Origin of the sequence: Nitrosomonas sp. H1_AOB3, from assembly GCF_015709435.1 — a bacterium.
Taxonomy (GTDB): domain Bacteria; phylum Pseudomonadota; class Gammaproteobacteria; order Burkholderiales; family Nitrosomonadaceae; genus Nitrosomonas; species Nitrosomonas europaea.
In genome coordinates this window covers 2132058-2187815 of sequence record NZ_CP054389.1, presented here as the reverse complement: position 1 = coordinate 2187815, position 55758 = coordinate 2132058, and the positions used below count along the sequence as shown (strand labels likewise).

Genomic DNA, 55758 nt, shown 5'->3' with positions numbered 1-55758 from the left:
CACCCCAATGCCGAGAAGCCCGAGAACAAGCAACACAAGCGTGATAAGCGTGAACAGGAAAAATAGAAATTTTGCGATTGATGCCGTGCCGGCACTGGTACTTCTGAAACCAAATATACCCGAAATGAATGAAATGATCGCGAAGATGATGGCCCATTTGAGCATTTGTTTGCTCCTGGTCTTGATTGAGAATTCGGTCTGATTCATTGCCAGACTGGGAGCCTCAAATAAAACCGAAAAATTCTGGATATGCGTGGTGATCAAAAATGATGGCGTAATGCAGCATTATGTTTCTCTGGTTTCCATCACGATTACAACATTACCTGGGTTATGGTTTGTGCCAGGTACACAAAAACAGCATATTGCACGAAATACACCGGTATTGATGTATTTCGTGCTTGCCAATAGCATTAGCCTTACAGCGAGTCGTGAAACTTTTTGACCTGTTTCCTGGCTTCATCATGAGCAATGCCGTAGCGCTCCTTGATTTTTCCTGCCAATTGCTTCCACTGACCCTTGATTCTGTCTTCGTTCATTTTTGACTCCTTTTTATTCAGGTTAAAAATAAACAACTGCTGCCAGTCTGATTAATCGGCTGTGGTGGTATTCACTGTCAGGCCGGAGATATCTACCTGCTTGACATCTTTGACGCTCTTGGCAACTTCCTCGGCTTTCTTGATCAGCATTTCGTTTGGTTGTGTACCAGTGAGTATAACTACGCCATTAACTGTCTCGACTGATATATCACCACTTTTGATCCCTTCGGCGATGGCCAGCTCTGCTTTGACCTTGGTAGTAATCATCGTATCATTCAACGGCTGATTGCTTTCCGGAGATCCGCTGTCAATAGTAGGCACCCCCGTAGATTGTGCGGTTGCTACTTCAGTACCAAGTATCAACAAGGCCATTGCAGTAATGATTGAAAGTAAAGTTTTGATTTTCATGATAGTTCTCCTTGTCCTGTTCTATCAAAAATTAGAGCTGGCCAGCAGTTTTTCAGCTCATGCACAAGTCAGCTATGTTTATCGATCAGACATACCTGCTTATCGTACTTTTGCTGCATGTGACTACTGAACACCTGCATGGGATAGCCAGGCGTGCGGTAGTACGCTACTACTTCATTGACTGGCCGCCTTCATTAGATCATGGCACTATGCAGACAAGTAAGATTCAAATTTACTGAATAATGTAGTATTTCTATACCATTATCATTTCTCTTATCATTTTGTGATTGAGTATGGAAACCTCGGGTTCTGGTAGAGATTTGCCTTGCAGGGGGCGTATGGATACAAAACAGAACAAGCCGGATACCGGTCGGGAACAGCTTCAGCAACTCATCTCACATCTGGTTGAGGGAGTTCTCCTGATTGATCCGAGTGGCAAGATTACCTGGGCTAACAAGGCTGCACTTGCCATGCATGGTTGTGAGCAGCTTGCAGAACTTGGAGTAACTGCTGCCCAGTACCATAAGCGCTTTGTGCTGATGTACCTGAATCACCATAAACTTGCTGCCAGACAATATCCGGTGGCGCGTGCCGTCTCAGGCGAGGAATTCGATGATGTCAGGGTGGAACTGACGCTACGCCGGAAAAACTCTGATTTCCGTCGTGTGCTTGTCATGCGCAGCGTGCTGTTCACAGGAGCGCATGATGAAATCGAGGCTGTGGCCATCGTGATCAGGGATGAGACCGAACAAGTCAATGCTGAAGGGCGTTTTGAACGCGCTTTTGCGGTCAATCCTGCACCTGCGGTGGTTTGCCGGTTGTCGGATACCCGATACATCAAAGTGAACCGTGGTTTCCTGAGAATGACGGGTTACAGCAGTGATCAGGTCATTGATAAATCGTTGTACGAATTGGATGTTTTGCGTGAAGCTGAATATCGCGAACAGGCGATCCAATCACTTCAGCAGGGTGAACCCATTGCGCAACAGGAGGCGATATTGCGTGTGCAAGGGGGAATCGACAAATTCGTGATTGTGGCTGGTCAACCGATCGAAGTCGCCAATGAAGCATGCATGATGTTTACCTTTATCGATCTGGATGCATGTAAGCAGGCCGAGGAGTCTCTGAAACGCAGCGAAGAGGGTTTTTCCAAGGCATTCGACCTGGCTCCGATCCCGATGATGGTTTGCGTCGAGCCAGTATGGCGCGTGATAGCGGTCAATGCTGCTTTTGAATCGGTTACGGGGTACAGGAACGAGGAAATTCAGGGTAAGACCGTGGTTGAAATTGGCCTGTGGGAAGATGCCGGGATACTGGCGGGTATACGCGACGAACTGCATGAGGGGGGTGGTATCCGCAACTACGAAGTGCCACTGCGCGGAGCGGACGGTATCATGCTGGATACGCTGATTTCGGCAGAGCCTGTCACTATTAACGATGATGCATGTGTGCTGTGCGTATTTGAAGACATCACGGATCGCAAGCGTACTGAAATAGAATTGATTGCTGCCATTGATGCAGTTATGCAAGATACATCCTGGTTCAGTCAAACTGTGATGGAAAAACTTGCCCAATTGCGCCATTCCGGAGCAACTGACTCAAAGCTGGAGCTTTCGATTCTGACAGCGCGTGAAAAGGAAGTGCTGAGCCTGATCTGCCAGGGCAAAAGCGATGCCGACATTGCGACGATACTGCAATTGTCACGCAATACGGTGCGCAACCACGTTGCGGCGGTGTACGACAAGATCGGCGTACACCGTCGGAGTGCTGCAGTCGTCTGGGGGCGCGAACGCGGACTGGCTAGCTATTGATATGAATGGTGGATTTTGTCCTGTTTATCAGACATCAAAAAATAAGTTGAGTACGTTCTGGAAGGGTATCTCTGCGTGAAACGAGTGCCCATATACACTTTTCGATCCTCCACCGCATGGCTTAAAAGTCTCCACAGTGCGCAAATCAGTAGCCCGCTCAGGCGGCAGTAACCAATTAAGACGGTATTCAGCCAGGTACATCGAAAAACAAGCGAGCGTATGATTTTGCTGCACCTCTTTGAGGCACTGATTTTGCAGACAGACCTGCAGCATTGAGTTCATTGTGAAGGGGCCACACTGCCCATCATTTACCGTATCAAGAATTACCTTTTACTATCCAGTTCGGCCCTCGCTTTGTCGGTTTCTGCATTGATCCGGTCAATCTCTTCCCGGAATTTCGCCTGCTGATCATTCGCCGTTCTGGCGATCAGTGCATTGTCTGCATTCGCTTCGTCAACCAGGCAGGAATTATATTGCTGGGCGCGTTTCTGCCATTCATTGATTGCTTCGGCACTGCGGTTATAGTCCTCGACGCTGGCAGCGCTGACAACTGGTGCTACAGGCCGTTCACCGCATCCCATTGGTGACCAGGTACCATTGACAAGCGTGCCTGCGTTACTTGAAGCATGGAACAGTATCAGCGCAGTAAGAAAAAAGATGGATTGCTTCATTGCTTGGCCCCGTGAAATAAATTAACGATATATAAAATTTCCTGACTTTGAAGAGCTTCAGTATGGCATAACGCCCCTGTCACTGGTAACTGTGATACCTGTCCGGATCAAGTAAACGACAGGCAGCCCGTATCCGCAGGCTCGCGGAAATCCATCCGCAAAAACCGGAGCTCGCTTCCTGCTCCGATTGCTTCAGTGCGGCCGGCTGTGCGTGTTATCATCGCGCCAGCAAAAATGTTCCTGTTTTCAGTCACGTATCTCACTGTTGAAATTATGAAAAAAAGTACAACCGTTGAAAAAATCAAGGCGCCGGAGCTGATTACCTCGGATTGGCTGAATACACCGCAACCGGTTACGCTGGCTTCCTTGCGCGGCAAGGTAGTATTGATGCATGCCTTTCAAATGCTGTGTCCGGGATGTGTTCAGCAGGGTATTCCTCAGACACAGCGGATTTTTGATGAATTCGACCCTGATCGTGTGGCGGTGATCGGCCTGCATACGGTTTTCGAGCATCATGAGGTCATGGGGCGCGATGCGCTGGAAGTTTTTGCCTATGAGTACAGGCTGCGTTTTCCGATCGGGATAGACAAACCGAATGAGCAGCATTCGATTCCGCACACGATGATGACTTACCACATGCAGGGGACACCGACCACCATTCTGGTGGATAAGACGGGTCATCTGCGTTTGCACAAATTTGGCCATGTCAGTGATTTGTTGTTGGGTGTGTCGATCGGGACGCTGCTGGCTGAAGAAGTGTCTGATGAAGAGCTGGCTGCCGGTTCGACAGATTCAGCTGGCAATGAGTCCGATACACAGCCGGGGTGCGATGCCGATGGTTGCCGGGTCTGATGCTGACGAACAGGCAGATTACCGGATCACATCGGTAAGTCGGTGTTTCCCCGGAAATTGTTTTTCCAGTCACGGATCGCAGCAAATACACTGACCGGATCAGTGAGCTGCCGCCCGGCATACCGGCTGGCACTCTGGATGATGGCCGGCTGATTGCAACGCAGAAACGGGTTGGTGGCTTTTTCTGCAGCCAGACTGGAGGGGAGTGTGGGCATATTCTGCTCCCGCTTTTCTTCCACGTTACTTTCCAGTTCAATCAGCTCGGGATTATCAGGGTCGATCGCCCTGGCGAAGCGGATATTGTCCAGCGTGTATTCATGGGCGCAATAAACTTGAGTTTCGTCAGGCAGGTCGGCCAGTTTCTGTAAAGAATCAAACATCTGTTGTGCATTGCCTTCAAAGATTCTTCCGCAACCGCAGGCAAACAGCGTATCCCCGCAGAACAGCCGGTTCTGGCCATGACAGGCAATGTGGCCTGCGGTATGTCCGGGGACGTCCAGAATGCTAAGTTCCAGCGATAGCTCCGGGAACACGAGGGTGTCCCCTTCCGCAAGCGGGTGGGTCATCCCCGGTATCTTCTCACTGGCAGGGCCATAAACGGGTATTTCGAATTTTTGTACCAGCAGGGAAATACCACCCGTGTGATCATGATGGTGATGGGTGCAGAGGATTGCAATGGGTTGTAATTTTTGTTGTCTCAGCCAGGTGAGAACCGGTGTCGCATCGCCCGGGTCTATGATGAGAGCGAACTGTTGATTGTGAACGATCCAGATATAATTGTCCCTAAACGCCCGGACAGGAAAAACGTTGATCATTTTGCCTCCTTGTAGCAGATAGCAGACGGGTCATCATCATAACCAATCATCCTGATAATATGTTCGATTCTGTATTGCAGCAAAGTATGCAACAGTGGTTAGAAACATCGCTGGGACAGTATGTTCTTGAACAGGAGCAGCGTTATTTCGACCGTGTCGTGACGGATATTTTTGGTTATAACGCGACCCAGATCGGTTTTTCCGGGTTTGATTTTCTGCGCAACAACCGGATGCCCTTCAAGTTCGCACTCGGCGTACGGGACGGTGCTTCGGTTTACGCACATCCTCATTTTCTGCCTATCAAAAGCAGCAGCATCGATCTCGTTCTGTTGCCGCACACACTCGAGTTCAATTCGAATCCTCACCAGATGCTCCGGGAAGCACACCGGGTGCTGATTCCGGAGGGCAAAGTCATCATCAGCGGATTCAACCCGTTCAGTCTCTGGGGAATGCGTCAGCGCATGGCAAAATCGAAAACGGATTTTCCATGGTGCGGTCGTTTCATTGCTCTGCCACGCATGCAGGATTGGCTGGAGCTGCATAATTTTGAAATCGTTGCGGGACAGTTTGGCTGCTATGTGCCGCCATGTACCCGGGAAAAGTGGCTTTCCCGTCTGCGTTTCATGGAGGCGGCCGGAGATCGCTGGTGGCCGATTGCCGGGGGAGTTTATTTTTTACAGGCAGTCAAGCATGAATGTGGTTTGCACGTCATCACGCCCCGCTGGGAGGATTCGCCTGCAAAAAGGGGTACGGTAGTGGTTCCGCAGATCGAACGAGGGCATCGGATGAATAATTTAGAAGTATCCACGGTACCATGGCGCGAGAAGGCCGGTGGCGGGCTGATTGAAAACAGGAAATACGGGGTGCAATACTCCGTGAACAACAGGGACGTGTAATGCAATTGGAAGAGGGGGTAAAGCTGGTGGAGATTTTTACGGATGGTGCCTGTAAGGGTAATCCGGGAATAGGGGGCTGGGGAGTTTGTCTGAAGTTCGACGGTGAAGTACGGGAGTTTTTCGGCGGAGAACCTGTGACGACGAATAACCGGATGGAGCTGCTGGCTGCCATTCGTGCCTTGCAGACGCTGGAATCACTGCCCGATACCGGGCAATCTTTGCGAGTTCAACTGCATACCGATTCGCAATATGTGCAGAAGGGTATCAGTGAGTGGGTTCATTCGTGGAAAAAACGCGGATGGCTGACAGCGGATAAAAAACCGGTGAAGAATGAAGCATTGTGGAAGGAGCTGGATCAGTTGTCCCGGCGTTACCAGGTTGAATGGTTCTGGGTCCGGGGGCACAACGGCCATGATGGCAACGAGCGAGCCGATATGCTTGCCAACCGTGGGGTGGTATCAGTACTGTCTGAAAAAGCGGATTGATCGGGCAAATCATGCGGTATGTATTTCTTGATACTGAGACGACGGGTCTGGATCCTGCACTGGGGCATCGTATCGTCGAGATAGCAGCAGTGGAAGTGTGTAACCGGCGTTTGACCGATCGCCACTTTCACCGCTATCTCAATCCCGGGCGGGAGAGTGATGAAGGTGCACTGCGGGTACATGGACTGACTCGTGAATTTTTGCGGGATAAACCCGTATTCCAGGATGTTTGCAGCGAGTTTCTGGAGTTCATAGCAGATGCCGAGATTTTCATTCATAACGCGCCTTTCGATGTGGGGTTCATCAACCGTGAACTCGACCTGATCAGATTTGAATCGATGCAGAATCATTGTCTGCAGATCATCGATACACTGGTCCTGGCAAAAGAGCTGCACCCGGGCAAGAGAAACAATCTGGATGCGTTATGTGAGCGTTATCAGATCGATAATTCCCACAGAACACTGCATGGCGCTCTGCTCGATGCAGAGTTGCTGGCCGAAGTTTACCTGGCAATGACACGCGGTCAGGAAAGCCTGCTGATGGAAATGGATGCGCCAGCATCGCGACAAGCCGATAATCCGGCTGTCGGCAAGGTGGAGAATCTTGCGCTGATCGTTCAGCCTGCCACGCAGGCAGAACTCGAGTTGCATAGCCGGCTGGTGGAACGCATCAACGCCGAAAGCAAAGGTAATTGCTTGTGGAACGGTTGAATTTGCTCAGAACCTGTTCAAGATCCCACTGAAGGGCGCATTGCAGCGTTTAAATCGAACTCAAAATACTTACATACTTCGGGTATGCTCCGTTTTCTCATTCAATTTTGCCTTGTACTACCCCCCTGATCGGGATTTTGAACGGGTTCTCAGGCGTGTAGTTTGGCGCGCAGTGCGCTGAATGCCAGCGTTTTGCCAAAATCCCATACCGCTGAAGGTCCGCGGTGTGCATTGGCCACGACATCACTGACCGCAGTAACGATCCATTGAACATCGGATTCTGTCAGGATGAGTGGTGGAATGAATTTGACGATATTCATGCCGTGGCCGGCTACCTGAGACAGAACCCGGTGCTGTCTGAATAACGGGACGGTTATCAACTGTGAGAACAGTCCCTTGTTGGCAGATTCGAGCATTTTCCACGACAGCTTCAGCATAGGGCTTTTCGGTTCGGTAAATTCCAGCGCGATCATCATGCCTTTGCCTCGTACTTCCTTGAAGCATTCGTATTTTTCCGTCAGTGGAGTCAGCGCATCCATGATGGCTGCTCCGGTACGGGCGGAATGTTCGATGAGATTTCCTGATTCCAGTACTTCCAGTGTAGCCAGACCGGCGGCCATTGCCAGGTTGTTTTTACCAAATGTACTGCCGTGAACGACAGCGCGATCCATGCGGTTGAAAACACGATCGAAGATCCATTCCTTGCAGACCAGCGCACCCACAGGGATGAATCCGCCGGAAAGCGTCTTGGACATGCACAGGATATCGGGTTCGACAGACCAGTGTTCGACCGCCCACCACTTGCCGGTCCGTCCCAGTCCGGTTTGTATTTCATCCGTGATGAACAGTGCGCCGTATTTGCGGGTGAGTCTGGCTGCTTCCGGCAGATAGTTATCGTCCGGTATCCAGACACCGTGTCCTTGAATCGGCTCAGTAATGAAGGCGGCGACATCTCCCTGCGCAAGCACCTGTTCCAGTGCTTCGAGATCATTGAACGGGATTTCGATAAAATCCGGCACCATCGGGCCGAATCCCTTTTTGTAATGATCATCTCCCGTGGCAGAGAGAGAGCCAAGGCTCAGCCCGTGATAACAGCCGTGGCAGAAAATGATTTTGGATTTTCCGGTTGCGTAACGGCTGAATTTGATCGCCGCCTCGACTGTTTCAGTACCCGAGTTGGCGAAAAAGACACGTTTTAATCCGTCCGGGGTCAGTTTAACCAGCCTCTCCGCCAGCAGTCCTGCGAGTAATGATACGTCGAGCTGGACGAGATTGGGTAAATCTGCCTCCAGAGTGCTTTTGAGTGCTTCGACGATTTCCGCGTGATTGCGCCCCAGTGCAAAGACACCGAAGCCACTCAGCAAATCCAGATAGCGGTTATCCTGCTCGTCGAACAGATATGCGCCTTCTGCCCGGACATAATGACGATCAAAATCGATGGTTTTGAGGACTTTGACCATCTGGCTGTTCAGATACTTGTCATGCAGGGCAAAATTTTCTTTGCTGCGGTTCTGGATGAAATCCTGGATTTTCATGGGTGGGGCTCCGGAATGTGATGGGGCGCAGGTAAGCAGGTATCAAAAAATCAGCAGCATTTTACCCTAATCCGTTGAGGGGGTCCGGGCGGATACTTTCTAAAAAATCTGGTGATTTCAAGGCGTCGTCTGCACCTGTCTTTCTGCCGGAGAAATCGGCAATGATTATCATTAATTTAGTGTCTGGATTGACATTTATCATTAGCTTGTCTAGACTCTCCCGCCGGGACTCGGTGGTTACGGGTTCTTTGGTAGCTGGTCTGATTCTAATAACATGACAGATAGATTTCTCTGCAGGCGGGATCGTTGTATGAATATCCCGGCAGAGGGTTTGTCCATTGGCTGATTTGCAGGAAGCTGCAGATTGGGGCCGGCGAGCGATGAACGATGTTTCGCTGAATAAAATATAAATTCTAGTAGAGGAAGGTAATCATGAAAACAACAAAAGCAATGCTTGCAGGTTTTGCTGTGGGATCACTGTTGCTGGCGGGTGCTGCACAGGCTGAACACAACTTCAATGTGGTTATCAATGCCTACGATACCACTATTCCTGAACTCAACGTGGAAGGTGTGACCGTAAAAAATATCCGTGCTTTCAATGTGTTGAATGAGCCGGAGACACTGGTCGTCAAGAAAGGCGATGCAGTGAAAGTCGTTGTTGAAAACAAATCACCCATCAGCGAAGGATTTTCAATTGATGCGTTTGGTGTTCAGGAAGTCATTAAAGCAGGCGAAACCAAAACTATCAGCTTTACCGCTGATAAAGCAGGTGCTTTCACGATCTGGTGCCAGCTTCATCCTAAAAACATCCACCTGCCAGGTACCCTTAACGTCGTAGAATAAGTAACATCTGAAACTACGGTGGCAGAAAATCAGGCTGGATTGAATCCGGCCTGATTTTTTATAATGCGTCATCCTCTCTGAAATCACCCGGTATTCCGGGATATCGCAACTTTCTCTCATCTTGCTCTGGCAATCTGATCAGAGCGATATCAATATAGCCTTGTCGTAGCAGGTTGTGCCTGCGCACTCTTCTCCAACTGCTGATTTGGTAAATCATACAAGGGTTTTTGTTAGATTTTGTTAGAATACCAGCTCGTGATGAACTATTTTTATGAGGTATTTGATGGCAGTTGAAAGGACTTTGTCCATTATCAAGCCCGATGCGGTAGCAAAGAACGTCATTGGACAAATCTATGCACGATTTGAAGCGGCTGGCCTGAAAGTCGTTGCTGCTCGTATGGCGCACTTGTCGAGAGTCGAGGCAGAGAATTTTTATGTGATTCACAGGGAAAGACCTTTCTTCAAGGATCTGGTCGAATTCATGATTTCCGGGCCAGTGATGATCCAGGTGCTGGAAGGTGAAAACGCAATTGCCAAAAATCGTGAACTGATGGGTGCCACAGATCCCAGGAAAGCAGAAAAAGGTACGATTCGCGCGGATTTTGCAGAAAGTATCGATGCCAATGCAGTACATGGCTCGGATGCACCTGAAACGGCTGCCGTTGAAATCGCCTGTTTCTTCCCGTCTCTGGAAATACATTCACGCTGATAATGTACACCCTTGCTGATTTGGAAAACCGGGCGCAATGATCAACCTGCTTGATTTCAATAAGACAGAGCTGGTCCGTTTCTGCGGAGAAATGGGCGAGAAGCCTTATCGGGCAAGGCAGTTGTTGCGCTGGGTACACCAGTCCGGCAAGACGGAATTCATGGAAATGAGCGATTTGGCAAAAGGGTTCCGTCATAAGCTGATGGAATGTGCCGTTGTCCAGTTGCCTGAAATCGTCAGTGACTACACTGCAGGGGATGGGACCCGCAAGTGGCTGTTATCGACAGGGGCGGGAAATGCAGTGGAAATGGTTTTCATTCCCGAGCCCAGCCGGGGCACGCTTTGTGTTTCCAGTCAGGTAGGCTGTGCGTTGGCATGCAGCTTTTGTTCCACCGGTCGACAGGGTTTCAACCGCAATCTGAGCGTCGCAGAAATCATCGGTCAATTGTGGTGGGCCAATCGGCTGCTCGAAGCAGGTAGTCATGACCCGTTTCCCGTGGATACCACACGAGTGCAGACAGACAAGCCGGAAACGAGGCGGCCGGTTACCAATGTCGTCATGATGGGGATGGGTGAGCCGCTGGCCAATTTTGAAAACCTGGTAACGGCACTGGATCTGATGCTGAGCGATGATGCGTATGGTTTGTCACGCCGCCGGGTAACGGTAAGTACATCTGGACTGGTCCCCGCTCTGGATCGCTTGCGTGAGCGCTGCCCGGTGGCGCTCGCGGTTTCACTGCACGCGCCGAATGATGCCTTGCGTGACCAGCTGGTGCCCATCAATAAAAAGTATCCGATCAGGGATTTACTGGCCGCCTGTGAGCGTTACCTGCCAGCTGCTCCGAGAGATTTTATTACGTTTGAATATGTTATGCTGAAAGGCGTGAATGACAGTGTGGCGCTGGCACGAGAACTGGTTCAACTCGTCAGGAACGTTCCATGCAAACTCAATCTGATCCCGTTTAACGCCTTTTCCGGTTCCGGTTATGAGCGATCGGGTGCAGAAGCCATCGGTAATTTCCGGGATGTACTGATGCAAGCAGGTATCGTTACGACAGTACGTAAAACGCGCGGGGATGATATCGCCGCTGCCTGCGGTCAACTGGCAGGGCAGGTGCGTGACAAGACACGCCGGACGAGCGGGTGTGGAACTGGTCAGCCGGCAGTTGCCAGATAATCGGAGATATATAAATCCAGTGTTGGGTAAGCATGCAGGCAAAATGAACAGGCTGATTAGAACGGGAGTTCTCGGATTTCTGGTATGGCTGGCGGGTTGCGGACATGCACCGGTTCAGGAAAAGCCGACTCCCGAGGAACTGAAGCAGCGCGCATTGCAAAGTGCCAAAATTCACACTGAACTTGCGGGCCAGTACTATCACCGTGGCCAGTATCGGGTAGCGATAGAAGAAGCTGAAATCGCACTGCAGAAAAAAACCGACTATGCTCCGGCTTATAACATGCTGGGGCTGGTTTATATGGATCTGCAGGAGGATGATCGCGCGGAATGGAACTTTGAGCGCGGACTTGGAATCACTCCAAACGATCCTGATATACGCAATAATTTCGGCTGGTTCTTATGTCAGCGAAAACCTGACGGGATAGAACAGGCCATCGGTCATTTCATGGCGGCTGTGCGTGATCCCTTGTATGAAACACCAGAAAGAACCTATACCAACGCAGGATTGTGCGTTCTGAAGCAGAATGACTTCGAGCGGGCACAAAGCTACTTTCAGGAGGCTCTGGTTATCCGCCCGGGTTATCCTTTGGCCCAGCTTGGTCTGGTAGAACTGGATTTCAGTCGTGGTGAAGTGAAAAAAGCCTGGGCTGCAATCAACCGGTATTTACAGACATATCCTCCCGCTCCAGGCAGTTTGTGGCTGGCTGTTCGCATTGCACGAGCAAACGGAGATGTCAATGCAGAAACCAATTATGCTTTTCAGCTACAGAAACGTTTTCCTGATTCCCGGGAAGCCCGGGAATCGCGTGCAGGCAGGTTGAATCATGAAAGATAATGAATTAGATGAAAGAGACGGATTGGCTCGTGATCAGAAATCAGATCTCATCCGTGATGCAGAGCCGGTTGAAACCTCAGATCAGGCTGTATCTCTTCAGGCGGAACCTGTAGGTACGATGCCATATTCGCCTGCTCAGGCTGGTGATCCGGCTGAAGCGGCAACAACAGGTGGTACGGCCGCTTCCGGTTTCGGGCAGATATTGCGTGATGCGAGGATCAGACGTGGTATGAATGTAGGCGAGGTGGCACACCGTCTTCGTCTGTCTGAACAGCAAGTGGAGGCGATCGAGGCACAGGATTTTTCCAGGCTGCCAGCCGCCGTATTCTTACGCGGCTATATACGCAATTATGCCAATCTGCTGCAGCTCGACGATGTGCCGCTGTTAATGGAAGCGGTGCCTCAGGCAAGGCCGGTGGATACTGTCTTTGCCAGTAAAAGAAATGCGCAACGTTTCAAGGCGATCGAGCCTGTTTACCGATCAGGTCGCAGCAGTCGCGGCGGGTGGCTGTATATCGTGGTGATACTGGCAGCACTTGCGGCTTATGGAATTTATCGTGAAGAAGTACCGGAACAGTTGGCTTCCTTCTCGGCAGGGGATACAGATCAGGTGATGTCATCGATCTCAGCTGACGGCAATGATCAGGTAGCAATAGATCTGGCACTGCCATTGTCTTCCTCTTCTTCGGGGTTGCCATTGGTCACACCTGCACCCGCTGGTGCCAGTGTGCCATCAGTTGCGACGACATTGCCTGAACTGCCCGCACCCTCTGTACCGGCTGTAGAGGTACCCAAGGCTTCAGACGATGGTAAAAAATCACTGCATTTTTCTTTTTCCCGTGATTCATGGGTCAAAATCAAGGATAGTGGCGGCCGGGTCATTCTCGAAAAAACCCATTCACGCGGAACCGAGCAGACGATAGAAGGTAAGCCGCCTTTATATCTGGTCATCGGCAATGCAGCCGGGGTCAGTCTTACCTATAACGGGCGCAAGGTTGATCTTGCACCTTATACACGCGGCAACGATGATGTCGCACGCTTTTCACTTGAATAATCTTGTACGAATTTCTGAGAATCGGGTTTTAACCATGTCTTCTAATAACGTACCTGCCTCACGCCGGAAGTGCGTGGGTGTCAAAGTAGGTTCGGTGATGATCGGTGGTGGTGCGCCGATCGTTGTGCAGTCAATGACCAATACCGATACTGCTGACGAGGTGTCAACCACCCAGCAGGTCGCCCAGCTTGCGCTTGCAGGTTCAGAACTCGTCAGAATCACCGTCAATTCCATGGAAGCTGCGCGTGCCGTTGCCGGGATCCGTGCTCGACTGGATGATATGGGTTGTCATGTTCCGCTCGTCGGCGATTTCCATTTCAATGGACACAAGCTGCTGACCGCGTATCCCGAATGTGCCAGAGCGCTGGCCAAATATCGTATCAATCCGGGTAATGTCGGCCATGGCCGTAAGCGTGATGAACAGTTTTCCCTGTTGATAGAGACAGCCTGCAAATATGATAAACCGGTTCGCATCGGGGTCAACTGGGGCAGTCTCGATCCTGAGATGCTGGCACGAATCATGGATGAGAATGCACGTTCGTCTGATCCGCTGGGTGCTTCGCAGGTCATGCACAAGGCACTTATCACTTCCGCGCTGGAAAGTGCAGCCAGAGCTGAAGAGCTGGGTCTGGCCCGCGATCATATCGTGTTGTCGTGCAAAGTCAGTGGTGTGCAGGATTTGATTGCCGTCTATGGTGCGCTGGCCGAGCAATGTGACTATGCACTGCATCTGGGATTGACCGAAGCCGGTATGGGATCAAAAGGGATCGTCGCCTCGACAGCGGCGCTGGCGGTACTGCTGTTCAAAGGGATCGGCGACACGATCCGTGTTTCCTTGACACCGGAGCCGGGTGGAGATCGTGCTCGTGAAGTCATCGTGGCACAGGAAATCCTGCAGACGATGGGATTGCGTGCGTTTGTTCCGCTGGTGGCAGCCTGTCCGGGCTGCGGGCGGACAACCAGCACTTATTTCCAGGAGCTTGCAGAAAGCATTCAAATCTATGTGCGTGAACAGATGGTCATCTGGCGTGAACAATACGAAGGTGTCGAGAATATGTCACTGGCAGTCATGGGATGTGTGGTCAACGGGCCGGGTGAAAGCAAGCATGCTGATATCGGCATCAGTTTACCCGGATCGGGAGAAACTCCGGTTGCCCCGGTTTTTGTGGATGGTCAGAAGACCGTTACCCTGAAAGGCGATAACATCGCAGGCGAATTCCGTATGATCGTCGATGAATACGTACGTACCAAATACCGAAAAAAAGCAGCCAATGCCTGAACCAATCAGGGCAGTTCGCGGGATGAACGACATCCTGCCTGACGAAAGCGGTTTGTGGGCGTTTTTTGAAGATACGATTCGCACATGGTTGGCTGCCTACGGCTATCGTAATCTGCGTACCCCCATCGTCGAACAGACTGATCTGTTCGTCCGTTCGATCGGAGAGGTGACCGATATCGTCGAAAAAGAGATGTATACATTTGTCGATCATCTCAACGGGGAAAATCTGACATTGCGCCCGGAAGGCACAGCTTCCTGCGTGCGTGCGGTAATCGAGCACAATCTGCTGTATGCGGGTCCCCAGCGCCTGTATTACAGCGGGCCGATGTTCCGGCACGAACGCCCGCAAAAGGGCCGTTATCGCCAGTTTCACCAGGTGGGTGTGGAAGCACTTGGATTTGCCGGTCCGGATATCGATGCGGAACTCATCGTCATGTGCGCGCGGTTGTGGCGTTTACTGGGTATTTCAGATATCCGTCTCGAAATCAGTACACTTGGCAGTACCGAATCACGTTCGGTTTATCGTGCCCGTCTGATCAGTTATCTGGAAAAATTCTGTGATGATCTCGATGAGGATGCACGCCGGCGGTTAAAAACCAATCCGCTGCGTATTCTCGACAGCAAGAATCCGGCCATGCGTGAAATACTGGCTGGTGCCCCTCGCCTGTTCGATGATCTGGATGAAGATTCACTCGCCCATTTCGAGGCATTGCAACGGATTTTGCGCAACCAGGGTATCAGTTTCGAAATCAATAACCGGCTGGTCAGAGGGCTGGATTACTATAACCGCACGGTATTCGAATGGGTGACTGACAAGCTGGGCGCGCAGGGGACCATTTGTGCAGGCGGGCGTTATGACGGGCTGATCGCGCAGATTGGCGGAAAACCGGCACCAGCATGCGGTTTTGCCATGGGTATCGAGCGAATACTGGCACTGATGGGTGAAAATGGTGCCGTTGGCGCGCATGCCATTCCTGATATATATGTGGTGCATCAGGGAGAGGCTGCAGCCGAGTTTTCATGGAAGGTGGCAGAATCATTGCGGGATGATGGTCTTAAAGTGGTGCTGCATAGCGGAGGTGGAAATTTCAAGGCTCAGATGAAAAAAGCCGATGCCAGCGGTGCACGTTTTGCCGCCATCATCGGAGAAGATGAGGTCGTAGCCGGGCAAATCAGCATCAAACCATTACGTGAGGCAGCGGAGCAGATCAGGGTCGATCTGGCCGGAGCCGCTGCACTTCTGGGAAATATTTAACCAAGGTGGAAAATCAGAACCATGTCAGCGTACAACTTTGAAGAACAGGAAAAGATAGAAGGGTTGAAGTCCTGGTGGGCTGCCAACGGTACTACTATGCTGTTTGCCATTGCCGTTTTTGCGGCAACGGTGGCCGGTAACCGGTTGTGGAATCATTACAAGGCTGAACAGGCGCAGCAGGCAGCTGATTTATATGCCGTTCTCCAGCAACAGGTTGAAAAAGGGAGTGAGCTCGTCAAAATAACCGATGCGGCACACTTGCTGACCGAAGGTTTTCCCGGCAGCGGCTATGCTTCGCGCGCGGCACTGATAGCCGCCCGTGCTGCAGGTCAGGCAGGCAATGATCAGGTTGCCAGAGACATGCTGCAATGGGCGCTCGACCATGCTGAAGAGCCTGAAATAAAGGACATGGCCCGCTTGCGGCTGGCAAGTGTGCTGGTGGATGAGAGCAAGTACGACCAGGCACTGAAATTACTGGATGCACAGCATGCTGCATCTTTTACCGGGCTTTACGCAGATTTACGGGGAGATGCACTGGCCGCCGCAGGGAAAACGGATGAAGCAAGGGCAGCTTACCAGAAGGCACTGGACAGCCTGAATGCACAGGGTGCTTACCGGGATGTCGTACAGATGAAACTGGATGTATTGAGGGAACAACGGCAGTGATCGGCAGCATTTGGTTATCGGCTCCTGATTGCACTTTTTATCGCAGTTTCCGGATACTGCGTGTCTGTATACTTGCCTTGGTGATCCTGCTGGGCGGTTGTGCAAATCTAAGTGATATAACAGGTGCGCATTTTACCGATCTTTTCAGCGGTGACGAGGATGAAGTCGAAATCGATGAAGCCGAACTTACCGAGCTGCAAACGCTGGCTCCGATCAAGCTGCTATGGCAGGTAAAACTGTCAGAGAGCAAAACCGCAGTTTTTCTGCCGGTTTACGATAATGGCGCGTTATACGCTGCCGATGAAGATGGTCGGCTAATCAAGCTCGATCCGGCGACAGGACGTGAAATCTGGCGTGTGGATACCAAATCCCAGCTTTCCGGAGGGGTTGGTACAGGCGGAGGAATGATTCTGCTTGGAACCTATAAGGGCGAGGTACTGGCATTCGACGAAGCAGGCAATGCCCTGTGGCAATCCCAGGTGCCAAGTGAAATCCTGAGCCCGCCGCAGACAGACAATGGAATCGTGGTGGTGCGTACTGGTGACAGCAGGCTTTACGGTCTGAGTGCAGTCGATGGAAAGCAGATCTGGAGCTATCAGGGTGTAACACCACCGCTGACAGTCAGGAGCTTTGTCGGCGTATCGATTACGCGGGGTGCTATTTTTGCCGGATTTCCCGGCGGTAAACTGATCGCGCTGGATCTGTTCACCGGCAATGTGGGCTGGGAGGCAACCGTTTCACAACCGCATGGCGTTACGGAGCTGGAACGTATGACTGACATCAGCAGTCTGCCGATTGTCGATGAAAACCAGGTATGTGCAGTTGCCTATCGCGGCCGGGCCGCCTGTTTTGAAATTTCCAACGGGAATCAGATCTGGGCCCGGGATGCATCGAGCAGCGCAGGCATGGTGATGGACAACAGCCATGTTTACATCAGCGAAGAACACGGAACCGTGGCCGCCTATGACAAAAGCAGTGGTGCCGCTGTCTGGAAGAGAGGAAAACTGGGCAGTCGCAAACTGTCTGCCCTGATGGTCGCTCGAGGTACCCGTCTGATAGTGGGTGACGATCAGGGATATGTCACCCTGATCAGCCGTCAGGATGGTTCTCTGCTGAGCCGCGCACCAACCGATGGCAGCGCCATTTCATCGCGTGCCGAGTATCTGCCGGATGGTTTTGTCGTACAAACACACAAAGGCGGACTTTTCGCATTTTCCTTGCAATAACCCGGGTTTTCTCGCTTTCCGGGCGAAGCATTTTTTCATACTCCCATTCTCATGAAACCCACACTCGTTCTGGTTGGGCGCCCGAATGTCGGAAAATCGACATTATTCAACCGTCTGACCCGCAGTCGTGATGCGATTGTGGCCGATATCCCCGGGCTCACGCGTGACCGGCACTATGGTCATGGCAGGCTGGGCCTCAAACCCTATCTGGTGGTGGATACCGGTGGTTTTGAGCCGGTGGTCAAATCCGGTATCCTGCATGCCATGGCCAGACAAACTCTGCAAGCTGTGGATGAAGCGGATGTCGTGCTGTTCATCGTCGATGGTCGTCAGGGACTGGCTGCACAAGACAAGATCATTGCAGAGCAACTGCGCAAAACCGGCCAGAAAATAATCCTCGTCGTCAATAAAACCGAAGGGATGCCTTATTCATCGGTGACGGCTGAATTTCATGAACTGGGGCTGGGTACACCCTGCGCTGTTTCGGCTTTGCACGGAGAGCATCTGGGCGAACTGATCGATCTTGCGCTGGAAGATTATTCGTATGAAGAGGTTGCCGAGACTGAATCTGGCCAGGAAAAACGCCCTGTCATTGCCATTGCCGGCCGCCCCAATGTCGGTAAATCCACGCTGATCAACACCCTGCTGGGGGAAGAGCGCGTAATTGCATTCGATCAGCCAGGTACCACCCGAGACAGTATTTATGTTGATTTCGAATATGGCCAGCGCAGCTATACGCTGATCGATACGGCGGGCCTGCGCCGATCAGGCAAGGTTTGGGAAACCGTGGAGAAGTTCTCGGTAGTCAAAACGCTACAGTCGATTGAAGCTGCTAACGTAGTCATCCTGGTGCTCGATGCACACAATGAAATTTCCGACCAGGATGCCCATATTGCCGGGTTCATTCTGGAAACCGGCCGCGCATTGGTTATTGCAGTCAATAAATGGGATGGTCTGGACGACTACCAGCGCGAAATCATCAAACGTGAGTTTGAACGCAAGCTCGGTTTTCTGAGTTTTGCCAATTTGCACTACATTTCTGCCCTGTACGGCAACGGTGTGAAAGGGTTGATGCCCTCGGTGGATACAGCCTATGCTGCTGCCATGGCGCATATTCCTACACCCAAATTGACGCGAGCCATGCTGGCTGCCGTTGCTAAACAACAACCCCCGCGTGGTGGGATGTCGCGGCCCAAGCTGCGCTATGCCCACCAGGGAGGAGAAAATCCTCCGCTGATCATCGTGCATGGTTCTATGCTCGAACATGTCCCGCAAACCTACCGCCGCTATCTTGAAAATACATTCAGGGAAGTATTCGAGTTGAAAGGCACTCCGTTACGAGTGGAATTCAGAACTGGCCACAACCCCTATGCCGGCAAGAAAACACCGCTGACCGAGGAAGAAGCTCGGCGGGCACATAGCCGCCGCCGCCGCAACCGCAAGAAGTACGGCTGATCCGGAAACAAAAAGTTCAGGCAAAAATAGCTGCCTGAATGCCTTCATCATATCTTCGTAGCACTACAGACTACAGATACGTGACTTTCACCGTATCTGTAATCTAATATATTCCCCTGTCGCAGGTAACGTGCGTGACTCCATCCAGATCAATGGTCTCAAGCCCTGCGCTCTCGCTGGATCGTCTGCGTATTGAGTATGGATCGGGCAAAGTTGTATTGGTGTCGCCGCATGACCAGGACTCCTTTTTGACGGCGCTGGGTAAGGGGGCGCATGCAGCTTAACGTTTCTTTCCAGTGGACCGTTTTCAGCATCCGTTAAAATCAGACGTTAGACAGTCAACTTCAACCTTGAAAATTAATAGGAGAATATTTTGGAATCATTCATCAGTTTGCTACCGCTCATAATTATGCAAGCGATCTATGCAGCCTTCGCAGCGCAGATCGCAAAGAGAACAAACAGAAGCGTACCAATGTTTGTGATCCTTACGCTTATTCCCATACTAGGGACTTTCTTTTTTATTTATGTAATGTGGTCGACTACAATCCTTGTTTTGGATTCAATTAATGAATTGAAGGCAAAATCAAAATCGGAGTAACAATTTATGAAAACCTCAATGGGTCCAGGTAGGCCTGATCTTTCGTTCAAACACATATGAAACTCCTTATTATCATCACCGCATTGTTGGCCGTTGTTCCCACTCTATTTGCCGAGCCAGTTAACGTTGCCAATACTGATATAACTTTCGAAGCTCCTGAAGATTTTAAACCACTAAGTAAAGAGCTTATTGCTGCAAAGTGGCCCGCCGATCAAGCTCCAGCATACGCAGTTGGAACTGGAACTGGTTCTACGACCATAGCATATGATCTTAAACCACATCACATTCCTCAAGAAGCACTCCCTGATGTTCAGAAGTCTTTCACACAGCTTTTCGAACGCATAATTCCGGGACTCAAATGGAAAAAGAATGAGATCATTGAGCATTCCGGCCAGAAATGGTTGCTCATGGAGATGATTTCGAATGCGAGCGATACTGACATTCACAATATAATGTTGGTTACTGGATACGAAGGGAAGATGCTCGTATTCAATTTCAATTCGACAAAAGAGGATTTTCCAAAGTATGAGACTGCTTTACGGAAGAGTATGAACTCCGTGACACTACCTAATCACTAGAGCATTTTTGTTTCAGGTATTTACACCTCATTTTTTAAGATAACCTCCCGGACCGTTTATAGAAGTAAAGGTCTATTTGTATTTGCACCAAAACTGCTCCAGGTGGGCCTAATCGGGTAGTCAGGAGTTCTGGCCTTGGCTTTCGCACCACTCACCGTGCGATCCACAGTGGGCGATTCAACAAGCGCATGCGCGACGAAGTTTTCTTCTTTCGTTTGGTCGCGTAGCTCTATCTCGCATCTCATAACGGAAGTTCATATCCGTTTCGTTACCGCCGACCGCCTTCATCAGGCATGATGCGGTCTTCAGAAATCGGTCCACAGCATCGGAGTATAATATAAGAAGTGTGCTATTAGTTTCAACAGACTTCTTATTCCATTCCCAAATCAAAAATGACACGAAAGCGAGCCGCAGACAGTATAAATAATACGGCTGGGCGAAGCCGACAAAGTTAGTTTTGATTTAGAAATGGAATTACATCAGCCATGTCGAGCATATATCTGAACCTGATCCGTTGTTCAACAGGATGCCTCTCAACTGCGCTGGTTGTTTGTGTGAGATCGCTGCCATGGTAAGGCTGCTGAAGTATATCTGGGTGGCACCTTGTTCCCTGTTTGGGCTGGGTTGTGGCTTGTTCCTGCTGCTGATCGGGGGCTCGGTACGGCAAGTATCCGGTATTCTGGAGTTTTCGCTTGGGTCTGGTAATACGATACCTTTCTTCCCATTTTGGGCCATTACCTTTGGACATGTGGTTCTTGGCTTGAATGAGGCTGTCCTTGAGTATTCTCGAGCTCATGAACTGGAGCACGTCAGGCAGTACGAAGTATGGGGGGTGTTGTTCTTCCTTGCATATCCGGCCTCCAGCTTGTGGCAATTACTTCGGGGCAGGAATCCTTACTGGCATAACTATTTTGAAATCCAGGCCCGTCGGCGTAGTGAGCGGGCGGACCACTCGTAGCGGGTACGATGATTTTTGAAGCACTATGGTTGAAGTTGGGTAAATACCGACATTGCCGTTTTTACGAACTCTGCAGGGGTGGAGCAATCCAGCAGTGATGATGAAGGCGCTGGATCGCCACAGCCCAGAGTGGCCTCGCGAAAACGGGTGGGAGTGGTGTGACTCGTGAATGTTGCTGTCGTGGCAAGATGAAGTAATATGGGATTATCTGGAAAATAAGTCTTGCCAATATCCCGGTAAAACAAACCGAGCCAATCTGTTACAACCGCGCCCATTACCTGATTACTTTGTTTGTCACATGAAAAAGCTTTATACAGCCAATCATTTGCTGGAGGCGCATATCGTCCGGGATTTGCTGGAGAATGCCTACATTCCGACGAGGCTGTTCAATGAGTACGCACAGGGAGGAACGGGAGAGATTCCGTTTACCCATACTTACCCTGAGGTATGGGTGGTGCGCGATCTTGATTTTGAACGCGGCCGGAAAATTATTGCGGCTTATGAACAGGCTCCGCAAGTAACTGATACTGTTTCCTGTCCGCAATGCGGTGAGGAAAACCCCGGTAACTTTCAGTTATGCTGGCAATGTGGGGGTGGACTGGAAGTCATCAAAGAGAAATCCCGGTTCTCAGACAACTGAAGACAACTCCCACCAAGGCAGCATCGCTTCTCAGCTGGATAACGATCTGTTGTTTGACACTTGTTACTCGTGAGCAATGGGTTTGTCGGTAAAGAGATAGTCTTTCAGCTCCTTGTCAAATGCCGGGTCACACCGGCGTATCCATTCCAGCAGCATCGCCGCGTGTTCTTTTTCTTCATCCCGGTTGTGCGCCAGTATCGCTTTCAGTTCTTTATCCTTACAGGCATTCACTCGCTGATTGTAGAGATCGACTGCTTCTAACTCTTCACGCAGAGAAATAATTGCCCGGTGCATGTCTTGGGTTTCATCGCTCAGTTCTTGTGTGGGTTCAAAATAACCGTCATTTGCCATCAGTATCTTCCTTGTCGTTGGTGGTAACTGCCTGATCTCCGGTTTCAGCCTGGACAGGTTCAGGAGTTGGATGTTTGTCGCGTCGTGTGATTTTTCCAATCAGCACAAAAAAGAGCGGCACGAAAAATATGGCGAGGAAAGTTGCTGCCAGCATGCCGCCAAGTACAGTAGTGCCAATGGCGATACGGCTGGCAGCCCCTGCACCGGATGAAATCGCAAGCGGGAATACCCCCATGATAAAGGCCATGGAAGTCATGATGATCGGACGGAAACGAACCCGGGCTGCCTCCAGAGCGGCTTCGGTCAGTGATGCGCCTTTGGCATACAGATCACTGGCGAACTCTACGATAAGAATAGCGTTTTTGGCGGATAGTCCAATCAGGGTAATTAACCCGACCTGAAAGTAAATATCATCAGTCAGTCCACGCGCCCAGATAGCCAGCAATGCTCCCAAGATACCGAAGGGCACGGCCAGAATGACGGCAAACGGTACAGACCAGCTTTCATACAGGGCAGCCAACACCAAAAATACCATGAGCAGGGCAAAGGAAAGTATCCATATTTTTTGTCCACTGGCTGCCATTTTTTCCTGATAGGTAATTCCACTCCAGTCGATGGTGTAACCCTTGGGTGCCAGTACTTCATTGGCCACTTCCTGCAGCGCATCCAGAGCTTGCCCTGAGCTATAGCCTGGCGCTGCACTTCCCAGTACGAGTGCAGAGTTGAATCCGTTGAAATGGGTAACCGGATCCGGGCCGCTGTTGAACTCGGTTGTAACCACAGAATCAAGCGGTATCATTGTGCTGGTTGTTCCGGATTGGGCACGAACATAGATATTGCTGATATTGTCCGGGCTGGATCGATACTCAGGTGGTGCTTCAGTTTGTACCCGGTAGACACGGCCAAACTTGATAAAGTCATTCACATATAAATTGCCAAAATAAGCTTGCATCGTATCGAAAACATCGGATATGGGCACACCTAAGGCTTTGGCACGTTCGCGGTCGACATGAGCATACATCCTTGGGGCGCTGACACGGAAATTGGTACCGGCAATTCCGATAGCCGGGTGTTCCATGGCTTTGTTTACAAATGCCTGTGCTGTTTCGGCAAATTCTGAAAAGTCTCCTCCACTTGGGTCCTGCAATTGAATTGAAAAGCCACCCGTTGCGCCCAGTCCGCGGATTGAGGGTGCGTTAAAGGCGAGCACCAGTGCTTCAGGGATTTTTGCAAATTCACCAAAGGCATTGGCGATCAGGTTTTGAACCTGCTCATCGGCATTTTTGCGTGTATCCCAGTGATGCAACGGTACGAACATCGTGGCGTGATTCGGACCACGGCTGCTGAAAACAAAGTTCATGCCAGCCATTGCATCAGTTGAATGAACAGATGGAATGGACAGGAAATAACTCTCTATTTTTTCAAGAACCTTTTTGGTGCGGGAAATGGAAGCGCCGTCTGGAAGTTGTACTACCGTAATGAAATAACCCTGATCTTCTTCCGGAAGAAAACCTCCTGGTACTGTTTTGAATAAACCGATGGCAAAAAATATTACCGTTAAAAAAATGAGGATTGATAATGCCGATCTTTTTATGATTGTACCGGCCATGCTGACGTAGCGAGTCTGTGCCCAATCAAATGTGCGGTTGAAAGTTTTCCATAGTTTGTTAGGAGAATCGTGGCCGGGTTTGAGTACCAGGGCACACAAAGCAGGACTGAGTGTCAGTGCGACAAATCCGGAAATCATGACTGACAATGCAATGGTTACAGCAAATTGTTTGTACAGTTCACCAGTAATGCCTCCCAGAAATGCGACCGGTAAAAATACCGAAGCGAGTACCAGAATGATAGCAATCAGTGCTCCGAATAATTCCTGCATGGCTCTTATTGCGGCATTTTTAGGCGTGAGGCCCTCGGCTATATGGCGCTCGACGTTTTCTACCACGACAATCGCATCATCCACCACGATACCGATGGAAAGCACCATACCAAACAGGGTAAGTGTGTTTATCGAAAACCCCAGCGCTTCCATTCCCATGAATGTACCGATGAGAGAAATGGGTGCCGCGATAGCCGGGATCAGTGTGGCGCGCCAGCTTTGTAAAAAAACGAAAACAACCAGCACAACCAGCAACAAGGCCTCTGCCAGGGTTTTTACAACCTCCTGAATGGAAACCTCAATAAAGGTGGTGGTGTCGTAAGGAACATCATAGGACGCACCAGCCGGGAAATCTTTAGCAAGCTTGTCCATTTCGTTGCGGATGCGCTGTGCTGTTTCAAGTGCGTTGGCGCCAGGTGAAAGATAAGTCAGCAGAAAAGTATTGGGCCGTCCGTTCCAACGTGCCTGCAGATCATAGGATTGTGCGCCCAGCTCTACTCGTGAGACATCTTTCAGTCGTACCATGGAACCATCCGGATAAGCCCGGATGATCATTTCTTCAAATTCTTTTACCTCACTCATCCGTCCTTTAGTCATAACGGGAATGGTGAGCTCGGTTTCATTGACCATGGGTTCGCGGCCGATTCGCCCGGCAGGAAAATCCCGATTCTGCTCACGGACAGCAGCGACGATATCACTCGGTGTGAAATTGAGTTGCGCCATCCGGACGGGATCAAGAATGAGCCGCATGGAATAATTCTGACCGCCAAAGATTGAAGCATCCCCAACACCGGGAAGTCGTTTTATATTATCGAGTACTCTGAGCAGGGCATAATTCGACAGGAAAATGGTGTCGTGAGAAGGATCAGTAGAGCTCAGCGCGACGACTAGCAGTAGATCGGGTGAAGTCTTCTTGACGGTTATCCCCTGCCGGATAACTTCATCGGGCAGTTGTGGTTCGGCCAGTTTCTGCCGGTTCTGGGTTTGTACTTGTGCGATATCGATATCTGTTCCGATTTCGAACGTGAGCCTCATTGTCATGTGGCCGTCGTTTGTACTGGTGGATTCGTAATACAGAAGATTATCGATACCGGGAAGCTGTACTTCTATCGGGCGTGCAACGGCTTCCGCTACCACATCTGCACTGGCACCGGGATAATCCGCATCAATTTGTACGACAGGCGGAGTAATTTCTGGAAACTGAGCAATCGGGAGATTTTTCAGTGAAACCAGACCAACGATGACGATGATGATGGATAGTACTGATGCAAAAATCGGTCGTTCAATAAAAAAACGGGAATTCATGGCACGCCTTACGCGGTTTATACTTGAATGATTGCTTTAGGAGGTCTGGCTTTCTTCTTGCTGGTAGGGAACAGGATCTACCTGAACGCCTGGATGGATTCTGTGAATTCCTTCCACGACGATCTGTTCTCCTGCTTGCAGGCCGCTTTCAATCAGCCATTCATTGCCTTGCCATGCGCTGGCCTGTACCGGGCGGAGTTCAGCTTTTCCTTCATTGATGACATAGACGAAAGAGCCGCTTGGCTGTTGCTGCACAGCGCGCTGGGGAATCAGAATTGCTCCTGTTCTGCTGTAACCTTTGATACGAACCTTAACAAACTGGCCCGGGTAAAGGTGAGCTTCCCCGGGAGCATTTTTGCCAGCCGGGTTGGAAAATACAAATCGTCCCAGCAGCATACCAGTTTCAGGCCGTATCACGATATCTTCAAAATCCAGCAATCCTTCCTCCGGGTAGATGCTGCCATCGGAGAAAGTCATTACACCACTCAGCTGAAAAATACTTTCAGGTCTTTCAAGTTTGTGTTCAGATAGTTCGCGGCGCAGGCGCAACAAATAACTTTCTGGAATATTTACATTGACATACATCGGATCCAGCTGATCGATAGTAGTCAACAAATTAGTTTGGGCTTCGACCAGGCGTCCTTCATAAAATTGACTGCGGTTGATTCGACCTTCTACCGGCGCAGTGATGAGCGTGTTGTCCAGATCGAACTTGGCCTTGATCATCACGTTCTGTGCTGCTTCCAGTGCCGCTCTTGCACTGCGCACTTCTACCGCGGCGTCATCGACCTCTTTTTTACTGACTGCTTTTTGTTTGAGCAGTGGCTGTACCCGCGCCAGATCTTTGTTGGCCTGATCCAATCGTGCCCGTGCCTGAGTTACCAGCGCCCTGCTGTTCTTGTAGACTGCATCGAAGGGTACCGGGTCGATGAGGTACAGCTTGTCACCCTTTTTGATATTCCGGCCTTCCGTGAAGAATATTTTTTTGATGATTCCGTTTACCTGTGAGCGGATTTCAACAGGCCGGAAAGATTCAGTCTGCCCGATGAATTCCGGTTCCTCCATAATCGTGCGGGTAGTGACGGTAGTTACGTATACCTGAGGTACCGGAGGTTGTGAATCAGTAGATGATTGCATTGAGCAACCGGCCAGAAAAACAATGAGCAGCACCCCTGTTCTGATGTTTATTATGGTGCGGCCGGTCTGCATGATTGATTGACGAAGCGTTTGATACATGACGTTATTCCCGGTAATTCGGTAAGGAAAATGATCAAAAATATTTATGGTTGATGAAACCGGTTTGCCGGCAGCAGTGTGCCGGATAGATTATTCATTTCAGCCATTGTGCAGCGGGCCGGTAGATACTGGCAGGGGAGTATTGGCACCTTCGGCCAGCCAGCCACCCCCCAGTGCCTTGTAAAGCTGAACGATGGAAATCAGATGCAGACGACGAGTGGCTGTAAGAGCAGATTCAGCATCAAATAATTTGCGTTTTGCAAGCAATACATCAACGTAGCTGGTGATTCCACCCTGGTAACGCAGTTCTGCTGTTTGTAAAGCCGAAGTCAGCGCCTCTACCTGTGCTTGTTGGGCTTTGTACTGTTCATTTGCCGTCCGGATGGCAACAAGCGAATCTTCAACTTCCTTGAATGCCACCAGGATGGTCTGTTCATATTTTGCCAGCGCCTGTCTTGCCTGTGCTTCTGCAGCCCGCTGCTCAAAACCGAGAGACTGGGAATTCAGCAGTGGTGCCGCCAGCCCGAATCCACCGACACCAAATTCGCTGCCGGAATCCAACAGACTAGATAATGCCGGGCTGGACAACCCCAGAAAGCCTGTGAGTGATATTCTCGGGAATCGCGCTGCTTTAGCTGCTCCGATCCGGGCGGTGGCTGCCCTCAGTGTTTGCTCAGCCTGCAGAATATCGGGGCGTCGCTGTAACAGTTCGGAAGGCAGGCCGGCAGGTATTTCGGGTGGTATCAGCTGTTCGTTTAGTGATTGCTCCCGTAAGATTGGAGTAGGGTTTTTGCCTGTCAGCACGCTGAGTTCATTTTCTTTCTGAACGATTTGCCGCTCCAATTCGGCTACTTGAGCAGCAGCTCGGGCACGCTCAGCTTCGAATTGATCCAGATCGAGACGGGAAATCAACCCTCCCTGTAATTGTGCTCTGGAAATTGCAATGGATTCATCCCATGAGGACAGTGCATGGTGGGCTATATCCAGCTGCATATCGAACTGTAAGAGATCGAAATAGGATTGTGCAACTGAGCTTACCAGTGTCAGAACAACAGCACGACGATTTTCTTCATGTGCCAGCAAATCTGCCCGGGCAGCTTCATTTGCACGGCGGAGCCTGCCCCAGATGTCCAGCTCCCAGTTCAGGATGGTTTGCCCGAAGTAGTTGTAAGGTGTCGGAAATCCGGGACGGCTGAACCCGCCCATGGTACCAAGTGCCGGTGCGTTACCTTCGATATTTACATCAGGAATGAAATCCATATTGGAAATACGCAAGCGAGCCTGAAGTTCCTCAACACTGGCTGTCGTCTGTTTGAGATCCTTGTTTTCCTGCAGAGCTTGATCGATCAGCAATTGCAGCTTTTTATCCTTGAGCAGCTCCCACCAGGGGAGATTGGCGATGGATCGCCCTTCTGTTGGTGTCAGACGGTAATTTTGTGCAACATCGACCTGAGGACGTGAGTAATCAGGTCCCATGGCACAGGAGGTCACCAGCAGACTCGAACATAACAGTAGAAAAAGAGATTGACGGTGCTCTGGTTTCGTCGGCAGAGATGCTCGGTATCTGGAATCAGAGACTTCAGCCGGATGGGTAAATATGGATGCGATCATTGCAAATAACTGATCAGAAAATTTCAAATACCGCGACATACCACTCCTTTTTTAATCTTGGAGATATAAAGTCCAGTTTGTACCATTTATATTTTCTGCATGTACTTTGCAGTAGATTCGGGCAGTTTTGCGGACTGGGGAATGCCATGAAATCATGGTCAGTGCCTTACGTAGACCGCAAACATGCAGATAGGTTCGTGGGCAAGGTAATTCTTGCTTTTCTCCCGTAACACGACCGGGATAAAACCAGATTTTTCCTGGAATCTGGTTTTACCCTAAATCAGTCTCGATAGAATGAAGAAATTAAGCTGCGAGTGTTTTAAAATCAGAATCCGTAACCAATGTTGAACAGGTAACGGGTATCAAATTTTTCCTTGCCTGGCGCCGGTTTGCTATAATAGTCTACCTGAATTTCGTTGACAAATTGAAATCCATACCAGAGTGGTACGCGAAAACCGGTACGCGTACGAACGAAAAGATCACTGGCCGCAAGTCCTTCATGTGTATGGAAAAGCTGTACAGCTCGATTCCATATCCATTGGTCATAGCGGGTAGACCAGCGACCAGCCACATTACTTCTGTCTTTTATCCGGTTGCATGCAGCAGGATCGACTGTAAGTTTCTTTTCACACTGATAGGGGTAGTCGTAAAAATCGACGTTTACATAATCAGGGCCTGCCTCAAATGATAGATTGAGATCACCTGTTGCGAAAATCTGGTAACCGGCACCAATACCAAATGCAGATCGTAATTTAATATCCTGGAGACGGTCATTGGTAAACAAGCCGTGGGCGTATCCATACCAGACATCAGTGAAGAAATGTGCATAGTCTCCATAAAGCTGGAAATTACGAGCGTTCAGTATGGTTTCCTTTTGACCGTTTGAATCCCGCGACTTACTGTCAGCATAGTTGAACTGCCCACCGAAGGAAACGCGATCATCTCTTCCTCTGACGACGAGGTCGGTATTCAGATTATAAGACTGGCGCTGTGTATTCCCAGAAAATAGTGCACCACCCGCATTGACCTGACCGGAAAAGAATTTTTTATTGATTTCAGCAATTTCGGATAAAGGAATCGGTTCGGACTGATAGACACCTTCTTTTTTGATCTTCAACGTATTATCCGGGGAAACTTCGGTCATACCCGTCATTTCTTCCTTGTTTTTAAGGGTCAACAATACAGGTTGAGTCGTGCTGAAACTTTCGATTGCACTCCACTTGACAGATATTTTGTCTGAATATTCAGTTTTTATTTCTAGAGTATTACCGGTCTTGTTGATGATTGTTCCGGTAATTCTGTCACCATTTTTAAGCAATATTTCATCAGCTCTTGCAGCCAGCGCCAAAGAAACCAGAAGCGTAAACAGCAAAACTGACAACTTCTTTTCCATTATGTTCTCTTTAATTTTTATGGGATATGAATCTGATCGAGGTAAGTATGTGAATCGGATGGCAGGGTTCTATCGTCGAGTCGAGAGAAAAATTTTCCCGGAGATGCTGTTTTCTGAATGAAACAGGCACACCCTCCGGGGATTGTCCGGGGAAAACAGATCGTGATTCGTTAAAATGATACCTGTCTATTTTTCAGTGTTGTCCGGATTGTCTGCAGTTATTTCTGTGCTGATACTGGCTGCTTTCATACTGAGTCGCAGCCGGCCTTTTTCATCTGCTTCCAGTACTTTGACACGAACGGTCTGTCCTTCTTTGAGATGGTCAGCAACATTTTCGACCCGTTCATTGGCAATCTGGGAAATATGGAGCAATCCATCTTTCCCCGGAAGAACGCTGACAATGGCGCCAAAATCAAGCAATTTGAGAACAGTTCCTTCGTAAATCCTCCCGACTTCGACATCTGCAGTGATATCTTCGATACGTTTTCTCGCTTGTTCTCCACCTTCACTACTGATACAGGCAATCGTCACAGAACCATCATCGGAAATATCGATGGTCGTTCCTGTTTCTTCGGTCAGGGCACGAATCACTGCGCCTCCTTTACCGATGACATCGCGGATCTTTTCCGGGTTGATCTTGAATTTGATGATGCGTGGAGCATGAACCGAGATACTTTCTCTTGCAATCGGAAGAGATTGTTTCATGATTTCCAGAATATGCAGACGTCCTTCTTTTGCCTGGAGCAGAGCAACCTGCATGATTTCCTTCGTGATCCCCTGAATTTTTATATCCATTTGCAGGGCGGTGATGCCCTGTTCGGTACCTGCCACCTTGAAATCCATATCACCCAGGTGATCTTCGTCGCCGAGAATGTCGGTCAGCACGGCAAACCGGTTGCCTTCCTTGATCAATCCCATGGCGATGCCGGCTACATGTGCTTTCAGTGGAACACCTGCATCCATGAGTGAAAGACATCCACCACAGACAGATGCCATCGAGCTGGAGCCGTTTGATTCAGTCACTTCCGAGACCACGCGCATCGAATAACCGAATTCTTCCACTGGTGGTATCACTGCCAGCAGAGCACGCTTGGCCAGCCGTCCATGACCGATTTCACGCCGTTTTGGGGTTCCTACCCTTCCGGTTTCGCCCGTGGCGAAAGGAGGCATGTTGTAGTGAAGCATGAAACGTTCGGAATAATCTCCCTGGAGTGCGTCTATTTTTTGTTCATCGCGTGCTGTTCCCAGCGTGGTGATTGCAAGTGCTTGTGTTTCACCCCGTGTGAACAGCGCAGAACCGTGAGTGCGCGGCAATACACCATGGCGAATAGTGATTGGCCGAACGGTGCGGGTGCCACGACCATCGATCCGGGATTCCCCATCAAGAATACTGTTACGTACTATTCTGGCTTCAAGCGCAAAACCAATTTCTCTGACTGCCTGTTCACTGGGGCCTTCCTCTGTACCCACTTTCAACTCGGTGAATACACGCTGCCAGATCTCATTGATTGCTTCGACTCTGGCTGATTTTTGTTTCAGCCGGAATGCATTGCGCAGATCAGCTTCAGCCAGTTGGGTAACTTTTTCGACCAGTGATAAATCCTGTTCTGCCGGCTGCCAGTCCCAGGCAGTTACACCTGCTTCATCAGCCAGTTCATTGATCATGTCGATCACTTGCTGCATCTGATCATGCCCGTATGTCACAGCACCGAGCATGACATCTTCAGAAAGCTCATCGGCTTCCGATTCAACCATCAGCACCGCTTTCTGCGTGCCGGCTACCACAAGATTGAGTTGAGATTCCTTGAGCTGGGTAGTGGTCGGATTGAGAATATATTCATTATTGATATAACCCACCCGCGCTGCACCGACCGGACCATCGAAAGGGATACCCGAGAGTATCAGCGCTGCTGAGGTACCGATCATTGCAGGAATGTCAGCATCGATTTCAGTATCGGATGACAGCACCATGGCAACGACTTGTACTTCGTTATAAAAGCCATCGGGGAAAAGCGGGCGTATCGGTCGATCGATCAGCCGGGAGGTCAGTGTTTCCTTTTCGGAAGGGCGGCCTTCACGTTTGAAAAAACTTCCTGGAATACGGCCGGCAGAATAAAACTTCTCCTGGTAATCTACGGTGAGCGGGAAGAAATCCTGTCCGGGTTTGGTTTTTTTATCGCCTACTGCAGTCACCAGTACAACCGTATCATCCATGGAAACAATGACTGCACCATGTGCCTGTTTGGCAATTTCTCCAGTTTCAATGGTGAGTGTATGGCGTCCGTAGGTTATACTTTTTTTTATTGGCTTCAATTAATAATCCTTCTCTGGTCAAGTCATGCCCAAGGTAACTATAACTGCAAACTCGCATTCAGCTGCGGACAGCCGGAGTCATTCGGTTTTGCGTGAAGAGGCTCAACCGGGTATGTTGTTTTACAGCCTCGCAGTCATCTGCGATGATTGGTGGAAGGGGGTACGGTATATGCACTCCCCACAGGATATGTGTCCTATTTTCTCAAACCAAGTCGTTCGATCAGGGCGCGATAGCTGTCGTTGTTTTTTGATTTCAGATAGTCAAGCAGTTTGCGTCTGCGGCTGACCATGCGCAGCAAGCCACGACGGGAATGATGATCTTTGACATGTTGCTTGAAGTGATCGACCAGACTGTTGATTCGCGTCGTCAGAAGAGCCACCTGCACCTCTGGTGAGCCGGTATCTCCTGCTGCTCTCTGATAATCCCGCATGACCTGACTCTTTTGATCGGTTGTTACTGCCATTTACATTCTCCTGCTCGAAAATTAATCCATATATCCAACTAGCCGGCAATTTTACTCTTTAATAAAAGGCTTGCCAAATCAAATCAAGGTATTGTAACGGAGTCAGTTAATCTTTGCTGATTGCCTGATTACTCTATTCATTGAATAATTTGCATATGTGAATCAGCACGGGTGTTTTGCTCCTCCTGCCAGCTAGAAAAAGCTAGGAATTTAACCAGGTGTCGATTCAATTTGAGGCGGGTATTTTCGAGAGATCATATCCGTGGCTTGTAATTTTCAATATACTCATCCTTTATCGTTTTCAGTACCAGGGATCTGCCGGATGGATCAGGATGGATCTTTGGCATATCTGCCTGGTTAGTATGTCTCATGACTCAGATCTATTTCGATCATAACGCCACTACCAAAGTGGATGATGTAGTACTGGATAGGATGTTGCCGTATTTTCGTGAACATTATGGCAACGCATCCAGCAGTCATTCTTTTGGATTGGCGGCTCGCCGGGCAATCGATCGTGCACGTGAACAGGTGGCTCAGGCTGTGGGTGTCCAGCCTGCACAGGTTATTTTTACCAGTGGCGGTTCAGAGGCAAACAATCTGTTTATTCGGGGTGTGTCGGATAGTCTGAAACCTTCTGTGCTGGCTGTCAGTACGATCGAGCATCCTTGCATCATGCGTCCTGCACGGGGGCTGACAAGGAAAAATGGTGAAAAATGGCAACTGCATTATCTGGCGGTGGATGCCGCAGGACAGATCAAGATGAATGATGCTGCTGATGTACTTACCGCGACCAGGTCTGCCATGGTTTCAATGATGCTGGCGAATAATGAAACCGGTGTGATTCAGGAGGTTGCCCCGGTTGCTGAAGTTGCAAGAGCGCAGGGGGCCTGGATGCATACGGATGCTGTGCAGGCATTTGGTAAAATTCCGGTGAATTTTACTGAACTTGGTGTACATGCCCTGACGTTGTCTGCACACAAGATTTACGGACCCAAGGGGGCAGCAGCACTGATCATCGATCCGCGCTTGCCGATCAGGCCCCTTATCGATGGCGGGGGGCATGAGAACGGATTGCGCTCCGGCACCGAGAATGTTCCGGCCATCGTCGGATTTGGCGCTGCCTGTGAGCTCGCCATGTCGAGAATGGCAGAATCGTCAGTGAAAACAGCAGCGTTGCGTGATCGACTCGAACATGGTCTGCTGGCAATGGGCGCTACGGTATTCGGATTGAATGCCCCCCGTTTGCCCAATACCTGCTATTTTGCGTTGCCGGATATCGAGGGCGATACACTGGTGGTCCGTCTGGATAAAAAAGGATTTTCGGTGGCCAGCGGAGCAGCCTGTTCCAGCGCAACACCGGGGAAAAGTCATGTGCTGGAAGCGATGAATGTACCGCCGATCGTGGCGAGATGTGCGGTGCGCGTAAGCCTGGGGATGGATAATACGATGGCGGAGGTCGATTCTTTTCTTGCGGCAGTGAAGCATATCACTGACGAATTGAAGAATATGAGCGCGCTATTCAATGTGTGAACACAAAAAGGAAATCGTAATTGAATGACTCGGGTATGAAAATAACTGAACGAGGGGACGATTTCCCCGCCAGGGCAATCATTTTGAGTGCAGGGCAGGGCAGACGGCTGTTACCCCTGACTGAAAATACACCCAAATGCCTGTTACCGGTAGCCGGTAAACCGGTCATCGCCTGGCAGATCGATGCATTACTGGCCAACGGCATCGAGGAGATTGTGATTGTGGCCGGTTTTCAGATCGGCAAGGTAGAGGCGTTGATTGCCGAGCGCTACCATGATCGTTCAAATATCCGGGTTTTGTTCAATCCCTTTTATGAGGTGGCGGATAATCTGGCCAGTTGCTGGATTGCGCGAAACGAAATGCATACCGGTTTTCTGTTACTCAACGGAGATACATTGCTGGGAGATGATCTGTTGCCAGGTTTGTTACACACACAAACAGCGCCGATCAACCTGTGTATCGACTTCAAAGCAGAATTCGATGATGATGATATGAAAGTGCAGCTCGGTCCGCAAAATCAGGTCAGGCAGGTCAGCAAGAAGTTGTCTGCCGGGGAAATGGATGCAGAATCGATTGGCCTGATTCGTTTCAGTAAGGAAGGTGCCCGACTTTTTCGTGAAGCAGTGGAGCAGGCATTGCGTGAACCGGAAAAACTCGGATCGTGGTATCTGGCGATCATCAGTGCGCTGGCCAGGCAGGGTGTGGTAAACGGTTACTCGGTTGCCGGAAGCCGCTGGTGTGAAATCGACTTCATTCAGGATTTGCAGAAAGCAGAAAAATATTTTGCCTGCAAGGAAACGGATGCTGCAGATCAACCCCGGTCTGATCAATTGTTACGCGTACCTGGCTGATCTGGAGGAAAGACGATGAGCGTGGAGATATTCAATGGCACCATGCAGAAATTTGGTGCACCTGATACGGTCATCTGCCAGTTTCAGTACTGGAGCGTACTGTTACGCCCGGCACAGCTTACCTTGGGTGCTCTGGTCCTGGTCGCGCATGAACCGGTACAAAGTTTTTCTGCATTGAGTAGCACCAGTTTTGCAGAATTGCAGATTGTGACCGGCAAGATCGACACTGCTTTAAAAAAGGCTTTTCAGTACGACAAATTGAATTACCTGATGCTGATGATGGTCGATCCCGATGTCCATTTTCATGTCATTCCCCGTTATGCACAGGCCAGAGAATTTGCCGGCAAAACCTTTCTTGATGCCGGTTGGCCGGGCGTACCCGATTTCAGCAGAATCAATGAAACCGATAAAGAAATGAACCAGCAGATCATCGAGCATCTGATCTCCTGCTGGGAATGTTCCTGAAAAATGTATTGCCATGGCTGATAACACGACACAGGCCAATTTCCCCTTGTACGAAGCACGTGCACTGGTGCGTGATCTGATGACACCCGACCCCAGAATTTACTGGCTGGATTTTCTGTTTCATATCGTACTGGGGTGGACAGCTTTTGCTGTCGCACTTCATACATCCTGGCTTTCCATCTGGCAGATATTGTCTTATTGCGTGGCTGTGTTTGCCTTTTATCGTGCTGCAATTTTCATTCATGAGCTTGCCCATCTCGAGCGTGGAACGTTCAAATTGTTCCGGCTGGTGTGGAACCTGACTTGTGGCATTCCCTTCATGATCCCGTCTTTCACCTATGATGGTGTCCATTACGACCATCATAAACCCGGGATTTACGGCACCGACAAGGATGGAGAATATCTTCCCTTTGCCACGCAGCATCCATCAGGATTGGTAGGGTACGTGCTGCTTTCGCTCATTCTGCCGCTGCTGCTGGTAGTGCGGTTTTTATTGCTGACGCCGATTTCGTATCTGATTCCACCATTGCGGAAAATCGTTTGGGAACGAGCTTCTTCGTTGACGATCAACCCTGCTTATATTCGCCAGGCGGATGCTGTTCGTAATGATCATGATTGGCGGCTACAGGAATGGGCGGCGTTTTTATTTGCGGCAATTGTCATAAGTAGTGTAATGCTGGGAAAGTTGCCCTGGCAGGTATTGCTGCTCTGGTACGCCGTTGCCGTTGCCATTTTCATTATGAACTCATTGCGTACTCTGGCTGCGCATGCTTACCGTCATGAGGGTGATCACAGTCTTACCCTGGTCGAACAATATCTTGATTCCGTCAATATTCCCGGTAATTTTCTGACTGCATTATGGGCACCTGTAGGGCTGCGCTACCATGCCACACATCATCTTTTCATGAGCCTGCCATATCATAATCTTGGTAAGGCACACAGACGGCTTGTGCAGGAATTGGGCGGGAATGATCTGATCATGCAAACACGCCGAAATGGATTGGGGCATGCGCTGAAGCAAATCTGGCAGGAATCCGTTGCAGCGGCAGCAAATAAAAATAATACGCAGAGCTGATGTTTACCGCTTTATCTTCCTTGCTTCAGAAAGGTTGCAATCGTTTGTGAACGAAATACAGGAACCAATCCGGCTGGTATTACTTCGCCATGGGCAAAGTATCTGGAATCAGGACAGGCATTTTACGGGCTGGGGTGATATCGTACTTAGCCCGCAGGGTGAACAGGAAGCCCTGAGAGCGGGTCATCTGCTCAAGCAGGCAGGTTTTACTTTTGATGCCTGCTTTTGTTCAGAATTGCAGCGTGCCAGCGATACACTCGCTATAGTGCAGTCAGTCATGGGTTTGAATCATCTCTCGACATACCGGACCTGGCGACTGAATGAACGTCATTATGGTGCATTGGAGGGGATGCGCCCTTGGGCCGCTATCCGGAAATTCGGTATCTGGTCGACAATGAAAAGCCAGATCCGTTTTGATGCAGCGCCTCCACTACTGATGCTGGATGACCCGCGTGCACCGGTAAATCAGCCACGTTATGCGGCAGTCGATCGCACTCAACTTCCCTTGGCAGAAAGTATGCAGCAGACATTGGAGCGAGTGCGGCCGCTATGGCAGGAAACCATTCTTCCTGAAATAAGGCAGGGGAAACGTTTGCTGATCGTCTCGCACCAGAATCTTTTAAAAACGCTGGTTATGCAGCTTGAAGGGCTGACAGGCGCACAGATCATGCGCCTGTCGATTACTACCGGTCATCCGCTTTGTTATGAGCTCGATCACTCACTTGTACCGGTGAAGCGCTACTACTTGTGAGACTGGTTGAGGCGATCATTTACCGAGTGTTTCCAGAGCAGAAAAGCGATTACTTGTCGTCCCGGTTGGTTTGGCTGGTAATACCGGATAACACCCCGGTGGAAATCTTGTACAGAAGGTCTGTGGTCGTTTGTGTGAGTTTTACACCTGCCTCGAATTGCGCGCGACCGGTTGAAGCCATTTGATGGGCGAAAACAGCCAGCGTATCTTTGAGTTGCATCCCTACTGCGGTACCGTTGTGTTGTGCGTGGGACAACATATCCCGCAATGTTTCGGCAATCAGACCCTGCGCAGCAGTCGCTGTGTGCTTCAATGTATCCAGAAATACGCTTTCCAGGTCTTTGAGATCTGCCTGGGCTTTGGTCAGTTCACTATCAGAGAACTGTTTCGCCTTGCTTGCTGCTTCTTCCAGAGCCAGTTTGGAAGCCCCGGCCAGTTGAGCAAAAGCAGTATCCAGCCCGACAACTGCCTGGGTAATTTGTGACTGAGCGGCGTGAGATTGCTCGGCAGCGTGTGTCATTTTCTGCTGGGCACCTTCTTGCACACCCTTCATGACTGCAGTTGCTATCTGTTTCAGAGATTCGATATCCAACCCATTGGAATGCATCGCCTTGAGCGTAAGATTTCTGATGGCATTCTCAATATCACCACCGTGTGCAATTGCCTCCCTGACTTCTTCTGTGAGCCGGGCAACATCCTTTTCCGGCTGAGCCGTACTGTGATTGTCGTTTTGCATCAGAACCCTCCTTTTCTAGTGTTAATACAGGCAAATATAGTGTGCATTATAGGCCGATCCGTTCAATGCCACCCATATAAGCCCGCAAAATCTCCGGAATGGTGATACTGCCATCTTCATTCTGATAATTTTCCAGAATGGCCACCAGTGTCCGCCCGACTGCCAGCCCGGAGCCATTGAGTGTATGCAGCAGCTCAGGTTTCTCCTGCCCCTTGCGGAAGCGTGCCTGCATGCGCCGCGCCTGGAATGCTTCACAATTACTGCATGACGAGATTTCCCGGTAGGCTTGCTGCGCAGGCAGCCATACTTCGATATCGTAAGTCTTGGCAGCAGAGAATCCCATGTCACCGGTACACAGCAGCATGACACGGTAAGGCAGCTCCAGCTTCTGGAGAATCTTTTCGGCATGGCCTACCAGTGATTCCAACGCTTCATGGGATTTTTCCGGATGAGTGATTTGTACGAGCTCGACCTTATCAAACTGGTGCTGGCGGATCAGTCCGCGGGTATCTCGGCCGTAACTCCCTGCCTCGGAACGAAAACAGGGCGTATGCGCGACAAATTGAAGCGGGAGATTTTCAAGTGGAACGATCGTGTTTCGTACAATGTTGGTAAGAGGGACTTCGGCAGTCGGGATGAGATGCAGACCTGCCGGACCTGTTTTGTCCGGGTTGTCTGCCTCTTCCTGAGCGCCGGACCGAACAGCGAAAAGATCCTGTTCAAATTTTGGCAGCTGTCCCGTACCCCGCAAACAGTCTGCATTGACCAGGTAGGGTACATAGACTTCGTTGTAGCCATTTTCCTGTGTGTGTGTGTCGAGCATGAATTGCGCCAGAGCACGATGAAGTCGCGCCAGTCCGCCTTTCAGCAGACTGAAGCGCGCACCACTCAGCTTTGCAGCCGTTTCAAAGTCGATCAGCTTGAGGTGTTCACCAATGCTGGCATGATCCTGCACCGGAAAATCAAACGTTTTCGGGGTCCCCCACCGCCGCATTTCCAGATTATCGTTTTCATCCTTGCCTGCTGGAACACTGTCGTGCGGCAGATTGGGAATTTCCAGCAATAGCTGTTGCAATCGGGTCTGAACGGCTTCGAGCTGATTTTCTGCCTGTTTGAGTTCATTGCCCATATTGGCCACTTCGGCCATGATCAGACTGACATCTTCACCCCGTTGCCTGGCAATTCCAATTTGTTTGGAGGCTGAATTACGTTTTGCCTGTAATGTCTGGGTCAGGGTTTGGACAGATTTTCGCTGGCTCTCCAGGGATTCGAAATCCGCTACGGGAAAGTCGTAACCTCTTTGCGTAAGGCGGGTAATGATGTTTTGCAGATTGCTGCGTAATTGTTGGATATCTAGCATGTGTAAACGGGCTCCACGAATCAACGACTGGCGGGCTGTCCAACCAGGTTGATATAAAGTGTCTGCTTATTCAGGAAAATCATTCCGGGAGTCTCGATCAGCGAGTAGGCAATCGAGCAGAACAGCAAATATTAGCACTGCAATGGCTCTTCCGGATTGGAAATAGATGTTTGCGGACTTTTTCTGGCCTGAAAAACGGGTATCGTCGAGCAGATCAATCTTCAAAACTGCAGAGCGAAAACAGTCGATGACCTTGCTGACGCAGTCGCCTGCTTCCACCGATATCAGGCAAATCGATCACGAAACAGCATTCAATCACTTCTCCACCTGCCTCTTGAACCAGCTTGATTGCAGCTTCCATCGTTCCACCTGTTGCAATCAGATCATCGATCAGTAATACGCGATCCCCTTTATCGATCGCATCCACGTGAATCTCGACTTTGTCATAACCGTATTCCAGCTGATAATCGCAGCCAATGGTTTCGGCCGGTAATTTACCTTGTTTGCGAACAGGAACGAACCCGGCGCTCAGTGCATACGCAACCGGTGCAGCAATGATGAATCCACGTGATTCAATGCCGACGACTTTATCGATCTTTTCGGTTTGATAGCGTTGAACGATTCCATCGATGGTCGAGCGCAGTCCAGCCGGATCTTTCAGGAGTGTGGTGATATCCCGGAACATGATGCCTTCATGGGGGTAATGCGGGATGGTACGGATACGTGATTTGATTGACATATAAAGAAGGGCGGCAAGCTGAATCGGGATGGGATCAGTCAGGATGGGTGTGTGACTGGATTTGATTGGTTTTCAACCTGATGCTTTGTCAGAACGGTGATACAGGCCAATCAGTTCAGTCCGGGCAATGATATGTCCTTGCATGGCCTTTTCCAGAATTGCTTTGGTTGGCTGATTCAAATCAGGCAACAGGGTATCCAGTGCGTACAATTTATGAAAATAGCGATGGGTTCCGATGGGTGGACAGGGTCCGCCATAGCCGGTTCGTTCCCAGTCATTTACACCTTCGAGCGTGCCTGAGGGTAATTCAGCAACGGTTACTCGTTCTGGTAATTTGCGAGTGGCAGGCGGGATATTGTAAAGAATCCAGTGTACCCACGTCATCTTGGGTGCCTGCGGATCGGGAGCATCCGGGTCATCCACGATCAACACCAGACTTCTGGTATTTTCCGGTACCCCGGTCCAAGCGAGTTCCGGTGAAAAATCCTTACCATCACAAGTATGGCACACCGGAATCAAACCCTGGTGGGAAAAAGATGGAGATGTCAAACTGAGAGCCATGATTCTCTTTCTATGCCAGATAAAAAACTGTCATCAACCCACATTTTATCGTGTAGCTGATGCCGCTGTTCTTTTGAGATATTAGATGAATGAAGCATGCAGGCTGATTTGTTGACCATTATTGCATGCTTCGATACGGCAGGATTTAAGCGTTTGCAGCTTTTTTCGAGCGCATGAAAATGAAAGTACCTACTCCGCCTACGACAGCAAGTAAAATCATTTCCAGCATGCCAAAATTGGATCCATGGTCGTGACCACCGCCGCCTCCGACATGCAACGGGATTTTGACTGCAGTTTTAACCTGGCCTGCACTGTCTTCCGTTTCGAGCTGAACCGTATATTGTCCGAGATGCTCCAGGTTGGTGGCAACGACGATAATGCCGGATGAATATTTCTCGGCAGGCATGTACAGCACTTCATGTGCTCCATGATCACTATTTTCGTGTCCTTCCATCAGGACTCTCACGGCAATGGGAACTTCGCGTGTCTGGGAATCGGAAAGCTCGACCGTCATGTTGATTTTGCCAGCATCAGGAAGGTGATTGCAGTACGAGTGCATAGGAGGGATATTCCCTTCAGGAACTTCATAGACACTGACTGTTACCGGGAAATCCCCTCCTTCAATTTTGCATCCGCCGGCATCATGATGTCCCTCATGTGCAAGCATTAGCTGGGCCGATGCAGGTGCCGACAATAAAAATATTGATAATGCGAGGCATAGCCCTGCAATGCCACTATTTCGAAGAACCTTGTTCATATTCTCTCCACTTTATAATCTTGAGTTCCAACGCTATTAAAATATATTTCTTTTTCAGCCAGTTTATTGATTTCAGCCTGATTCGTCCTCATCAACGATTACATGAGCCGCGGCTGGATTGTATAACAAAAAACGCGGCAAGCAGTATAACGATGTATTTCCATGACAGGTTTGTCACCTTCGTTCCTGTTGGCTCAACAGGCCATATTTTCTGCTATGCCTGATTAGGTATGTTTCCCCGGTACGGGGTTCCTTAGACGGGTTATCCGTCAATCGTAATACTGCAGGATATCCAGCGGATACCTTTTCCCGGCGTGATAATCTTCGATACATTGCATCACCAGAGGTGTGCGATGCATTGCCTGTTTTGCACGGATTTCATCGATGCTGAACCAGGCTGCCCGTACGATACCGGTATCCAGTTTTCTGTCAGGGTCAAAAGAAACAACCTGGCCGGAGAAGGTAAAGCGCAGGTAGGTGGTACCATTCGAAGCGCAAGTCCAATGATAAATACCGGTCAACACTTCAGGCAGAAAACTATGGCCGGTTTCTTCCAGTACCTCGCGGCTGCATGCCTGGATGATGGATTCACCGGGCTCCAGGTGACCAGCCGGCTGGTTGAGTTTTATTGCAGTGCCTCTGGGAATTTCTTCTACTAATAGATATTTGTCATCCTGTTCAATGACAGCGGCAACGGTGACATTGGGCTTCCAGGTCATAGGCAGGTGTGTAAAGTAAATTGTTCAAAAAAACGGAAATCAGGATCGTATGAACCCGGGTATCCATCAGGGGTTCGCTTGTAATTTCAGCTTGTAAATCCTGTTTACCCATGCAACGATTACCTGTGATTACTTTTATTCAGGAACTAAAAATGGCAAGTGAAACCGGACGTATGAGTGTATCAGTGACACCAGAAAAACAACAAAAATTAGATGCTATTGCAAGCAGTTTGGATCGTTCCCGGAATTGGTCAACCTGGTCGTGTTTCTGGTACGCACGAGATAGTAATGAATGAGTTTCCATACATTCTCGTCTATCAGGTAACCAGTAAGGATATTCGCATCCTGGTTGTCATGCATACAGCCAGAAAATGGCCCCAAAATTTTAAACGTTCTCGCTAATATGTCGCGCATAGAATTTATCCCGAAAATTGGGATGATGCATTGAATCATTTCCAGCAATGGCTGGAGAATAATCCGAACGATGCGGGTTGTACCTCACCGCATCCTGCCGCGCACGCCACTTGCTGCTGATCTGGCATGATATTTTCTTCTCATGTAATCCTTGCCAGATCAACAGATAGGTAAACCTCAGTAACTATAGCGAACACTCGCTAGAAAATTGCGGGGTTCGCCGTAAAAGTTGCCAGCACTCGGATTAGTGAACCGCCCCGGGGCGATTCAGTCTGGATACGTTCGCGATTGTCGAACAGAGGGATGGTAAACTGATTTATGATTTGCCGAAGGTGTCGTATTGAATCCAGTCATGGCCATCGTTGTGCGGTGGGATTGACTGCCCCCCCGATTATTCAGGGTACCCAATTGAAACAGGTCATATGCACATTTCTTTCATCATTCCGGCTTTCAACGAAGAGCAGCTGATCGAGCCGTGTCTGCGTTCGGTTACCGATGCAGTGGCAGCCAATCGATCGTACGGCTATATCAGTGAAATCATCGTGGTGGATAACAATTCTACTGATGCAACCGCGCAACTGGCTAAACAGGCTGGGGCACAAGTCGTGTTCGAGCCGGTCAATCATATCGCACGAGCCAGAACTGCCGGTGCAGGCGCTGCTCGGGGAGATTGGCTGATATTCATGGATGCGGATTGCCTGTTGAATGCCGGTCTGGTGGGAGATATTTTTGAGTTGATCAGGCAGGGCAGGCACATAGGTGCAGGCAGCACGCTCTATATGCCGGGCCAGCCCTGGTGGGCGGAAATGTTGCTGCGGATATGGACATTTCTGTCAGTCCAGCTCGGTTGGGCTGCGGGTGCACTGATAGTGTGCAATGCAGCAGCATTCAGGGAAGTGGGCGGGTTTGATCTGACCCTTTACGCCGCGGAAGAAATTGATCTGAGCCAGAAATTGAAAAAATACGGGCGTAAGCGCAAACTCAAGTTTGCGATTCTGAATGCCCATCCGCTCGAAACTTCGTCGAGGAAGACGCAGTTGTATAGCGGATGGGAAATCGTTGGACAGTTTCTGCGCCTGGTGCTGTCCCCGCTCGGGACGTTACGCAACAAAAAGAAATTACCGATGTGGTACGACGGCAGGCGCTGATCCTGTCATTCCGAGTGGAAAAGGCCGCATATTCTTACCGGCGCTGCCTGTTTCTGATCTTCTTTTGATTGAGATGAGTTCAGGGCTCGCAGGTGTCTGAAAATACGACCTCACTGAACCGTGCACCGGGTGTCAGAACCTGCAACCTGTCGAGCGAAATCAATTCGACCTGCTGCGACCCGGATTCGGTTTCAAGCAGCAAAAATTCCCGCTTCTCTGCATCGGTCAGAATATCCTTTGCCTTGCCTTCCACGGTTGACTGATCTTTCAGAATCAACCTGACCTGATAGCTATACATACAGGCTACTTCGATATAGTCGTGCAAATCGCAGGAAATCAGGGAATGAGCCATGTTGATATCCAAAAATAAAACACACCCACCATTTTAACTGCATCTGCCAATCGGGCGGAAAGGTTTGATCGATGCAGGCAGTTTGTCGGAATTTTTTACATTCCCTGTTATTTGTCTGTTCATCATTGAAATTACAGATAATTTCTCCCGTTTTCCGGTTTTTTTATGAGAAAAAATACGTAATTTCACCCGGAAAATCTCAAAAAATTACTTGCAGCGTATCAGAAGCCGTCGATAATTTTGACATGACATGACATTGCTATAATTCCATTATTTATTATTGTTATTCAATTATTTATGTGAATGGCATGAAAATTGCCTGGGTGATGTTGAGTGCTTAGCTGCTTTCTGTTGGTTGAGGTGCTCAGTGTTACATTTTTATCCTACTAAAGTAGATTTGATTTCTAACTGGAACAATAATAATAGGAATAATTATATGAAAGTAAGTCTTAATTTAATTACAACTTCGATGCTGATCGGATTACCAATGCTGGCACAAGCAGAGGTATTTACAATTCCTCAGAGTTCTCTCATACCCTTTACTACGCTCTGGACGGATGATCTTGGCATTTCTATAGGTAATACACTTGTAATGACTGGTGGAGGTAGCGCTGCAAATGTTGGTGATCCCACTGGGAGAAATGATGACGGTTTTAGCGGACCAATCAGTTTTGGGTCGGATTTCAGCGGTTTGACGCTTTTTGGCACAACATATTCGCAATTTTACGCAAATAACAATGGAAATATCAGTTTTGGCAATGGTATATCTGCATTTACTCCGATGGGCCTGCAAGGAGCAACACAACCGATAATATCGGCGTTTTTTGCTGACGTGGACACACGTAATGCTGCTAGTGGAGTGATGTCCTTCCAGACGCATACTACAGCTGCTGGTAGTGAAGTTATTATTGCATGGCCAAGTGTGGGGTACTATAGTCAACAAGCTACTCCATTAAATACATTTCAGCTCGTTGTACGCGAAGATGATTACCTGATTCCTGATGGAGAGGGTCAAATTGGGTTCTTCTGGACTACGATGGGGTGGGAAGTTGGTAGTGCTAGTGGCGGTGGAAGTGGAGGCTTATGTTCAGGCATTGGTGGTATTGGAACAGGTTGTGTTCCGGCTGCCGTAGGTTTTGGTGATGGGCTTAATAATGGCTATGTACTTGAGGGTTCTACTCTGAATGGGATTGCTGGCGTATTACAAAACCATCGTTTATGGGTAAATCTTAGTGATGGTGGTGTTCCAGTAATTGATCCGGGTGCAGTTCCAGAGCTGGGTACTTTAGCACTCCTGAGTATTGGCCTTGCAGGTTTAGGTATTAAGCGTCGCTACAAAGCAAAAATAGCCTGATCATTCTTAGCGTTCAATAGATCAGTTGCACATAAACTAAACAATAATCGACTAAAGTCGATTATTGTTTAGGGTTTGAGCCATTTGACTTTGTTTAATTTCGATATTGTGACCTTTGCCTGTGCGCATCTCCTGTACACGAACAAATACGATTTTTGACGATACTAGCCGTTTTTTGTTCTTTCTGTACCGTATGGGGGCTCGTTCTATACGACCTATCGTTAGAGGTGATTATTTTTAATTCGATATCTACTGAAAACAAGCCGCTATAAGGTAATTTCTTTCAGTACATCAGGCCGGCGTTCAGCAATGGTAATTAATGTCTTGGCTGCGCCACTCGGTTGACGGCGACCTTGTTCGCAATCCTCAAGATTCTGATTGATACGCCTAACAGTCTGGCAAAATCAGAGATTGTGACAGGCCGGATTTCAGTCGTGCCGCAGTAACAGGGGAAATTTCAACTTTATGAATCCGGCCCGCACGCCCTGATTTCATTTGCGCGACGGATTCCAGCAGTTCGGCACCCAGATCGCGCTTGGCATCACGTTCCTTCAATTCTTTTTCGGTCATTGGCACGTTATTTTTCCTTAATTGCTTTAAGCAGGTGTGCGGGAATGCTTTCATTTTTGTTTTTGGCATAAATCAGTAGTAACCAGATGATTCTATCTATTTTTTATGAGGAACTGCCGGCTTTACGTGTGTCGGTCCGAACGGTTGAGCGTGGTATCGAGCTGATGCAGGCGTTCAGGGGTGCCGATGTCCAACCACAAGCCCGGAAAATATGAGCCGGTGGCTTTCCCGGCAGCAATGGCCTGGCGCAGTAGGGGGGCGAGTTTCTCGGCTCGGCCGGAGGGCACATTTTCGAAAAGTACCGGATGATAGACCCCAATACCACTGAAAGTGAGTTTTCGGCAATCAGGGCGAGCTGATTCAACCAGTTTGCCGGTATCGTCGTGTAGGAAAAAGTCTCCTTCAGGGTGATGAGGGGGGTTATCCACCAGAATCAGGTGTGCCACCGTGTGTGTCGGGTGTGATTGCATGGATTGCAGAACCGGCTGCAGGATAGAAAAATCCATGTCACAGAAAATATCGGCGTTGATGGCAGCAAATGGCTGGTTCTTATCGGGGGTGGTGAGCAGGGGTAATGCGTTGGCAATTCCGCCCGCAGTTTCCAGTACAAGGGTTTCTGGTGAATAGTGGATATGGAGGCCATAGCGTTTGCCATCCTGCAGTGCAGCTTCGATCATGCTGCCGAGGTAGGCGTGGTTGATGACCACATTGGTAAAGTCTGCCTGCGCCAGTTTTTCCAGATGGTACTCGATCAACATTTTTCCGCCCACCTGCAGCAGAGGCTTGGGGCAGGTATCGGTGAGCGGCCGCATGCGTTCTCCCTTGCCTGCAGCCAGTATCATGACTTTGAACATCTGTGATGGATTCAATCAGAATGTGTAGCCGGTTTCAGCCTGCCTGTCTTCCAGTCGATCCAGCAATCGGCTCAATGGATGGAGCTCACTGTAGCGTTCGCAGGTTTGCCGCAGATATTGCATGACTGCGGGCATGTCTTGCAGGTAGGTGGGTTTGTTATCCCGGTAGCAAAGTCGAGCAAAGATTCCCAGTACCTTGAGATGCCGCTGTACTCCCATCCATTCAAAATCCCGGTAGAAAATCGAGAAATCGGTTGCAACCGGCAGTCCGGCGTGGCGCGTTTTTTCCCAGTAGCGGATCATCCAGTCCAGTATTTGTGCTTCTTCCCATTGTATGTAGGCATCTTTGAACAGGGATACCAGATCATAGGTGATGGGCCCCAGAACGGCATCCTGAAAATCGATGATTCCCGGGTTGGGGGTGGATACCATCAGATTGCGGCTGTGGTAGTCTCGGTGTACGAACACTTGCGGTTGTGCGAGATTATTAGCGAGAATCAGGTTGAAAACGGTCTTTAGTGTATTTTTCTGATCATCGTCCGGCGGGGCGTGCAGGTGTCGTGTCATGTACCAGTCAGGAAAAAGCTCCAGCTCGCGGGAAAGCAGTATCCGGTCGTACTCGGGGAATATATTTTTCTGGCTGGCACACTGGATTTTGATCAATGCGTCAATGGCATCCTGGTAAAGCCGGTTGGCATTTTCAGGGGCTGCGGTCAGTGCCTGCAGGTAAGTGGTGGTGCCGAGGTCGGACAGCAGTAAAAAACCTTGATTCAGGTCTTGTGCGACGATGGCGGGTACATGAACGGATGCACGGGAAAAAATGCTGGCTGCATGCAAGAACGGCCGGCAGTCTTCCTGCTGTGGCGGAGCATCCATCACGATCAGTGTTTTTCCGGGAAGAGATACACGAAAATAGCGGCGAAAACTGGCATCCGCCGAGGCAGGCGACAAAGTGCAGGGCTGATCGGGATAAAGGACTTTCAGCCAGTATTCCAGAAGTTGCAGACGATCCATCGAAGCTGATTGGTTAAGGTAGAGGAAGCAGCTTTTATATTGATTGCCGATTGAGGCGGAAGCTGCTGATTTGTGTTTGCCTGTTGATTGAAAATATGAGATTTTATCCCGGAAGCCGATGATAAGACTTTGAAATTTTAATGGAGAGAGAAGAGATGTTGGATAAAAATGTGTTAAACGAGATCGGCAGCAAGGTAAACGAAATTCTGGCCAGCAGTCCAGCCAGAGATGTCGAGAAAAATATGCGGGCCATGCTGACCAGTGCCTTTGCACGGCTGGACCTGGTTACACGCGAAGAATTCGATGTGCAGCAGGAGGTTATTAAACGCACACGTATCAAATTGGCTGAACTGGAAGAAAAAGTACGCAAACTGGAACAACAATTACAGCAGCCGGCAGAAGTGGTTTCATCGAATGAAACGGGAGATGCCTGTTGCGAAACACAACCGTAACGGGTGATAACGGGCGCCAGTTGTGCAGGATGTTGATAAGCGACACTTGTATTTTGTTTGAGTGATCGATCTTCTCCATGTCACTGGCCATTCTTTACAGCCGTGCATTATGTGGCATGGATGCGCCTCTGGTGACTGTTGAGGTGCATCTTTCCAATGGTCTTCCAAAATTTACCATTGTTGGTCTCCCTGAGACGGAAGTCAGAGAGAGTAAGGATAGAGTGCACGCTGCCATACTGAACGGGCGTTTCAAATTTCCTGCACGGCGGATTACCGTCAATCTGGCTCCAGCTGATTTACCCAAGGAAAGCGGACGTTTCGATCTGCCGATCGCCTTGGGTATATTGGCTGCCAGTGGGCAAATTCCCGCAGACAGGCTGAATCAGTACGAATGGGCGGGAGAATTATCACTCGATGGCCGGTTGCGTCCCATTCGTGGTGCATTGGCCATGACCTACAGTGCATCCCGTTCAGGTCGCGGTTTCGTGTTGCCGGAACAGAATGCCGGGGAAGCGGCGCTGGTTCAGGAGGCGAAGATTTATCCTGCTACTTCATTGTTGCAGTTGTGCGCTTATTTGACCGGTCAGAAAGCGTGGGAACCCTACAGTACCAAGCCGAATGATGAGGAAACTGCAGGCAGCTATCCGGATATGGGAGAGGTCAAAGGCCAGATGCAGGCGAAGCGTGCACTGGAGATTGCGGCAGCAGGTGGTCACAGTGTGTTGATGATCGGGCCGCCAGGTACCGGGAAATCCATGCTGGCGCGGCGTATACCGGGTATTTTGCCGCCCATGACCGGGCAGGAGGCACTGGAATCGGCTGCTATCCAATCCTTGGGCAGCGGTAGATTCAATTTGACTGATTGGAAGCGTCGCCCTTTCCGAGCACCGCATCATACGGCATCTGCGGTAGCACTGGTCGGTGGAGGGGGTATTCCACGTCCAGGTGAGATTTCACTGGCAATGCATGGTGTTTTATTTCTCGATGAGCTGCCTGAATTTGACCGGCGAGTGCTGGAAGTGCTGCGTGAACCACTCGAATCCGGTTACATTACCATTTCACGAGCTACACAGCGCGCAGATTTTCCGGCCAGATTCCAGCTCATTGCTGCGATGAACCCCTGCCCCTGTGGTTATCTCGGGCATTACGAGGGAAAGTGCCGTTGTACGCCTGATCAGGTGGCGCGCTATCGCGGCAAAATATCTGGCCCGCTGCTGGATCGTATCGATATTCAGATTGAAGTGCCTGCTTTGCCGAAGGAAGATTTGTTGCGCCCGGGGCCGGGTGAACCGAGTGCCGTTATCCGGTCAAGGACGACTGCTGCCCGACAGCGTCAGTTGGACCGTCAAAATGTACCCAACACGGAGCTGAGGGTGCAGGAGATAGAAAAACTTTGTCATCCGGATGCAGAGGGTAAATGCATGCTGGAACGGGCCATGACTCGCCTGAATATGTCGGCACGGGCTTATCACAGGATACTGAAACTGGCTCGAACCATTGCGGATTTATCAGGCAGTGAGCCCATTCTGGGAAAACATGTGGCGGAAGCCATTCAATATCGCCGTATGGATATAAGCTGATTATCCGGATACGCGCCAGATCAGTATCTCAATAGTAATCAGCAGTGCGGGCGCAGTTCTCGAATCTGGTAAATTCTCCTAGAAAGGTGAGATCGACCTTGCCAATCGGCCCGTTACGCTGCTTGCCTATGATGATTTCTGCGATACCTTTGTCTGGAGTATCCGGGTTGTAAACTTCATCCCGATAAATAAACAGGATCACATCGGCGTCCTGTTCGATGGCGCCTGATTCACGCAAATCAGACATGATCGGGCGTTTGTTGGGACGTTGTTCGAGGCCACGGTTCAACTGTGACAAAGCGATTACGGGAACCTGCAGTTCTTTTGCCAGTGCTTTCAGTGAGCGTGAAATTTCCGAAATTTCGGCAGCACGGTTTTCACTGCCGGGTGAGGTGGCTGACATCAGTTGCAGGTAGTCGATAATGATGAGTCCCAGCCCTTCATATTGCCGGTACAAGCGCCGGGCGCGGGCACGCAATTCCAGAGAGTTTAATCCTGCGCTTTCATCGATGAATATCGGTGCATCATTCAGTTTACCCAGTGCGTGGGTAAGCCTCGGCCAGTCATCATCATTCAGTTGGCCGGTACGCATTTTATGCTGATCCAGTCGGCCGATGGATCCCAGCATACGCATGGCAAGCTGCACACCTCCCATTTCCATGCTGAACACGGCTACCGGTTTGCTGGTTTCCAGTGCGACATGCTCACCGATATTGAGAGCAAAGGCTGTTTTTCCCATCGAAGGCCGTCCGGCAACAATAATCAGATCGCCGGGCTGGAAGCCGGAAGTTTTCTGGTCGAGGTCATTGAAACCAGAGGGGATACCGGTGATATCACTGGGATTGCTGCGGTTATAGAGTACTTCGATTCGCTCTACTACCTGTTTCAGCAGTGGCTGGATATCGACAAATCCCTGTTTGCCATGTGCACTTTGTTCTGCAATCTCAAATATTCTGCTTTCCGCTTCATCCAGCAGATCACCTGCTGAGCGGCCTGCCGGGTTGTAGGCCGAGTCAGTGATTTGTGTGCTGACTTGTGCCAGCTTGCGCATGATCGAGCGTTCCCGGACAATTTCTGCATACCGGCGAATGTTGGCTGCAGACGGGGTATTCTGTGCAATGGCACCGATATAGGCCAGCCCTCCTGCATGTTGCAGTTGGGCTGCATTTTCGAGAGATTCGGCAACGGTAATGACATCTGCCGGTTTGTTCTGCTCTATGAGCCGGGAGATGTGCTGGTAAATGAGTTGATGATCCTGACGATAAAAGTCACTTTCGATGATGATGTCCGCTACTTTATCCCAAGCCTGATTATCCAGCATGAGCCCGCCCAGGACGGATTGTTCAGCCTCGATAGAGTGTGGCGGAAGTTTATAGATATTATCTTCGGCAAGGTTCTGGATAAAGCTGCTGGTGAGTTGATTCATGGGGACGATTAAGGGCTAAGAGCAGAATCAGGATAGTACCATTTTGATGCGGAAACAAAAAAAGGACCAGAGACAGTCCTTTCTTTGTTTGATGCTTACCAGGGATATCAGATTGTCGTTTCGCCCAATACTGATACGGTAATATGTGCCGATACTTCGCTGTGAAGTACAACGGTGACTGTATAATCACCTATCTGTTTGATTTGTCCCTCAGGCATGCGAATCATGGATTTTTCAACTGGAAAATCCTGCTTGCGCAATTCCTCAGTGATATTTGCACTGGTAACCGAACCAAAAAGCTTGCCATCTACTCCTGCTTTCTGGGATATCTGAACGAGCAAGCCATCCAGTCTGGCTGCTTGTGCGCTGGCAGCTGCTAAAATCTCGGATTGCTTTTTCTCCAGTTCCGCGCGCTGTGCTTCAAACTCGGCAATGACCTTCTCGGTTACTCTTCTGGCTTTTCCTTGTGGGATCAGATAATTGCGGGCATAGCCCGGTTTGACGTTTACGATACTGCCCAGTGAGCCCAATTTGGCGATTTTTTCCAACAAAATTACTTGCATGTTATCTCTCCTGGTTGCTTAGTGCTGATCAGTATAAGGTAGCAGTGCAAGAAAGCGGGCGCGCTCGATGGCGAGGTTCAACTGCCGCTGATAATATGCACGCGTGCCGGTAATTCTGGCTGGAATGATCCTGCCGTTTTCACTGACGAAGTCTTTCAGTAAATCGATATCTTTATAATCGATATGCTTGATTCCTTCAGCAGTGAAACGGCAAAATTTCTTGCGTTTGAAAAGAGGCCGGTTTGCCATCCGGTCTTTCATCCTTTTGTCTGCATCCTTGTTTCTTGAGAATCTCATATCGTTTCTCCACTAGTGCGTGTCTGGTATTTTATTTCAGATGATCCGGGTGTCACGTACATGTAAAACCAGCTGATTGCTCAAACGGTTTTTTTTAGCAATGAAACCGGTAATTTCGACGTTACTGCCAGATCCTATACGAATAATTTTTTCAGCTGTTTCTGCTATGGCGATCGCTTCAAATTCAAACTCGATTCTACGTTGAATACCTGCTTCCTGCTGATTTGAACAATGACTCAGCTTGAATTCGGCAATCATGAGGCCGGCAGGTGTATAACGAGGTGAAGCCAGATCAGTGATTGTTCCACTGATAATCACCTGATTCCGGTTGATCGATGATTCCGGATCAGGGTTTGGGATCACTTTCCTCGGTTGTTCGGGTATCTTCGCCGGGAGAATCAGCCGTTTTTGCTTTGGCTGGAGCAGTATTCTCACTATCGTCATCCGAGGAATGGGGTGGTCTGGATTTTCCTTCCTGCATCATCGGAGAAGGGGTTGTGATCGGGCCATTCATACGAATGACGAGATGACGAAGGATGGCGTCGTTAAATTTAAAGCTGTGTTCCAGTTCATTCAAGGACTCTTGGTCGCACTCGATATTCATCAGCACGTAATGTGCTTTATGCAGCTTTTGTATAGGATAGGTTAACTGCCTGCGTCCCCAATCTTCCAGCCTGTGAATTTTTCCGGATCTGCCAGTGACGATATTGCTGTAGCGCTCAGTCATCGCAGATACTTGCTCACTCTGATCAGGGTGGACAATAAATACGATTTCGTAATGCCTCATGATTTCCTTATAGGTAAAGCCTTCTGGTTACATTAAACAAGTAAGGCAAGGGATTAACAAATATGCATGTCATGACGACGATCGCATAAAACGGTCTTCTTTTTTGAAGATGCCTGGATATCAGGCTGCGTAATTTTACTTGATCGGCGGATAAACTTCAAAAAATTAGATACTTTCTGGAGAGGAGTTATATCTATATGCGTAATACTGCCAAAATGCATTTGAGCGTACAGAAGCACTGGTAATCCGGGGATTCCAGAAACTCGAGATAGAAGCCACGAATCAAAAATGATATTGCCCTTTTGCATTGATTGACTAGGTAAGGTGATCAAGGTAGAATCGCCGCACTTTTTGTTGCGGCATTTCTTCTTGCTGTGCCCGTTGGAGTGAATGTTCCCGATTAAAAGCAGGCCGTTAAAAATCATTATATTCTGGCAGCTGGCGTTTGCAATACTGGCTGCCGTTTTGTGTGGCCTGCTTTCAGGAGTGAATGCTGCAATTTCAGGATTTCTCGGTGCAATCATCAGTGTGATTGCCGGGGCGGTATATGCGATTCTGGTATCGAGGCACAGCGGTTATTCAGCGAGTGGAACTTTGCGTACTGCTTTACGTGCTGAAACTGTAAAGATATTCATAATCATAATGTCGCTTTGGGCCGTATTCGCGATATTCGAGGGTTTGCAGCCTGTCATGTTTATTGGTTCATTTGTCGTTGCTGTATTGATATCAAGCATGGCAGTGTTTGTGCCTGAAAAATTAAATAAATAAAATGCTCTGATCAAAAGTGTGTAAGGGTAAATAAATGTCTTCAGAAGCTGAGTTAAATCCTACAACATATATACAGCACCATCTGACAAATCACACAATTAGTGTTGGTGATGGTGCGTTCTGGGTGTTGCATACAGATACGCTGTTCATGTCGGTGCTGCTTGGGGTGGTCAGTCTGGGTTTGATCTGGATGGTTGTTAGAAAAGCTACATCAGGAGTTCCCAGCAAGACACAGGCATTCGTTGAGTTATTGATCGAATTTATTGATGATCAGGTAAAGACGACATTTCATGGAAATCGCCACGCATTTGTGGCTCCTGCAGCGTTGACTATATTTGTCTGGGTTCTTCTGTTGAATGCGATGGATTTTCTGCCTATCGACATCATGGCATGGATTTATGAGCATATTTTTGGGCTCCATAACTGGAGAAGTGTGCCAACTGCCGATGTCAATACAACCTTTGCGCTGGCGTTGTCTATCTGGATACTGACCATTTATTTTGCTATCAAGGTTAAAGGATTTGGGGGGTGGGTTACAGAGCTGGTATGTACTCCATTTGGTAAGAATCCGTTGTTATGGCCCTTTAATCTGTTACTTAATGTGATTGAGTATATTTCGAAGCCGTTGTCACATTCGTTACGGTTGTTCGGAAATATGTACGCTGGTGAGATTATTTTTATGCTGTTGGGGATGTGGGCGGCGACAGGCGTAACCGGTACATTTTTTGGCGCCATACTTGGCGCTGGTTGGGCGATATTTCATATATTGATTGTGGTTTTGCAGGCATTTATTTTTATGATGTTGGCGGTGGTTTATCTTTCAATGGCTCATGAATCGCATTAATTAGTAAGATTTTTGTTATCAACTTGAACTAGAGGAAAAAATATGGAAAACGCTCAATTTCTTGCAATGATTCAGGCGTATACAGGGATCGGTATCGGGCTGATGATTGGTCTGGGTGCCGCAGGTGCTTGTATCGGTGTGGGTGTGATGTGCGGTAGATTTCTGGAAGGTGCGGCTCGTCAGCCTGAAATGATTCCAACTCTGCAAGGCAAGGTATTTCTGCTTCTGGGGCTGACCGATGCTTCGTTCATTATCGCCGTGGGTCTGGCAATGTTGTTTGCATTTGGTAATCCGCTGCTGGCTGTTATTCAGTAAGTAGTCTATTGAATTTGTTACCGAGGTGAATGAATAAAGGGTCGTTATGAATATAAATTTCACATTGGTCTCGCAAGCAATAGCCTTTTCCCTGTTTATATGGTTCACCGCCAGGTTTGTATGGCCGTATCTGTTGCGTGCGATAGAGGAACGTCAGCAGAAAATAGCGGATGGTTTGGCGGCAGGTGAGCGTGGTAAAAAAGAGTTGGAGCTTGCCAGTCAGCGTTCATCGGAAGTGCTGAAGGAAGCTAAGCAACGTGCGAGTGAGATCGTTATTCAGGCGGAAAAAAGAGCTTCGGACATCATAGAGGAAGCCAAGCAAAATGCCCGGATTGAAGGGGAAAAAATTATAGCGGGAGCCAAGGCGGAAATTCAGCATGAAACTTTCAGTGCGCGTGAATCTTTGCGTCAGCAGGTAGCAGGGTTGGCGGTGCAAGGTGCATCAAAAATTCTTCGTCGGGAAGTGAATGCCAAGGTTCATGCAGATTTGCTGGCATCAATAGAGGCAGAGTTAAAATAAATGGCTGAAGCGATAACAATTGCACGACCATACGCAGAAGCAGTTTTCAAGCTTGCTAGGGAAAGTGGATCTTTGTTTTCTTGGTCAGAGACGCTTGATGCTGTTAATTCAATCGTTCGGGAGTCTCAGATAAGAGAGCTGATCAGTAATCCACTGATTTCTTCAGTAAAGTTGCGTGAAATTATTTTCAGCGTGTGTGGTAAAAAACTGAATGAGGATGGCAAGCGATTGGTATCGCTATTGATCGATAATCAACGATTGCTGGTAATGCCACAGATCTATGAGTTGTTTGAACAGCTTAAAGCGCAGCACGAAAGTATATTGGAGGCTGAAGTAGTGTCGGCATTCCCGCTTGATTCTGGCCAGTTGGAAAAGCTTGTTTCAATTCTTGAAGCAAAATTTCAGCGAAAAG

Annotated in this window: 63 protein-coding genes (2 of these 63 running past the window's edge); 34 read left to right on the top strand and 29 right to left on the bottom strand. The window is 49.3% G+C overall.

Features of this window, described 5'->3' with window-relative positions; genetic code table 11:
- The 3 genes from HRU73_RS10250 to HRU73_RS10245 form a co-directional block, all read right to left on the bottom strand.
- Positions 1-165, bottom strand: the 5' portion of a protein-coding gene (locus HRU73_RS10250) for a DUF1328 family protein (RefSeq protein ID WP_287398624.1). Its footprint begins 9 nt before the window's first position; 165 of the gene's 174 nt are visible here — the first part of the coding sequence; it begins with the start codon at positions 163-165; its stop codon lies beyond the left edge, outside the window.
- Between the two features lie 251 nt (positions 166-416).
- Positions 417-536: a CsbD family protein gene (locus HRU73_RS13550; protein WP_459543571.1), complete on the bottom strand. Its 120-nt coding sequence runs from the start codon at positions 534-536 to the stop codon at positions 417-419.
- A gap of 51 nt (positions 537-587) precedes the next feature.
- Positions 588-944: a BON domain-containing protein gene (locus tag HRU73_RS10245; RefSeq protein WP_011110781.1), complete on the bottom strand. Its 357-nt coding sequence runs from the start codon at positions 942-944 to the stop codon at positions 588-590.
- A 338-nt stretch (positions 945-1282) separates the two neighbouring features.
- Here HRU73_RS10245 and HRU73_RS10240 point away from each other — a divergent pair, with 338 nt between their 5' ends.
- A complete protein-coding gene (locus tag HRU73_RS10240; RefSeq protein WP_287398623.1) occupies positions 1283-2755 on the top strand; it encodes a helix-turn-helix transcriptional regulator in 1473 nt (490 codons plus the stop codon).
- Positions 2756-3078: 323 nt separating this feature from the next.
- Here HRU73_RS10240 and HRU73_RS10235 read toward each other — a convergent pair whose 3' ends face one another.
- Entirely contained in the window at positions 3079-3426 is a 348-nt protein-coding gene (locus HRU73_RS10235; protein WP_281870973.1) for a hypothetical protein, read from the bottom strand.
- A gap of 273 nt (positions 3427-3699) precedes the next feature.
- Here HRU73_RS10235 and HRU73_RS10230 point away from each other — a divergent pair, with 273 nt between their 5' ends.
- A complete protein-coding gene (locus tag HRU73_RS10230; RefSeq protein WP_041356923.1) occupies positions 3700-4278 on the top strand; it encodes a peroxiredoxin family protein in 579 nt (192 codons plus the stop codon).
- Between the two features lie 26 nt (positions 4279-4304).
- Here HRU73_RS10230 and gloB read toward each other — a convergent pair whose 3' ends face one another.
- A complete protein-coding gene (gene gloB, locus HRU73_RS10225; protein ID WP_287398622.1) occupies positions 4305-5093 on the bottom strand; it encodes a hydroxyacylglutathione hydrolase in 789 nt (262 codons plus the stop codon).
- Positions 5094-5179: 86 nt separating this feature from the next.
- Here gloB and HRU73_RS10220 point away from each other — a divergent pair, with 86 nt between their 5' ends.
- Genes HRU73_RS10220 through dnaQ form a run of 3 tightly spaced genes read left to right on the top strand, consistent with a single transcriptional unit; the run spans position 5180 to position 7184 of the window.
- Complete coding sequence (locus HRU73_RS10220) at positions 5180-5989, top strand: class I SAM-dependent methyltransferase (RefSeq protein ID WP_287398621.1); 810 nt, start codon at positions 5180-5182, stop codon at positions 5987-5989.
- On the top strand, positions 5989-6474 hold the full coding sequence (gene rnhA / locus HRU73_RS10215; RefSeq protein WP_287398620.1) for a ribonuclease HI: 486 nt from the start codon (positions 5989-5991) through the stop codon (positions 6472-6474). The genes HRU73_RS10220 and rnhA overlap by 1 nt, the downstream gene beginning before the upstream one ends.
- A gap of 11 nt (positions 6475-6485) precedes the next feature.
- Positions 6486-7184 carry a DNA polymerase III subunit epsilon gene (dnaQ, locus tag HRU73_RS10210; protein ID WP_011110788.1) on the top strand — a complete coding sequence of 233 codons (699 nt, stop codon included), beginning with the start codon at positions 6486-6488 and terminating at the stop codon, positions 7182-7184.
- Between the two features lie 149 nt (positions 7185-7333).
- On the opposite strand, the gene HRU73_RS10205 is transcribed toward dnaQ, so the two are convergent.
- On the bottom strand, positions 7334-8719 hold the full coding sequence (locus HRU73_RS10205; protein WP_011110789.1) for an aspartate aminotransferase family protein: 1386 nt from the start codon (positions 8717-8719) through the stop codon (positions 7334-7336).
- A 432-nt stretch (positions 8720-9151) separates the two neighbouring features.
- Here HRU73_RS10205 and HRU73_RS10200 point away from each other — a divergent pair, with 432 nt between their 5' ends.
- The 13 genes from HRU73_RS10200 to HRU73_RS10145 all read left to right on the top strand — a co-directional run bounded on the left by HRU73_RS10200 (position 9152) and on the right by HRU73_RS10145 (position 21352).
- The gene (locus HRU73_RS10200) at positions 9152-9562 is read left to right on the top strand and encodes a nitrosocyanin (protein WP_011110790.1); all 411 of its coding nucleotides are present in this window, start codon (positions 9152-9154) and stop codon (positions 9560-9562) included.
- 283 nt (positions 9563-9845) lie between these two features.
- Positions 9846-10271: a nucleoside-diphosphate kinase gene (gene ndk, locus HRU73_RS10195; RefSeq protein ID WP_287398619.1), complete on the top strand. Its 426-nt coding sequence runs from the start codon at positions 9846-9848 to the stop codon at positions 10269-10271.
- A 37-nt stretch (positions 10272-10308) separates the two neighbouring features.
- Positions 10309-11448 carry a dual-specificity RNA methyltransferase RlmN gene (gene rlmN / locus HRU73_RS10190; protein ID WP_287398618.1) on the top strand — a complete coding sequence of 380 codons (1140 nt, stop codon included), beginning with the start codon at positions 10309-10311 and terminating at the stop codon, positions 11446-11448.
- Positions 11449-11491: 43 nt separating this feature from the next.
- Positions 11492-12283 carry a type IV pilus biogenesis/stability protein PilW gene (pilW, locus tag HRU73_RS10185; protein WP_287398617.1) on the top strand — a complete coding sequence of 264 codons (792 nt, stop codon included), beginning with the start codon at positions 11492-11494 and terminating at the stop codon, positions 12281-12283.
- Entirely contained in the window at positions 12273-13337 is a 1065-nt protein-coding gene (locus HRU73_RS10180) for a RodZ domain-containing protein (RefSeq protein WP_287398616.1), read from the top strand. The genes pilW and HRU73_RS10180 overlap by 11 nt, the downstream gene beginning before the upstream one ends.
- Before the next feature lie 34 nt (positions 13338-13371).
- Complete coding sequence (ispG, locus tag HRU73_RS10175; protein WP_287398615.1) at positions 13372-14616, top strand: flavodoxin-dependent (E)-4-hydroxy-3-methylbut-2-enyl-diphosphate synthase; 1245 nt, start codon at positions 13372-13374, stop codon at positions 14614-14616.
- Complete coding sequence (gene hisS / locus HRU73_RS10170; protein WP_287398614.1) at positions 14609-15871, top strand: histidine--tRNA ligase; 1263 nt, start codon at positions 14609-14611, stop codon at positions 15869-15871. The genes ispG and hisS overlap by 8 nt, the downstream gene beginning before the upstream one ends.
- A 21-nt stretch (positions 15872-15892) precedes the next feature.
- On the top strand, positions 15893-16537 hold the full coding sequence (locus HRU73_RS10165) for a YfgM family protein (protein WP_287398612.1): 645 nt from the start codon (positions 15893-15895) through the stop codon (positions 16535-16537).
- Entirely contained in the window at positions 16534-17763 is a 1230-nt protein-coding gene (gene bamB, locus HRU73_RS10160; RefSeq protein ID WP_287398610.1) for an outer membrane protein assembly factor BamB, read from the top strand. Before HRU73_RS10165 ends, bamB begins: the two co-directional genes overlap by 4 nt.
- Positions 17764-17814: 51 nt before the next feature.
- Positions 17815-19218, top strand: a complete 1404-nt coding sequence (gene der / locus HRU73_RS10155; RefSeq protein ID WP_276818569.1) for a ribosome biogenesis GTPase Der — start codon at positions 17815-17817, stop codon at positions 19216-19218.
- Between the two features lie 110 nt (positions 19219-19328).
- Entirely contained in the window at positions 19329-19502 is a 174-nt protein-coding gene (locus tag HRU73_RS13455) for a PH domain-containing protein (RefSeq protein WP_353765133.1), read from the top strand.
- A gap of 370 nt (positions 19503-19872) precedes the next feature.
- Positions 19873-20394: a hypothetical protein gene (locus HRU73_RS10150; protein ID WP_287398609.1), complete on the top strand. Its 522-nt coding sequence runs from the start codon at positions 19873-19875 to the stop codon at positions 20392-20394.
- 568 nt (positions 20395-20962) lie between these two features.
- Positions 20963-21352, top strand: a complete 390-nt coding sequence (locus HRU73_RS10145; protein ID WP_287398608.1) for a signal peptide prediction — start codon at positions 20963-20965, stop codon at positions 21350-21352.
- 23 nt (positions 21353-21375) lie between these two features.
- Here the strand turns inward: HRU73_RS10145 and HRU73_RS10140 are convergent, their stop codons facing one another.
- Positions 21376-21627: a hypothetical protein gene (locus tag HRU73_RS10140; RefSeq protein WP_281871230.1), complete on the bottom strand. Its 252-nt coding sequence runs from the start codon at positions 21625-21627 to the stop codon at positions 21376-21378.
- A 23-nt stretch (positions 21628-21650) separates the two neighbouring features.
- Here HRU73_RS10140 and HRU73_RS10135 point away from each other — a divergent pair, with 23 nt between their 5' ends.
- Positions 21651-21992 (top strand): putative signal transducing protein, encoded by a 342-nt coding sequence (locus tag HRU73_RS10135; RefSeq protein ID WP_281871229.1) that lies wholly within the window; start codon positions 21651-21653, stop codon positions 21990-21992.
- 63 nt (positions 21993-22055) lie between these two features.
- Here HRU73_RS10135 and HRU73_RS10130 read toward each other — a convergent pair whose 3' ends face one another.
- The 5 genes from HRU73_RS10130 to HRU73_RS10110 all read right to left on the bottom strand — a co-directional run bounded on the left by HRU73_RS10130 (position 22056) and on the right by HRU73_RS10110 (position 29518).
- The gene (locus HRU73_RS10130) at positions 22056-22343 is read right to left on the bottom strand and encodes an encapsulin-associated ferritin-like protein (protein WP_287398607.1); all 288 of its coding nucleotides are present in this window, start codon (positions 22341-22343) and stop codon (positions 22056-22058) included.
- A complete protein-coding gene (locus tag HRU73_RS10125) occupies positions 22333-25527 on the bottom strand; it encodes a multidrug efflux RND transporter permease subunit (RefSeq protein ID WP_287398606.1) in 3195 nt (1064 codons plus the stop codon). The genes HRU73_RS10130 and HRU73_RS10125 overlap by 11 nt, the downstream gene beginning before the upstream one ends.
- Before the next feature lie 36 nt (positions 25528-25563).
- Positions 25564-26664, bottom strand: coding sequence for an efflux RND transporter periplasmic adaptor subunit (locus tag HRU73_RS10120; protein WP_287398604.1), 1101 nt, complete (start codon positions 26662-26664; stop codon positions 25564-25566).
- 198 nt (positions 26665-26862) lie between these two features.
- A complete protein-coding gene (locus HRU73_RS10115) occupies positions 26863-28374 on the bottom strand; it encodes an efflux transporter outer membrane subunit (protein WP_287398603.1) in 1512 nt (503 codons plus the stop codon).
- Between the two features lie 325 nt (positions 28375-28699).
- A complete protein-coding gene (locus HRU73_RS10110; RefSeq protein WP_158297452.1) occupies positions 28700-29518 on the bottom strand; it encodes a DUF481 domain-containing protein in 819 nt (272 codons plus the stop codon).
- Between the two features lie 49 nt (positions 29519-29567).
- Here HRU73_RS10110 and HRU73_RS10105 point away from each other — a divergent pair, with 49 nt between their 5' ends.
- On the top strand, positions 29568-29888 hold the full coding sequence (locus HRU73_RS10105; RefSeq protein WP_158297453.1) for a hypothetical protein: 321 nt from the start codon (positions 29568-29570) through the stop codon (positions 29886-29888).
- A 65-nt stretch (positions 29889-29953) separates the two neighbouring features.
- On the opposite strand, the gene pnp is transcribed toward HRU73_RS10105, so the two are convergent.
- Entirely contained in the window at positions 29954-32080 is a 2127-nt protein-coding gene (pnp, locus tag HRU73_RS10100; RefSeq protein ID WP_287398601.1) for a polyribonucleotide nucleotidyltransferase, read from the bottom strand.
- A gap of 194 nt (positions 32081-32274) precedes the next feature.
- Complete coding sequence (gene rpsO, locus HRU73_RS10095) at positions 32275-32544, bottom strand: 30S ribosomal protein S15 (RefSeq protein ID WP_011110818.1); 270 nt, start codon at positions 32542-32544, stop codon at positions 32275-32277.
- A gap of 369 nt (positions 32545-32913) precedes the next feature.
- Between rpsO and HRU73_RS10090 the strand changes: the two genes are divergently transcribed.
- Genes HRU73_RS10090 through HRU73_RS10070 form a run of 5 tightly spaced genes read left to right on the top strand, consistent with a single transcriptional unit; the run spans position 32914 to position 37216 of the window.
- Complete coding sequence (locus HRU73_RS10090) at positions 32914-34074, top strand: cysteine desulfurase family protein (protein ID WP_287398600.1); 1161 nt, start codon at positions 32914-32916, stop codon at positions 34072-34074.
- Positions 34075-34109: 35 nt separating this feature from the next.
- Complete coding sequence (locus HRU73_RS10085; protein ID WP_011110820.1) at positions 34110-34925, top strand: phosphocholine cytidylyltransferase family protein; 816 nt, start codon at positions 34110-34112, stop codon at positions 34923-34925.
- Between the two features lie 15 nt (positions 34926-34940).
- A complete protein-coding gene (locus tag HRU73_RS10080) occupies positions 34941-35390 on the top strand; it encodes an HIT family protein (protein WP_011110821.1) in 450 nt (149 codons plus the stop codon).
- Between the two features lie 13 nt (positions 35391-35403).
- The gene (locus HRU73_RS10075) at positions 35404-36465 is read left to right on the top strand and encodes a fatty acid desaturase family protein (RefSeq protein ID WP_287398599.1); all 1062 of its coding nucleotides are present in this window, start codon (positions 35404-35406) and stop codon (positions 36463-36465) included.
- Between the two features lie 46 nt (positions 36466-36511).
- Positions 36512-37216, top strand: a complete 705-nt coding sequence (locus HRU73_RS10070) for a 2,3-bisphosphoglycerate-dependent phosphoglycerate mutase (protein WP_276678706.1) — start codon at positions 36512-36514, stop codon at positions 37214-37216.
- 49 nt (positions 37217-37265) lie between these two features.
- On the opposite strand, the gene HRU73_RS10065 is transcribed toward HRU73_RS10070, so the two are convergent.
- The 6 genes from HRU73_RS10065 to HRU73_RS10040 all read right to left on the bottom strand — a co-directional run bounded on the left by HRU73_RS10065 (position 37266) and on the right by HRU73_RS10040 (position 42088).
- Entirely contained in the window at positions 37266-37952 is a 687-nt protein-coding gene (locus HRU73_RS10065; RefSeq protein WP_287398597.1) for a DUF6781 family protein, read from the bottom strand.
- 46 nt (positions 37953-37998) lie between these two features.
- Positions 37999-39312 (bottom strand): serine--tRNA ligase, encoded by a 1314-nt coding sequence (gene serS, locus HRU73_RS10060; protein WP_287398596.1) that lies wholly within the window; start codon positions 39310-39312, stop codon positions 37999-38001.
- A gap of 214 nt (positions 39313-39526) precedes the next feature.
- Positions 39527-40051 (bottom strand): adenine phosphoribosyltransferase, encoded by a 525-nt coding sequence (locus tag HRU73_RS10055; RefSeq protein ID WP_011110826.1) that lies wholly within the window; start codon positions 40049-40051, stop codon positions 39527-39529.
- 72 nt (positions 40052-40123) lie between these two features.
- On the bottom strand, positions 40124-40612 hold the full coding sequence (locus tag HRU73_RS10050) for a YbhB/YbcL family Raf kinase inhibitor-like protein (RefSeq protein WP_287398595.1): 489 nt from the start codon (positions 40610-40612) through the stop codon (positions 40124-40126).
- 145 nt (positions 40613-40757) lie between these two features.
- Entirely contained in the window at positions 40758-41369 is a 612-nt protein-coding gene (locus HRU73_RS10045) for a hypothetical protein (protein WP_011110828.1), read from the bottom strand.
- Between the two features lie 269 nt (positions 41370-41638).
- Entirely contained in the window at positions 41639-42088 is a 450-nt protein-coding gene (locus HRU73_RS10040; RefSeq protein ID WP_011110829.1) for an NUDIX hydrolase, read from the bottom strand.
- Between the two features lie 836 nt (positions 42089-42924).
- On the opposite strand from HRU73_RS10040, the gene HRU73_RS10035 reads away from it, so the two are divergent.
- Positions 42925-43650, top strand: coding sequence for a glycosyltransferase (locus HRU73_RS10035; RefSeq protein WP_287398594.1), 726 nt, complete (start codon positions 42925-42927; stop codon positions 43648-43650).
- Between the two features lie 79 nt (positions 43651-43729).
- Here HRU73_RS10035 and HRU73_RS10030 read toward each other — a convergent pair whose 3' ends face one another.
- A complete protein-coding gene (locus HRU73_RS10030; protein WP_041356315.1) occupies positions 43730-44002 on the bottom strand; it encodes a Rho-binding antiterminator in 273 nt (90 codons plus the stop codon).
- 367 nt (positions 44003-44369) lie between these two features.
- Here HRU73_RS10030 and HRU73_RS10025 point away from each other — a divergent pair, with 367 nt between their 5' ends.
- A complete protein-coding gene (locus HRU73_RS10025; RefSeq protein ID WP_287398593.1) occupies positions 44370-45356 on the top strand; it encodes a PEP-CTERM sorting domain-containing protein in 987 nt (328 codons plus the stop codon).
- A 387-nt stretch (positions 45357-45743) separates the two neighbouring features.
- Here HRU73_RS10025 and HRU73_RS10020 read toward each other — a convergent pair whose 3' ends face one another.
- The 3 genes from HRU73_RS10020 to HRU73_RS10010 all read right to left on the bottom strand — a co-directional run bounded on the left by HRU73_RS10020 (position 45744) and on the right by HRU73_RS10010 (position 47794).
- The gene (locus HRU73_RS10020; protein WP_287398592.1) at positions 45744-45932 is read right to left on the bottom strand and encodes a hypothetical protein; all 189 of its coding nucleotides are present in this window, start codon (positions 45930-45932) and stop codon (positions 45744-45746) included.
- Positions 45933-46048: 116 nt separating this feature from the next.
- Positions 46049-46780, bottom strand: a complete 732-nt coding sequence (murU, locus tag HRU73_RS10015; protein WP_287398591.1) for an N-acetylmuramate alpha-1-phosphate uridylyltransferase MurU — start codon at positions 46778-46780, stop codon at positions 46049-46051.
- Between the two features lie 15 nt (positions 46781-46795).
- The gene (locus HRU73_RS10010; RefSeq protein WP_287398589.1) at positions 46796-47794 is read right to left on the bottom strand and encodes an aminoglycoside phosphotransferase family protein; all 999 of its coding nucleotides are present in this window, start codon (positions 47792-47794) and stop codon (positions 46796-46798) included.
- Between the two features lie 155 nt (positions 47795-47949).
- On the opposite strand from HRU73_RS10010, the gene HRU73_RS10005 reads away from it, so the two are divergent.
- Both HRU73_RS10005 and HRU73_RS10000 read left to right on the top strand, forming a co-directional pair.
- Positions 47950-48246 carry an accessory factor UbiK family protein gene (locus tag HRU73_RS10005; RefSeq protein WP_287398588.1) on the top strand — a complete coding sequence of 99 codons (297 nt, stop codon included), beginning with the start codon at positions 47950-47952 and terminating at the stop codon, positions 48244-48246.
- 77 nt (positions 48247-48323) lie between these two features.
- Entirely contained in the window at positions 48324-49826 is a 1503-nt protein-coding gene (locus HRU73_RS10000) for a YifB family Mg chelatase-like AAA ATPase (protein ID WP_287398587.1), read from the top strand.
- Between the two features lie 28 nt (positions 49827-49854).
- Here HRU73_RS10000 and dnaB read toward each other — a convergent pair whose 3' ends face one another.
- The 5 genes from dnaB to rpsF form a co-directional block, all read right to left on the bottom strand.
- Entirely contained in the window at positions 49855-51252 is a 1398-nt protein-coding gene (dnaB, locus tag HRU73_RS09995) for a replicative DNA helicase (protein WP_276679247.1), read from the bottom strand.
- Between the two features lie 107 nt (positions 51253-51359).
- Positions 51360-51815 carry a 50S ribosomal protein L9 gene (gene rplI, locus HRU73_RS09990; RefSeq protein ID WP_011110840.1) on the bottom strand — a complete coding sequence of 152 codons (456 nt, stop codon included), beginning with the start codon at positions 51813-51815 and terminating at the stop codon, positions 51360-51362.
- 18 nt (positions 51816-51833) lie between these two features.
- A complete protein-coding gene (gene rpsR, locus HRU73_RS09985; RefSeq protein WP_011110841.1) occupies positions 51834-52112 on the bottom strand; it encodes a 30S ribosomal protein S18 in 279 nt (92 codons plus the stop codon).
- A gap of 36 nt (positions 52113-52148) precedes the next feature.
- The gene (gene priB, locus HRU73_RS09980; protein WP_011110842.1) at positions 52149-52475 is read right to left on the bottom strand and encodes a primosomal replication protein N; all 327 of its coding nucleotides are present in this window, start codon (positions 52473-52475) and stop codon (positions 52149-52151) included.
- A complete protein-coding gene (gene rpsF / locus HRU73_RS09975) occupies positions 52459-52899 on the bottom strand; it encodes a 30S ribosomal protein S6 (RefSeq protein WP_287398585.1) in 441 nt (146 codons plus the stop codon). Before rpsF ends, priB begins: the two co-directional genes overlap by 17 nt.
- A 390-nt stretch (positions 52900-53289) precedes the next feature.
- Between rpsF and HRU73_RS09970 the strand changes: the two genes are divergently transcribed.
- The 5 genes in view from HRU73_RS09970 to HRU73_RS09950 are tightly spaced (at most 46 nt apart) and all read left to right on the top strand, a layout consistent with a single transcriptional unit that may run on beyond the window.
- A complete protein-coding gene (locus tag HRU73_RS09970) occupies positions 53290-53667 on the top strand; it encodes an ATP synthase subunit I (protein ID WP_011110844.1) in 378 nt (125 codons plus the stop codon).
- A 34-nt stretch (positions 53668-53701) separates the two neighbouring features.
- Positions 53702-54511, top strand: coding sequence for a F0F1 ATP synthase subunit A (gene atpB / locus HRU73_RS09965; RefSeq protein WP_011110845.1), 810 nt, complete (start codon positions 53702-53704; stop codon positions 54509-54511).
- Positions 54512-54553: 42 nt separating this feature from the next.
- Complete coding sequence (atpE, locus tag HRU73_RS09960; protein ID WP_011110846.1) at positions 54554-54826, top strand: F0F1 ATP synthase subunit C; 273 nt, start codon at positions 54554-54556, stop codon at positions 54824-54826.
- Between the two features lie 46 nt (positions 54827-54872).
- Positions 54873-55346, top strand: a complete 474-nt coding sequence (locus HRU73_RS09955) for a F0F1 ATP synthase subunit B (protein ID WP_276679244.1) — start codon at positions 54873-54875, stop codon at positions 55344-55346.
- A protein-coding gene (locus HRU73_RS09950) for a F0F1 ATP synthase subunit delta (RefSeq protein WP_276679243.1) crosses the window boundary here: on the top strand, positions 55347-55758 show its 5' portion. It continues 125 nt past the right edge of the window; the window shows 412 of its 537 coding nt (coding positions 1-412); it begins with the start codon at positions 55347-55349; the stop codon falls past the right edge of the window.

What these genes read in the sequence shown, in the direction of transcription:
- ndk (WP_287398619.1), top strand. Translation starts at nt 9,846, where the DNA reads ATGGCAGTTGAAAGGACTTTGTCCATTATCAAGCCCGATGCGGTAGCA.
- HRU73_RS10240 (WP_287398623.1), top strand. Translation starts at nt 1,283, where the DNA reads ATGGATACAAAACAGAACAAGCCGGATACCGGTCGGGAACAGCTTCAG.
- HRU73_RS10110 (WP_158297452.1), bottom strand. Translation starts at nt 29,518, where the DNA reads ATGACCGAAGTTTCCCCGGATAATACGTTGAAGATCAAAAAAGAAGGT.
- HRU73_RS10090 (WP_287398600.1), top strand. Translation starts at nt 32,914, where the DNA reads ATGACTCAGATCTATTTCGATCATAACGCCACTACCAAAGTGGATGAT.
- atpB (WP_011110845.1), top strand. Translation starts at nt 53,702, where the DNA reads ATGTCTTCAGAAGCTGAGTTAAATCCTACAACATATATACAGCACCAT.
- HRU73_RS10125 (WP_287398606.1), bottom strand. Translation starts at nt 25,527, where the DNA reads ATGAATTCCCGTTTTTTTATTGAACGACCGATTTTTGCATCAGTACTA.
- HRU73_RS10135 (WP_281871229.1), top strand. Translation starts at nt 21,651, where the DNA reads ATGAAAAAGCTTTATACAGCCAATCATTTGCTGGAGGCGCATATCGTC.
- HRU73_RS10075 (WP_287398599.1), top strand. Translation starts at nt 35,404, where the DNA reads ATGGCTGATAACACGACACAGGCCAATTTCCCCTTGTACGAAGCACGT.
- HRU73_RS10130 (WP_287398607.1), bottom strand. Translation starts at nt 22,343, where the DNA reads ATGGCAAATGACGGTTATTTTGAACCCACACAAGAACTGAGCGATGAA.
- HRU73_RS10205 (WP_011110789.1), bottom strand. Translation starts at nt 8,719, where the DNA reads ATGAAAATCCAGGATTTCATCCAGAACCGCAGCAAAGAAAATTTTGCC.
- pilW (WP_287398617.1), top strand. Translation starts at nt 11,492, where the DNA reads ATGAACAGGCTGATTAGAACGGGAGTTCTCGGATTTCTGGTATGGCTG.
- HRU73_RS10140 (WP_281871230.1), bottom strand. Translation starts at nt 21,627, where the DNA reads ATGGGCGCGGTTGTAACAGATTGGCTCGGTTTGTTTTACCGGGATATT.
- HRU73_RS10200 (WP_011110790.1), top strand. Translation starts at nt 9,152, where the DNA reads ATGAAAACAACAAAAGCAATGCTTGCAGGTTTTGCTGTGGGATCACTG.
- serS (WP_287398596.1), bottom strand. Translation starts at nt 39,312, where the DNA reads ATGCTAGATATCCAACAATTACGCAGCAATCTGCAAAACATCATTACC.
- HRU73_RS10115 (WP_287398603.1), bottom strand. Translation starts at nt 28,374, where the DNA reads ATGATCGCATCCATATTTACCCATCCGGCTGAAGTCTCTGATTCCAGA.
- HRU73_RS10165 (WP_287398612.1), top strand. Translation starts at nt 15,893, where the DNA reads ATGTCAGCGTACAACTTTGAAGAACAGGAAAAGATAGAAGGGTTGAAG.
- ispG (WP_287398615.1), top strand. Translation starts at nt 13,372, where the DNA reads ATGTCTTCTAATAACGTACCTGCCTCACGCCGGAAGTGCGTGGGTGTC.
- HRU73_RS10030 (WP_041356315.1), bottom strand. Translation starts at nt 44,002, where the DNA reads ATGGCTCATTCCCTGATTTCCTGCGATTTGCACGACTATATCGAAGTA.
- HRU73_RS10040 (WP_011110829.1), bottom strand. Translation starts at nt 42,088, where the DNA reads ATGACCTGGAAGCCCAATGTCACCGTTGCCGCTGTCATTGAACAGGAT.
- HRU73_RS10010 (WP_287398589.1), bottom strand. Translation starts at nt 47,794, where the DNA reads ATGGATCGTCTGCAACTTCTGGAATACTGGCTGAAAGTCCTTTATCCC.
- dnaQ (WP_011110788.1), top strand. Translation starts at nt 6,486, where the DNA reads ATGCGGTATGTATTTCTTGATACTGAGACGACGGGTCTGGATCCTGCA.
- HRU73_RS10150 (WP_287398609.1), top strand. Translation starts at nt 19,873, where the DNA reads ATGAAACTCCTTATTATCATCACCGCATTGTTGGCCGTTGTTCCCACT.
- HRU73_RS10005 (WP_287398588.1), top strand. Translation starts at nt 47,950, where the DNA reads ATGTTGGATAAAAATGTGTTAAACGAGATCGGCAGCAAGGTAAACGAA.
- rpsF (WP_287398585.1), bottom strand. Translation starts at nt 52,899, where the DNA reads ATGAGGCATTACGAAATCGTATTTATTGTCCACCCTGATCAGAGTGAG.
- HRU73_RS10080 (WP_011110821.1), top strand. Translation starts at nt 34,941, where the DNA reads ATGAGCGTGGAGATATTCAATGGCACCATGCAGAAATTTGGTGCACCT.
- rplI (WP_011110840.1), bottom strand. Translation starts at nt 51,815, where the DNA reads ATGCAAGTAATTTTGTTGGAAAAAATCGCCAAATTGGGCTCACTGGGC.
- HRU73_RS13550 (WP_459543571.1), bottom strand. Translation starts at nt 536, where the DNA reads ATGAACGAAGACAGAATCAAGGGTCAGTGGAAGCAATTGGCAGGAAAA.
- rnhA (WP_287398620.1), top strand. Translation starts at nt 5,989, where the DNA reads ATGCAATTGGAAGAGGGGGTAAAGCTGGTGGAGATTTTTACGGATGGT.
- HRU73_RS10045 (WP_011110828.1), bottom strand. Translation starts at nt 41,369, where the DNA reads ATGAACAAGGTTCTTCGAAATAGTGGCATTGCAGGGCTATGCCTCGCA.
- rpsR (WP_011110841.1), bottom strand. Translation starts at nt 52,112, where the DNA reads ATGAGATTCTCAAGAAACAAGGATGCAGACAAAAGGATGAAAGACCGG.
- HRU73_RS10120 (WP_287398604.1), bottom strand. Translation starts at nt 26,664, where the DNA reads ATGCAATCATCTACTGATTCACAACCTCCGGTACCTCAGGTATACGTA.
- HRU73_RS10180 (WP_287398616.1), top strand. Translation starts at nt 12,273, where the DNA reads ATGAAAGATAATGAATTAGATGAAAGAGACGGATTGGCTCGTGATCAG.
- HRU73_RS10065 (WP_287398597.1), bottom strand. Translation starts at nt 37,952, where the DNA reads ATGCAAAACGACAATCACAGTACGGCTCAGCCGGAAAAGGATGTTGCC.
- HRU73_RS10145 (WP_287398608.1), top strand. Translation starts at nt 20,963, where the DNA reads ATGGTAAGGCTGCTGAAGTATATCTGGGTGGCACCTTGTTCCCTGTTT.
- HRU73_RS10055 (WP_011110826.1), bottom strand. Translation starts at nt 40,051, where the DNA reads ATGTCAATCAAATCACGTATCCGTACCATCCCGCATTACCCCCATGAA.
- HRU73_RS09955 (WP_276679244.1), top strand. Translation starts at nt 54,873, where the DNA reads ATGAATATAAATTTCACATTGGTCTCGCAAGCAATAGCCTTTTCCCTG.
- HRU73_RS10230 (WP_041356923.1), top strand. Translation starts at nt 3,700, where the DNA reads ATGAAAAAAAGTACAACCGTTGAAAAAATCAAGGCGCCGGAGCTGATT.
- der (WP_276818569.1), top strand. Translation starts at nt 17,815, where the DNA reads ATGAAACCCACACTCGTTCTGGTTGGGCGCCCGAATGTCGGAAAATCG.
- HRU73_RS10220 (WP_287398621.1), top strand. Translation starts at nt 5,180, where the DNA reads ATGCAACAGTGGTTAGAAACATCGCTGGGACAGTATGTTCTTGAACAG.
- HRU73_RS10235 (WP_281870973.1), bottom strand. Translation starts at nt 3,426, where the DNA reads ATGAAGCAATCCATCTTTTTTCTTACTGCGCTGATACTGTTCCATGCT.
- rlmN (WP_287398618.1), top strand. Translation starts at nt 10,309, where the DNA reads ATGATCAACCTGCTTGATTTCAATAAGACAGAGCTGGTCCGTTTCTGC.
- HRU73_RS09970 (WP_011110844.1), top strand. Translation starts at nt 53,290, where the DNA reads ATGTTCCCGATTAAAAGCAGGCCGTTAAAAATCATTATATTCTGGCAG.
- rpsO (WP_011110818.1), bottom strand. Translation starts at nt 32,544, where the DNA reads ATGGCAGTAACAACCGATCAAAAGAGTCAGGTCATGCGGGATTATCAG.
- HRU73_RS10050 (WP_287398595.1), bottom strand. Translation starts at nt 40,612, where the DNA reads ATGGCTCTCAGTTTGACATCTCCATCTTTTTCCCACCAGGGTTTGATT.
- hisS (WP_287398614.1), top strand. Translation starts at nt 14,609, where the DNA reads ATGCCTGAACCAATCAGGGCAGTTCGCGGGATGAACGACATCCTGCCT.
- HRU73_RS10085 (WP_011110820.1), top strand. Translation starts at nt 34,110, where the DNA reads ATGAAAATAACTGAACGAGGGGACGATTTCCCCGCCAGGGCAATCATT.
- murU (WP_287398591.1), bottom strand. Translation starts at nt 46,780, where the DNA reads ATGTTCAAAGTCATGATACTGGCTGCAGGCAAGGGAGAACGCATGCGG.
- gloB (WP_287398622.1), bottom strand. Translation starts at nt 5,093, where the DNA reads ATGATCAACGTTTTTCCTGTCCGGGCGTTTAGGGACAATTATATCTGG.
- atpE (WP_011110846.1), top strand. Translation starts at nt 54,554, where the DNA reads ATGGAAAACGCTCAATTTCTTGCAATGATTCAGGCGTATACAGGGATC.
- HRU73_RS10000 (WP_287398587.1), top strand. Translation starts at nt 48,324, where the DNA reads ATGTCACTGGCCATTCTTTACAGCCGTGCATTATGTGGCATGGATGCG.
- HRU73_RS10245 (WP_011110781.1), bottom strand. Translation starts at nt 944, where the DNA reads ATGAAAATCAAAACTTTACTTTCAATCATTACTGCAATGGCCTTGTTG.
- dnaB (WP_276679247.1), bottom strand. Translation starts at nt 51,252, where the DNA reads ATGAATCAACTCACCAGCAGCTTTATCCAGAACCTTGCCGAAGATAAT.
- HRU73_RS10035 (WP_287398594.1), top strand. Translation starts at nt 42,925, where the DNA reads ATGCACATTTCTTTCATCATTCCGGCTTTCAACGAAGAGCAGCTGATC.